Here is a 57671-nt window from a genome sequence, read left to right on the forward strand (position 1 = left end):
GCACGGGAAAGTGCTCGGACTGCTGCGGGAGGGCGTCGTCGAGGGGCTGCGGATCGACCACCCCGACGGCCTCGCGGACCCGGGGGCGTACCTCCAGAGGCTGCACGAGGCCACCGGAGGGCGCTGGACGGTCGTCGAGAAGATCCTCGCCGACGGGGAACGCCTTCCCGCCGCGTGGCCCGTCGCGGGCACGACCGGGTACGACGCGCTGCGCCACCTGGACGGCCTGTTCACGGACCCCGCGGGCGCCGGGGAACTCCTCGGCCAGTACCGGCGGTTCACGGCGCCGCCCGCCGACCGGGGCGGCGACTGGGGGGCTACGGTGCGGCGGGCCGCGTACAAGGTCATCACCCATGAGCTGGCCGCCGAGACCGACCGTCTCACCCGCGAGGCGGCCGCGCTGTGCGCCCCGCACCCCGCGCTGCGCGACCACGCGCCGTGGGCGCTGCGCACCGCGCTCCAGGAGCTCCTCGTCCGGCTTCCGGTCTACCGGCCGTACGTCTCCGGAGGCGCCGAACCGGCTTCGGTCCTGACGGTGGCGGCCGCCGACGACGCCAAGGCGGCGTTCACCGTGCGCGAGGAGGCCGAAGCAGTCGATGTCGTACGGGACCTGGCGCTCGGCAGGATCGGGTCGGGTCCGGGAGTCGACGCCTTCCGGGCGCGGTTCGCGCAGACGGCTTCGGCGCTGCGGGCCAAGGCGGTCGAGGACACCGCGTTCTACCGGCACGCGCCGCTCCTGTCGTCCGCGGAGGTGGGCGGCTCTCCCGAGCGGCCCGCGGTGGCTCCGGAGGCCTTCCACGCGTACTGCGCGCGCGTGCAGCGCGACTGGCCGTACACGGGGACGGTGCTCAGTACGCACGACACCAAGCGCAGCGCCGATGTGCGGGCGGGGATCGCCGTGCTCACGCAGTGCCCGCAGCGGTGGGCCGACCTCCTGGTCGAGGTCACCGAGCAGACCTCGCGGGTGGGTGGCACCTGCGCCCCCGATCCCCAACTGGCGTGGGCTGCCTGGCAGACGGCCGTCGGGTTCGGCTTCCCCTACGACGAGCGGCTGCAGCAGGCGCTGCTCAAGCATGTGCGCGAGGCGGGCCTGCACACGAGCTGGACCGAGCCGAACGAGGCGTACGAGAAGGCCGTGACCGCCTTCGCGGAGGCGGGGCCGTGCGGGCCGCCGCTCTACACGGTGGCGGAGTTCGCGGCCGTGCTGCGGCCACATGTGCGGGCGAACGTCCTCGGGGCGACGCTGCTCCAGCTGACGATGCCGGGGGTGCCCGACCTGTACCAGGGCACGGAGGGTGAGTGCCGCACCCTGGTGGACCCGGACAACCGGCGGCCCGTGCGGTTCCAGCCGCACGTCCTGGAGCACCTGGAGGAGCACCGTGACCGCTGGGACCTCTCGGAGGAGAAGCTGGCCCTGACGGCGGCCTCGCTACGGCTGCGCAGGCGGCGCCCCGAGCTGTTCGGCGGCGCGGCGACGTACGAGCCGCTGTCGGTGCGCGGCCCCGGCGCGACGCACTGTTTCGCCTTCGCCCGCTCCGGAGAGGTGGTCACGGCGGTGACGCGCCTCTCCCTGCGCCTCACGGACGCGGGCGGCTGGCGCTCGACGGAACTGGTGCTTCCGGAGGGGCGGTGGGCAGATCTGCTCACTCCGGGGCGGGAGTTCACCGGGCACGCGCGCGTGGCGGAGCTTTTCGATGAGCTGCCGGTGGTGCTCCTGGAACGGGTCAACCGGGACGTACGAGAAGCATCCGGGGAGCCCGAGTCGTCAGCCCCTGAGGAATCGGCCTGAAGCCCGGCGCCCAGCGCAGGCCCGGCATGACGTCGAGCAGGGCCCGCAGGCCCCGTTGGGCGGTGAGGGCGGCCAGGGTCGTGCCGAGGCACGGGTACGGGACCCCGCCGAGCGCGAGGCTCTCCGGCTCCGCACGGAAGATGTCGTAGCGGTCGGGGTCGGCGAAGCGGTACGGGTCGCGGCCCGCGGCGCCGACGAGGCAGGCCACGACGGCGCCCTCGGGGAGCGTGGTGCCGCCGACGGCGATCGGCGCGGTCGAGCGCCGCAGCACCACGGGCGTGGGCGGATCACGGCGCAGGGACTCCGTCCAGGCGCCCGGTATCAGCTCGGGCCTGGCGCCGACGAGCGCGAACTGTGCGGGGTGGTCGATGAGGTTGGCGAGGAACGAGGCGAGCGCGAGGGCGGTGGCCTCGCCGCCGCCACCGATGAGGGTTCCGGCGAGGCGTGTGACGGTCTCGTCGGACAGCGGCCGCCCGTCCACCCGGGCGTCGCACAGCACGGACAGCAGGTCCGCCCCGGGGTGGGCCCGACGCCGCGCGATGAGCGGGCGCAGCAGGCCCGCGAGCTCCGGGTGTCCCTCCGCGTCGCCGACCCCCGTGAGGCCCGCGCGGCACCACTCCTGGACGCGCGCGGCGTCCTCGTAGGGCAGCCCCAGCGCGGCGACGGCGGCCGCGGCGGGCAGCCACCCGCAGAACTCGGCGACGAGGTCGACCTCCCGGCGCCCCGCGATGCGCCGCGCCAGGACGTAGGCGGTGCGCTCGACGGCGGCATCGACCGCCGCGACGGCCCGCCGCCCCACGACGGGCCCGGGCCCTCTCTCCGGAGGCGGCGCACCGAACCCCACGTCCCCGAGCACGGCCCGCACATCCACGTACCGACTGACCAGCCAGGCCCCGAAAAGCTCGTCCCGAACGAGCGGAAAGTCCTCCCGGAGGACGCGATAGAACGGATACGGATCAAGCTCGAAACCGGGAGACAACAGACTGGGCGAGGCAGTAACAGCCCGTCCGGCGTTTGAGGACGAACTCGGCGGAGCCGGTGACAGACGGCGCCCAGGAGGGGCCGAGCCACAAGATTCGGGCAGGGACGACGCCGGGGGTATCCCGCTCACGCCTGGAAGGCTACGCACCGCCGGCTACCGCCTCTGGGTCAGCGCGGCGGGTGCCGTGCGTGGGGGTTTCAAGGGGCTTCCTGGGGTATCAGGGGACCACCACGGGCCGCCGCACGCAGTTCCCGTACGACCGTTCGGGTGAGGCGAGCACGCAGGCCAGGCGTGGCGCGGTGACACCGCTGCGCCGGACGCTTGACACCCGCCCGACCCCGTGGCGCACTGCCCAATACGTCAGCGGACAAGACGGGGGTGAGTCAACTGGCGGAGCAGCGCTATCCCAATGTGACCGAACTGGTGCTGTCCGCAAGGGAGTTGGCGGCACACCGCCCCGGGTTGAGCACCCTGCGCCAGGTCGGCGCCTCGCGCGCGGGCCGGCCCCTGTACCTGCTGTCCGTCGGACGTTCCCCGCACGCCGTCCTGGTCGTCGCGGGCGCGCACTCCAACGAACCGGCGGGCGGTTCGACGCTGCTGCACCTCGCGGAGTGGACGCTGCGGGACGAGGACCTGCGCGCCGACACCTCCTGGCACTTCCTCCTGTGCGCCGATCCGGACGGCGCGGCCCTGCACCGCACGCCCGCCCCGCGCACCCTCCTCGACTACCACCGGCACTTCTTCCGGCCCGCGGGCCCGGAACAGCCGGAGTGGTCGCCCTCCGTGCTGCCGCCCGACCGGCTGCCGCCCGAGACCCGCGCCCTGACCGGCGTCATCGACGAACTGCGGCCCTACTTGCAGGTCTCCCTGCACGGCACCGACCTGGGCGGCAGCTGGGTGCAACTGACCAGGGATATCCCGGGGCTCGCCGAGCCCTTCGCCAAGTCCGCGGCCGAGCTGCACATCCCGGTCGAGACGGGGGCTTCGGACGCCGCGGGCTGGCCGGTGTCGGGACCGGGGGTCCATGTGCTGCCGGGCCCCGGCTCGGCGGCCGCCTATCCGAGCCTGCCCGAGGACGCCCGGCACACCACCTGGCATCACGCGCACCGCTACGGCGGCCTGACCGCGATCGTCGAGGTCCCGATGTGGGCGAGCGACCTCGTGGACGACCTCGCGGTCCATCCCGCCCCCGTCCTGGCGCTGCGCGGCGTGGCACAGCGGCTGCGCCACGACGCCCGGCTCGTCGAGGAGATTCTCGGCGATGCGCTGCCGCGACTGCCGCGGGCGCAGGGTCCGCTGCTGCGCGCGGCGCGCTGGGCGCTCGACCTGGTGCCCGGCCTCGCCGACGACTGGGACACGCTGCCGCCCGCGGGGACCTCCATGGCGTACATCGGCAGCGTCGACGCCTTCGGGCGCCGATTGCCGCTGCGGGCGGCCGCGATGGCGCTGCGGGTCCTGGACGCGGCGGGCGACCGGGCCGCTCCCCGGCTCGAACGGCTCGTCGTGCACTGGAGCGACGCGTTCGCCGAGCGGTTCAAGGCCCGTTGGGTACCGGTCGAGCACCAGGTCGAGCACCAGTCACGGACGACGGTCGCTGCCGCGCGGCACGCGCGCGTGCGGAGCGACTGACCCGCCCCGGCCCCCCCTGCTTCAGGAAACAGCCGACGCTTCAGGAGACGGCCAGCCGGAACGCCATCGTCCCGAAGCTCACCTGATCGCCGTCCTGCACCACGGCGGCGCCGATCACCCTCCGGCCGTTCACGGACGTGCCATTGGTCGAGCCGAGGTCGCGCAGCACCCACGTGCCGCCCTGCCGGCTCAGCTCGGCGTGCACCCGCGACACCGTCTCGTGGCTCAGCCGCAGGCCGTTCGCCGGGTCGCGACCGATCCGCAGCGGATGCGGGTTCCCCGGCACCGGAAGCAGCAGCTTCGGCAGCCGCTCGGCCTGCCAGGCCCTGCGCAGCCGGACGGTGAACCCGGATACGGCGCCGACGGTGCCGAACACGATGCGTGAGAAGCGTCCCTCGGTGCGCAGGTCGGCGGTGAGCGCCGCGAGTTCGTCGGGCTGCCGGGCGGCCAGCGCGAGCTCCATGCGCCGCACGAACGTCTCGTGCGACAGCTTGCCGAGGGCAGCGCCTTCTCTGAGCACCTCAAGCGCCCTGTCGCGCTCGGCGTCGGTCAACCGCGCGGGGTACGTGTGGATCTCCAAGGACGACGTCACCCTGGTGATTGTCGGGCAGGTCGGCCGGGGTGTCCAGAAAACGCGGAACGACCGCGGGCCGATCACTTCTGAAGCACGATGGTCGGGCGTACTGACGGACGGGACAGTACGACGGGCAGGAAGACGGACGAGAAGACGGACGAGGGGAACTGTCAGTGGAGTTCGAGGTGTGGGCACCGGAGGCCGAGCGGGTCACGCTGCAGTGCGACGACGCCACGCACGCGCTGGAGCGCGCCGACGGCCGCGCCGGGTGGTGGACGGCGGAGGTCGCGGCGCGGGACGGGGCGCGCTACGGCTTCTCGCTCGACGGGGGTCCCGTCCTGCCCGATCCCCGCTCGCGGCGCCAGCCGGACGGCCCCGACGGGCTCAGCGCGGTCGTCGACCACGAGCGGTACGCGTGGCGCGCGCCGTGGGCGGGGCGCGGGGTGCGGGACGCCGTCCTGTACGAGCTGCACGTGGGGACGTACACACCGGACGGCACGCTCGACTCGGCCGCCGGGCGGCTCGGTCATCTCGCGGAACTGGGCGTCAGCCATGTGGAGTTGATGCCGCTCTGCCCGTTCCCGGGGCGGCACGGCTGGGGATACGAGGGCGTGTCGCTCTGGGCCGTGCACGAGCCGTACGGCGGCCCCGAGGCACTGAAACGATTTGTCGACGCGGCGCACGCGCACGGCATCGGTGTCGTGCTCGACGTGGTGCACAACCACCTCGGCCCTTCGGGCAACCATCTGCCCGCGTTCGGGCCGTACTTCACGGAAACCCACCAGACCCCGTGGGGCGCCGCCGTCAACCTCGACGCACCCGGCTCGGACGAGGTCCGCGCGTATCTGATCGGCAGCGCGCTCGCCTGGCTGCGCGACTACCGTCTGGACGGTCTGCGCCTGGACGCGGTGCACGCGCTGCGGGACACGCGCGCGTGCCACTTCCTGGAGGAACTGTCCGCCGCCGTGGACAAGCTCTCCGACGAGCTCGGCAGACCGCTCGCGCTGATCGCCGAGTCGGACCAGGGCGACCCGCGGACCGTCACCCCGCGCGCGGAGGGCGGCCTCGGCCTGCACGCACAGTGGAACGACGACTTCCACCACGCGCTGCACGCGGCGCTCACCGGTGAATCGCACGGCTACTACGCGGACTTCGCAGAGGCGCCCTTCGCCGCGCTCGCCAAGACGCTGACCCGTGGCTTCTTCCACGACGGTACGTACTCGACGTTCCGTGGGCGCCGGCACGGCCGCCCCGTGGACCGCGTCCGCACGCCCGGATACCGCTTCCTCGGCTATACGCAGACCCACGACCAGGTGGGCAACCGCGCCCAAGGGGACCGGCTCTCCTCGACGCTCTCCCCCGGTCTTCTCGCCTGCGCCGCCGCGCTCACCCTCACCGGGCCGTTCACGCCGATGCTGTTCATGGGCGAGGAGTGGGGCGCGGCGACACCCTGGCAGTTCTTCACCGACCACACCGACCCCGAACTCGCGGACGCCGTGCGCCGGGGCAGACGCCGGGAGTTCGCGGAACACGGCTGGGACGAGGCCGAGATCCCCGATCCCCAGGACCCGGCCACCCGGAACCGCTCCTGTCTCGACTGGGCGGAGCCGCTGATCGATCCCCACGCGCGCGTGCTCGCCTGGCACCGCCAACTGATCGCCCTGCGGCGCTCCCGCGTCGACCTCCTCGACCCCGATCTTGCGGCGGTCCGGGTCGCGTACGACGAGCGGGCGCGGTGGTTCGCGGTCCGGCGCGGCGATCTGCGGATCGCCGTGAACGTCGGCAAGGAGGCGGCCGACGTCCCCGTGGGAGGCCGGGGCGCGCGGGTGCTCGCCGCGTGGCAGCCGGTCACGGCGCCGGGCGCGGACGGGCTGCTGCGGCTGCCCGCCGAGTCGTGCGCGGTCGTCGCGACGCCATGAGCCGACGTCATGAGGCCGACGGCGGGGGTCGGTCGGGTAGTCGGGTCAGTCGACGATCGCCAGCTCGCGAGCGGTGGCGTTGAGCCGTCGGCCGCCGTCCTCAGTCACCGTCACGATGTCCTCGATGCGCACTCCGAAGCGGCCCGGCAGATAGATGCCGGGCTCCACGGAGAAGCACATGCCCGGCACGAGCGGCAGTTCCTCGCCCTCGATCATGTAGGGCGGCTCATGGGTGGTGACGCCGATGCCGTGCCCGGTGCGGTGGATGAAGTGCTCGCCGTAGCCGAACTCGGTGATCACCGCGCGGGCCGCCCGGTCGACGTCCTGGCAGGCCGCCCCGGGCCGCACCGCCGCGCAGCCCGCAGCCTGCGCCTCGCGCACCACGTCGTGTACACGCTGCTCCTCGGCATCGGGCTCGCCGACGTGCACCGTGCGCGAGGTGTCCGAGCCGTAGCCGTGCATGAGGCCGCCGAAGTCGAGTACGACCATGTCGCCGCGCTCGATGACGCGATCGCCCGCCTCGTGGTGCGGATTGGCGCCGTTCGGTCCCGAGCCGACGACGGTGAAGTCGACCTGGGAGTGACCGAACCGCCGCAGCAGATCGGCGAGATCGGCCGCGACGTCGGTCTCCTTGCGGCCGGCGAAGCGCACCTTCTGGATTTCTTCGTACGTCGCGTCGGCGGCGGCACCGGCAGCCGCGAGGCGCTCCAGTTCCGCGGCGTCCTTGACCGCGCGGAGCATGGGGAGGGCTTCGGTGAGGGACGCGTAGGAGGTGCCGGGCAACTCCTTCTGGAAGCCGATGAGGTGCATCGCCCAGGCGTTGTCACTGATCCCGAAGCGGCCGTCCACGTCGAGGAGCGGCGCGGTCACGGCGTAGGGATCCTTGCCGTCGGTCCAGTCGCGCAGGGAGAGCGCGCTCGCGCCCGCCGCCCGTTCGGCGTCCGGGGCCTCGAGCGTCGGCACCACGAGCACCGGGTCCTGGCCCGCGGCGAGCACGAGGACGGTGAGCCGCTCGGTGGCCGCGGTCGGCTGATAGCCGGTGAGCCAGACGAGGTCGGGGCCCGGCGCGACGAGCAGCCCGGCGAGCCCCGCGTCCGCCGCGGAGGCCGCGGCGCGCTCCATGCGGGCCCGGTAGTCGTCGGCGGTGAAGGGCGCGGGGGTGCCGGGGTTGCCGGTCATCGGGTTCCTCCAGGGCAGCTCGCTGCGTGCGTACGGCGTTGGTCCTGATGCCGATCCTGCCCGCACCGCCGCGCGTCCGCGAGGCGATTACCCGCTCCCCGCCGCCGCGATCAGGTCACGAAACCGGGCGTGACCGACAGGGACTGCCGGTCGCCGCTCTCGTGGCGGACGGTCAGCGTGACGGTCCTGCCCGGATCCGCGGCGGCCACGGCGGCCGCTAGGCCCTTGGCGGAGCCGATGCGGGTCTTGCCGAAGGCGAGGAGTACGTCGCCGCGTACAAGACCTGCGGTGTGGCCGGGCCCGGGGCTGTGCACGCCGACAAGGAGCGCGCCGGGGCCGCCGGGTGCGTCCACGGCTTCCACGCCGATGGCGGGCCGCGACACGGCCTGCTCCGGCTCCTCCCCCTTGCCCGCCTCCTCGCCGGGCTCCTTCTCGGGCTCCTTCTCCAGGGGCTTCGCGGGAGCGCCGGGCTTGGACGCCCCCGGCGCCGCAGGACCACCCGGAGCCCCCGGCCCTCCGCCGGGCGCACCCGCCGACTTCTGCATCTCGGCGAGCTTGCTCATGCCGATGAGGGTGGCACTGACCGTGCCGAGGCCCACCCCCGACAGCACGAGGACAGCCGAGACGAACACCCCGAAGAGCAGAGTCCGCAGCCGCCGGCCACGCCTGCGGGCGGCATGCGGCCGCCGCCCTCCACCGGGCCCACTGCCGCCCGCGCCGGGCTTCCGGCCGGCACTGCCGAGCCTCCGCTTGATTCCGATACCGAACCTACGGCCGCTCCCGGACTCCTGCCCGGGCATCGGCTTGGGACGCAACGCAGTCTGTTCCATGGCTCGCCTCCGGCCACAGCCCTACCCGGCGTGACGCCACGCGACGATCCCCGAAAGAGTGACGCAGGCCCCGCTCGTTCGGGAATTGTGTGCAGCAAAGAATGAGAACTCTGGTGTGGGTCTGCTGTCAGTGGCCGCTGTTACTTTCGGAGCATGACCGAACGTGCACTGCGTCTGCTGCGACAGGACCCGCGTCTGGCCGAGCTGGCCGCGTTCCCTTTCGCATTCGACCTGTCCCGGACGGACCACGTCGAAGAGGTGCGCCTGGCCTCCGGTGGTCCGCTGGAGGCGATCGCGGGGGACGACTCCGGGGGCACGTACTTCGTGTGCGCGGACGGGGCCGTGCTGTACGCCGACTCCGAGGGTTCCGCCGGGGTCATCGGGGACAGCGTGGACGAGGCCCTGGAGATCCTGGTCGGCCTGCCCGGCTGGCACGACTACGTGAGGCTCTCGCCGGACGACGGCGAGGCGCGCATCCTGGCCGAAGTCGCCGACACGGAGGGTGACTTCCGCGAGGACTGCGTGCCCGACCTTGACGCGCGCCGCGCCGAGCTGCGGGCCGCGCTCGGTTTCCCGGAGCGCTCTCCCGTGCAGCTCGTCGCGCGCCTGCACGCCGCGCTCCTGCGCACCGAGCCGGACCACCTCCTGCTCAACGCGGTCGAGCATCTCGCGTACCGGCGCCTCGACCCCCACCCGCGCCCGCCCCTGTGGGAGCAGGTGCTCACCAGGGGGCGCACGGACCTGGCCCTGCTGCGGACCGGCGACCGCGCGACCTGGGACGCGGTGGCCGGGAGCCGCGCGCGCCGGGTGGCGGCGCTGCGGGCCGCCCAGTACGACCGGCGGAACACGGACCGGGCCCTCCTGCGCCACCTCCTGAAGCACGAGGCGAGCGCGTCGATGTCCGACGAACTGCGGCTCGCGGTCGTCCTGGTGGGCCTCTACGGCCTCGCGGAGGACCTGCCCCTGCTGCGGGAGGTCCACGAGACGACGTACGACACGTGGTGCGGTCTCGCCGGGCTCCCCGAGGAGGCGGACGAGGTCCGCGCGTGGGCTCGCTCGTTCGACGATTCCAACTTCGGGGTGGATCCCGACGACGAACCGGAATCCACCTGGCTGGAGCTCGCACGCGACCTCGGTCTTATCGAGACGGCCCGCTCCCATCTGATCCGCGAGCTGGACGACACCGGTCCCGACGCGGCTCAACTGACCTTCCTCAGCGTCGAGTTGGCGCTCATCGGCGACTACACCCAGGCGATACGGGCCCAGCGGCTGCATGTGTCGCTGCAGGACACCGAGCACGGCCGCGCGGCGGCACGCTCGCGCCTCGCCGAGCTGGAGCGGAAGGCCGTGGACGGGGCGGCGGCGGAATCGTAGGTTTCCCCGCACGAGCCCGTCCGGCGCCTCTAGGCTGCGGGACTGAACTCGGCTCCGAGAGGGGCCTGGACCAGCTCCGGGAAGGAATCGCCTACATGACCGACGCGCCGCTGCCCGCGGAGCTGCTCCTGGACCGGGAAGCCTCCGACGATCTGCGGCACGAGCTCGTGTCGGCCCTGGAGGGCCTGGGCGTCCGTACGGCACGGGTGCGCCGCGCGGTCGACCAACGGGGCGCGGCGGACATCCCCTGGATCATGCTGGCCTCGCTCCCCCTGCAGGCCTTCCTCAGCGGGCTCGGTGCGGAAGCGGTCAAGGACTCGTACGCGGCGTTCAAGAATGTCGTACGCCGGTCCTCGGGCGAGGCCGATCCCGCTCCTCCCCGGCCGCTGGTCCTCCAGGACCGAGGCTCCGGCCTGCGGGTGATCCTGGAGCCGGGCCTGCCAAGTGAGGCATACGACGAACTCCTCCGCCTCGATCTGACGGGGTTCAGCGAGGGGCCGCTGCACTACGACCGGGAACAGGGCCGCTGGCGCTCCGAGCTGGACGAGGCGGCCGGCTGACCCGCCGCCGGGAACGGGGAGAAGCGCCGTGGGCCAGCCGCACGTCGAAGTGAGCCGCGCGGAACAGGCGTGCGCCGCCGGGGAGTCCGCCCTGGAGCGGGGCGACAGGGCTGTGGCCGAGCGGGAGTTCAGGGCGGCACTGACCCTGGCGGGGGACGGGGCTGACGCCGCAGGAATCAGGGCCCGGGCCCACATCGGCATCGGCCGCCTCCGCCTGGCCGCGAAGGACCCCGAAGAGGCCGCCGAGGAGTTCCGGCGGGCTCACGCACTGCGCCCCGACGAGGCGGGACCCTTGCACTGGCTGGGCTGCGCGGCGGCGCACGGGTCCGCGTACGAGTCCGCGGACACACACTTCACCTCGGCACTCGGCCGCGTGCCGCCCCATCACCGCTCGCTCGTCCAACGCGCTTACGTACGCGTGCGGTTGGGCCGTCACGACGAAGCACTCAAGGACCTGCGAACCGCCGCCTCACAGGACGCCTCACTCGACGCCGAGGCACGCCGGGTTATGGCCGCGCTGGCGGGCGCGACGGCTCAGGGGGTGGCGCTGCCGCCGCGCGGGGCGGGGCAGGCGGAGGCTGCGGGCGCCGCCGAGGACCCCCCTGAGCCGGGCGGGCCCGCGGGGACACAGCGCCGCCGGGCCGCCGACCTGCCTGCCGCCTCCCGGCGGCCGCAGGGCCGGGTCGAGGTGGACAGCGGGTCCGTGCCGCGGTACGCCGTCGCGCTGGTGCTCGGCGGACAGCGCGAGGCGGCCGTCGAACTGCTGGAGGAGGCGACCCGGCAGAACCCCGCCGACCACCGCATCACCCACACGCTCGCCATCGCACTCCTCAACTCACCCACGGGGCAGGGTGAGTTGGCCACACGACGCTGGGAGCGTGCCGTGGCCGCCTGGGGTGCACTCCTGTACGACGACGCCTTCTGGGCGCACCGGCGCGCCTGCGCCGAGGCGAGGTACGGCGTACCGATCGAGACGGCGCTCGTCACGGAGCTCCGGGCCGACCTGCGGGACCTCCTTGAGGGACGCATGCCCGACGACGCGGAGGGCCGGGTCTCGCCTGGGGCGCTGCTCCGCCGGGAGGTGGACGCCGCGAGGGTACTCGCGAGGGCGGGCGGCTTCCCCACCGGGCACGGCGACCCGCTGGCCTGCGGCCCGTTACGCATCGCGGAACTGCGCATGGTCGCGGAGTTCGGGGCGTTCGCGGTGAGGGGCGAGAGCGGCGGGACGGACTTGGCCGCCGATGGGAGCGAGGCCTGCGGGACAGACACGACTGCCACATGGGGTGACACCGGTAGCACAGGCACGACTGCCACATGGGGTGACGCCGGTGGCACAGGCGCGACTGCCACGGATACTGAGCGAGGCGGCGGGACTCGTATGACCACCGCGACCGGCCCCACCCACCAGTCACGCGCGTACGCGGCAGACGGCGAGAGCGGCGGGACAGACCCGGCCGCCCAGGATGGCCGCACCGCGCCTCCCCCGCGCACCGGCGCCTCCCTCACCTACGCCTTCTCCGAACTCGGGCTTGCCCAGCTTCTGTTGAAGCAGGAGCAGCCCGCCGAAGCTCTTGGCGCGCTCGCCGAGCTTCGCTGTCCCGGCTGTCGGGAGCGGCAGCGGCAGCGGCAGCGGCAGCGGGGCAGTGGTGTGGGCGCCGCTGTGTGTGAGCCGGGGTGTGGCCGGTTCGATGAGCTGAACCCCGCCTATGCCGGGTACCCCGACAAGCACCGCCGGCTCGCCCTTGACGCGCGCGGGCTCGCGCTGCGGGCGCGGATCCAGCTGGGTAGTGGTGAACTCACCGCGGGGCGGCCCGACTTCGGGGCAGCCACTGCGTCCTGGCGCCGCGCCCTCGTGCACAGCAGAGAGCTCGACCGCTACCAGGAGACCCACCGAACCGTCGTCGACCTGGCGCTGAGCGCCGCGCGGGCGGCGCATCGCGCGGGCGATCTGACGCGCGCCGTGGCCACGCTCGAAGCGGTGCGCGTGATCATCGGGGCCAATGAACGCGGCCGCATTGAAGGGCAGTTGGCCCGGCTGCTTGCCGACCGTGGTATCGCCGCGGCCAATCGGGACGGCACCCTGCTCGACGGGCCCGCGGCCGACCTGCGGCGTTCCGTCGCGTTCAATCCGCATCTGCTGCGGGCCCAGGTCAGTCTCGGCGTCGTACTGCGCGGACTCGCCGCACGCCGCTGGCACTCGGGGAGCGCATCCGGGGCCCGCGCGACCCTGCAGGAGGCCATGGAGCAGCTGACCGCCGCGCTCGTCCACTTCCCCGGTGATCCGGAGCTGACCGAGCAGCACGAAGCCGCGGTGGCCGACCTCGGTCACGTCACGGCGGTCCCGCACGAGAGCGGGAGGTGACGGCGCGCCGATGCTCGCCTACGAGGAACTCCGCATCCGTGTCCGCCCCATCGGCACGTCCCGCTACCTGATCACCGCCAACGGCCCGGCGTCCGCGGCCGAGGTGATCGCGGTAAACGGCGAACCCGCGGCCTTCCGCGACGAGTGGGACCAGTTGATCGCGACCGAGCTCGGACTCGCTCCCCTGGGCGACGAGCACACCGTGAACCAACTGCGCGGCCTGGGACGCGGGGTGTTCCGGCTGCTGTTCGGGGAGGGCACGCAATCCGCCGCCGCGGCGGGGTGCTCGCCCTCCGCCGACGCACGCGGAGGCGAAAGACCGCAAGGCGTCGGCGCCTGCGTCGACCTCGCCCTCGATCACGCCCAGCGGATGCGTCCCGCGCGCGGGCTGCGGATCCGCTTCGACCTGCCTCAGGAGCTGCGCGATCTGCCTCTGGAGTCGCTGTGCGCCCCGCCGGGGATGCCGCAGCAGTCGCTCGCCCTCAACCACAGCTATTCGCTGGTGCGTTCACTTCCCGGGGGCCCGCTGGGCCGACGCCTCCCCGACGCGGCGGACGAACCGAGCCTGATCCGCCTCCTGGTGGCCTGCGCCTCGCCCGTCGACCCCGGACTCGCCCCGCTGCGTGCCGACGCGGAGGTCGCCGCGCTCCGCCAGGAACTGCCGGAAGTCGCCGTACAGACCACGGTGTTGGAGCGGACGACCCGCAAGAGCCTGGAGGCCGCGCTCGGCGCCGAGTCCGATCTGCCGACCGCGGTCCTCCTGATCGCACACGGGACGTACGACCAGGAACTCGGTAAGGGCATGGTGGCGCTGGAGACCGAGGGCGGCGGCGTCGACCAGGTGCCCGCGGATCTGCTCAGCGGGATTCTGCTGAAGGCGCCGGGGCTTCGCCTGGTCGCCCTCAACCTCTGTTCCGGCGCGGACAGTTCGCTCACCGAGCCGTTCTCCGGTCTTGCCCAGGCGCTGATCGGCGGCGGTGTGCCCGCCGTGGTGGCGATGCGGGGGCGGGTCAGTGACCTGTCGGCGGGGCAGTTCGGCCCCGAGCTGTTCAAGGGACTCGCGGCGAACCGGACCATCGACGAGGCCATGGGCGCCGCGCGCCGCCGCATCTCGCATCTGCCGGGGCACACGGCGGTGGAATGGGCGACGCCCGCGCTGTTCCTGCACGAGAACTGCAGGCAGGGCTGGTTGTTCAAGGCGCGGGAGGTACGGGACGACGGTGGCGCCGTCGCCGATCCGCTGCGGGAGGGCGCCGACGCGCTGCGGGCGTTCCAGAACCCCTTCGGGCACGTCGACTCGACGGTGCTCATCGGCGCGGCGCGTTTCCAGCGCGACCTGGGGCAGTGGGCGCAGGTGCAGCGGATACTGCGCGCGGAGACCCGCCAGTTCGAGGACGAGCAGCGGCTGCTGCGCGCCGAGGCCACGTTCGAACTCGCCTGGGAGGACCTCGACAAACTGTGCGGGCTGCTCGCCGCGGACCTGGATCCCGACGCGGCCGCCGAGCAGTTCGCCGCCCTGCGTGACGCGCTCCCCGCAGCGCCGGCCGCGTGCGTCGCCGCGGAGGTCGAACGACTGCGACACCTCACCACCCTGGCCGAGCGGGCCCGCGCCGCAGAGGCCACCGGCGACTGGGCGAAGGCGATAGCCCGTTACGAGGAACTCCTCACCGCCCACCCCACAGGCATCCGGGACACGGCCGACCGCCTGGCCGCGGCACGCGACGAACTCCACGTGGCCCGCGCGATGGAGACCGCCGAACAGGCCGCACGCCACGGTGCCTGGGCGGACGCCGCCGCCGCGTACGCCGATGTACTCGCCCGGCGCCCCGGCCACCAGGGCGCCGCGGCGCACGCGGCGTACGTGAACGGCAGGGCGGCGCAGGACGCCGAGGACTGGGCCGCGGCCGGGTCCGCGTACGAGGCGTGCGCGGGGCTCGACGACGCCGCAGCGAGGGCGGCGTACGTGAACGGCAGGGAGGCGGCGAACGCGGAGGAGTGGGACGCGGCAAGGGAACTGTTCAAGGAGGCGACGAACCGAACCCCGCCGAAATCCGGAGCCTCCCCCTCCCCCTCCCCCGCCCCCGACCTCCACTCCTGGCTGGCCTACGCGTCGGCACGCGCCGCGGAGGACGCCGGAGACTGGGGCGCCGCCGTCGGGGAGTTCACCGGCGCCAATGGATTCCGGGACAGCGGCGTACGGCTGTCGTACGCGCGAGGCAGGCGCTCGGCGGAGGACGGCGCGTGGGCGGAGGCCCTGACCGACCTGGAAGCCGCGGCCGCCCAAGGCCATGACGCGGAGCCGTGGCTGAGCGAGCTGCGGAATCGGATGTACCAGAGCGCACTGGACGCAGCATCCGCCGGCCACTGGCCCAACGCCCTCACGGCCCTCGACCTTCTGCCGCCCGCCTTCCGCGACGTACGCTCACGCAAGCGCTACGTCCAGGGCCGGGTGGCGGCCGCCGACGGCGACTGGGCACTGGCGGCGGAGGCGTTCGCGGGGTGCGCTACGGAGGCGGGGCCGGGCGCGGGACGCGGCGTAGGGCCGGGCGCGGGACCGGGCGCGGACACGGGACGGGACGCAGCGCCGGGTACCGGATCGGGCTCGGGATCGGGTGCGGACACAGGACCCAGCGCGGACACGGAGGCAGGGCCGGGCGCCGGACCGGGCACGGACGCGGGACCAGACACAGAACCTGGCGCCGGACCCGACGCCGGACCGGGCACTGACACGGGACCGGACGCAGCCACGGGTGCCGGATCGGGCTCGGGATCGGGTGCGAACGCAGCACCCGGCGCGGACACGGAGGCAAGACGGGACGCCCGGCCGGAAACGGACGCAGGACCGGAGACAGAACCGGGCGCCGGACCGGACACGGACGCGGGACCAGACACAGAACCTGGCGCCGGACCCGACGCCGGACCGGGCGCGGACACGGGACCCGACGCAGCCACGGGTGCCGGATCGGGCGCGGGATCGGGCGCGGACACAGGACCCAGCGCGGACACGGAGGCAAGACGGGACGCCGGGCCGGACGCAGACGCGGGACCGGAGGCAGGGCCGGGTGCCGGATCGGGCGCGGACGCGGGATCGCACGCAGGATCGGGCGCGGACGCAGAACCCGAGGGTGGACCGGGCGCGGGCGCGGACGCGGGGTCGGGCGTGACCGGATGCGGATACGACGACGCCGCGGAGTTGCGGATCTACGCCCTCGGGCGCCTCCACCAGGACGGAGAGCGTTGGCAGGAAGCCCTGGGCTGCTTCAGTGAACTGTCCTCGGACCTCCTCGACGTACCCAACCGCCTCCTCTACAGCCGCGGTCGTGCCGCCGATGCCCGCTCCGAGTGGTCCGGCGTGATCGACGGCTTCGGGCGGCTGCCCGACACCTACGCGCACGGCGAGGTCCGCGACCGCCGCCGCTACGCACGCGCACGCGTGGCCGCCGATCTGCGCGACGACTGGTCCGCCGTACTGAGCCTGCTGGCCGAGGTGCCCGACACGGGCCGCGACGGCGCGGTGGGCCAACTGCGGCGCAAGGCGGAGGGGCGCCTCGCGGAGGCGGCGGGCGACTGGGCAGGGGCCTGCGAGATCTACGCACGGGCGTTCCCGCAGCAACTCGACCCCGGTCGAGACCCCAGTCCAGACCCCGACCTCGCTCAGGACCCGGCCCCCGGCCAAGACCCCAGCCCCTCTCATACCCCGGCCCTCGACGAAGGCGCCAACCCCTCCCCCGGCCAAGACCCCGACCCCGACCCCGATCAGGAACCCCACCACCTCCACCGTTACGCCCTCGCCCGCACCCACGAGCTCGGCGGTTTCTGGGGCGATGCCCTTGCCGTCTACCGGGCACTGCCCGATAGCTGGGCCGATGTCGTCGTCCGGCGTGGTTACGTCGAGGCTCGGATCGCCGAGCGGGGGGCCGTGGGTGCTGCGCAGTGGCAGGGGGTCGTGGACGCGTTCGCCGTGGTAGAGGCGGGGCCCGGGGAGTTCGCCGATGTCGGCTCGCGCAAGCGGTACGCCCTGGTGCGGCTCGCCGAGGCCGAGGGGGACTGGCCAAGAGTCCGGGAGGAGGCAGACGCGCTCGGTGAGCATCGGGACGCGGCCTCGCTCGGTGCGTACGCACGGGGCCGCATCGCCGCCTCCCACCAGGAGTGGCAGCAGGCCGCCGACGCGTTCCGCGCGTGTGCGGGGCACGGAGATGCGGGGGCCCGACTCGCCTATGTGCAAGGGCGGTTGCTGGAGGCCGACGGGCGGTGGAGTGACGCCGTCGCCGCGTACGAACGGGCGGGCGGGGGTCTCGAGCGGGCGGACGTGCGGTGCCGCAGGCTGCGGCGGCTGCTCGAACTGCTGCCCTGGGCCGACGGGCTCACCCGTGCCCCGCTGGTCGCCGACCCGTTCGCGTCGAGCGACCCCACGTATCCGTACTTCGCGCTGCGGGACGCCGGCGTCGACCCCGCCTCCTCCATGGACGCCGTCAGCGACGCCTCGTACACGCTCCTGGAACGCGGCGGCATGACCTGGTCCGAGCGGGTCGCCTGGGACCGGCTGCGGCTTCCGGGGCGGCGGCTCCAGCTGGACGCGCTGCTGTATCGGTGGCACTCCCCCGCCGCGCTGCGCGACGCGATGGCTGGGCTCTCGCCGGACGACGGGCAGCCGGGCCTGCTCGGCGATCTGTGCGAGCGGTTCCCCGAGGACGCACCGCTGCTGCTCCTGCTCGCCAGGGACCGGGAGGCCGCGGCCGCCGAGTGGGAGCGGCGGCTGCGGGACGCACCCGGTGACATGGCCGTCGTCCACGGCCTTGCCGTCGCCCGGCTCTGGCAGGCGCAGGAGCTGGAGCAGAGCGGGGCGTGGGAACACGCCGTGGGGGTCTGGGAGTCGGCGCTCGCCTACTGGGCCGCGCTGCTGAGCGACGACGAGTACTGGGACGGCTGGCGTGCCGAGCGCGCCGCCTGTTACGGCCGGGCCCTGCCGGGCGAGGACATGGCCCAGCTGCGCCTTGAGCTCAGCCAGCACCTCTTCGGGCAGCTGTCCGCGCACGAGCAGCGCCACACCGAGCAGGAGCGCCCCGAACAGGCCGCCGCCTACGAGGAGTTGGCCGCCCTCCTGGAGGCCGAGCTGGGCGCGGCCCGCGTCCTGAAGGACATGGGCGGCCTCCTGAACGTGCCGGGCGCGGGCACCGCACCGCTCGCCTGCGGGCCCCGCTATCTGCGCCTGCTGCGCCTGGAGGCCCCCCTCGGCGCGCTCGCCGCCGCCCTGGACGCGGCGGCGCAGGACGGCAAGGACCCCGGCGAGTACACGGTTCGCCAACTCCGGTGGGCCTTCTCGGAGTTGGCGCACGGCTTCGTCCTCTGCGAGGTGCACAAGTTCGACAGCGCGTTGCGCGCCCTGCCCGCCTTCGCCACCCTCACCACGCTGCCCGACGACTGCGCGGGTCCGGCGTCGGCGCCCGCTCCGGACACGCACATCGAGGCGTGCGGCCACTGCCAGGACGTACTGCGTCGCAATCCGGCATACGTCCAACTGCCGGAGCGGCACACCAGGTTCCTCCAGGACGGCGTCGAACTCGCGGTGCGGGTGCGCCTCTCCCTCGCCCGTACCGCCCTGACGGACGGCGAGGGAGGACTCGACCGCGCCCTTGAGGAGTGGGACGAGCTGGTGCTCGTGGCGCGGCGGGCCGGTATGCAGGCCCGCGCCAAGAAGGCGGTCGTCGGCACGGTGCTCGGCCGGGTCGAGGCGCTGGTCGACACGGGCGGCGCGCAGCGCGGCGAATGCCTGGACGAGGCCGTCAAGCTGGTCGAGCGGGTGCCGGCGGCCCTGCATCCGCTCGACCGTGACCTGGTGGACCAACTGAACGCGCGGCTCTCGGCGTTGCTGTCCATGCGCGGTGTCTGGCGCGGCTACACCCGGACCAAGTACGGCATGCGCTCCGACCCCTACGGCGCGGAGACCGACCTGCGGCGCGCCCTGCAGCTCAACCCGGCCTCCGGCCACGCCCGCGACAACCTGGCCCGCGCCCTGGTCTTCACCCTCGACGCGAACACCACCACCATCCCTGGCCGCCTGAAGATCCTCCACGAGGCCCTGGGGCTCCTGGACGTGGGCCTCGGGCAGGCCCTGACGCACGGCTACCGGGAGACGCTCGGCGAGGCCATCGACGAGCTGGAGCGGCTCCTCGCCCAGGACCTCGGTGTCGAGGGACTGCGCGAGCTGATGCTCAGCGACAGCGAGGAGACAGCACCGGACGAGAGTGAACTCGGCGTCTGGGCCGGTGTGTTGACGGACCGGGCGGAGGATTCGCTGGCCCGTGGCGACATCCGCCGCGCCCTGCACCACCTGATGCGCGCCACCCGCGCCGACCCGATGAACAGCCGCATCCGGCGGGCGCTGCTCGACACGGTGCAGCGCTGGTTCGACGAACTGACCGCCAGGAGCGAGGGTGAGGAGAGTGACGAGCCGTGATCAAGGATCCGGAGACGCACTGGGACGGCGGCCCGTTCCCCTACGACGCGCTCGCCGAGGTCGGCGTCACCCCGTGGACGACCCACGCCGACCTCCAGGACATCTCCTTCGAGCTGCTGGCCCGACGCCTGATGACACCGGTCACCCAGCAGGCGTGGGACGACCTGAGGAGCGTACGCCGCAGGATGCTGGCCGAACTCCTCCTGTACGACGTGGAGTTGGCCGAGGCCATACCGGCGGCTGAGGAGACCACCCGCCTCCTCGACGACCTCATCACCTTCGACATCTGAGCCGTACGCCCCCCCGAGAGATCCGAGAGAACCGAGAGAACCAAGGAGCCGCCTTCGATGAGCACGCAGGACCCGGCCCCCGCGGCGACCGCCGCCCGTCTCGCCTACGAGAACTCCCTGGCCATCGCCGCGCGCGACGCCGCCCACCGGGCGCTGACCGAGCAGCTGCTCCTCGTGCTCGCCGACACCCTGGACTCCTTCGACCGGCTGCTCGCAGGGGCGGCGGCCGCCGACCCGGAGTCGTACCGCAGGAGTCTGGAGCTGATGGCCCGCCAGGTCGAGACGGTCATGGCCGGTCAGGGGGTCGAGCCGGTCGGGCGGATCGGCGAGCGGGCCGAGCCTGCGACACACCATGTGGCCGAGGTCCGCGCCGCACCCGGGGCGGCCGACGACGAGGTCCTGGAGATCGTGCAGCGCGGGTACCGGTACCGGGGGCAACTGCTGCGTGCCGCCCGGGTAGTTGTCGCCGTGACCGGCGACGCCGAGCAGGAGACGGAGCGTACATGAAGGCCATCGGCATCGACCTCGGCACCACGAACAGCGCGGTCGCCGCCCACGATCCGCACAGCGCGGACATCGTGGTGCTCACCAACAGCAAGGGCGAGCGGCTCACCCCGTCCGTGGTGGGTCTGGCCCGGCAGGGCAGGCCGCACAAGGCGCTCGTCGGCGAGGACGCGCTGAACTGGGCGATCAGGCAGCCCAAGGACACCGTGGTGTCGGTGAAGCGCCTGATGGGACGGCACTTCACGGACACCTCGGTGGCCGAGGCGCGCGGGCGCCTCAACTACGAGATCGTGGCGGGGCCCGACGACGACCCGCGGGCCCATGTGGTGCTCGGCGAGGAGACCCTGACCCCTGCCGAGATCTCCCGGATGATCCTGGAGAAGCTCGTCCAGGACGCGACGCGGACCCTCGGCGAGCAGGTGACGCACGCCGTGATCACCGTGCCCGCGTACTTCCGCGACGCGCAGCGGGCCGCTACGCGTGAGGCGGCCGAGCGGGCGGGCCTGGTGGTGAAGAAGATCGTGGACGAGCCGACGGCCGCGGCGGTCGCCTTCGGCCTGAACAAGCCGGACGGCGAGCGCAGCCGGGTCCTGGTCTACGACCTGGGCGGCGGCACCTTCGACATCTCGGTCCTGAACGCGGTCAAGGACCGGGATGGCAACAGCCAGTTCCAGGTGCTGCGTTCGGCCGGCGACATCTGGCTCGGTGGTGACGACTTCGATCTCGCCGTCGTCGACCGGATCATCGCCTGGATGCGCGATGAGCACCATGTGGACCCGTCGGGCGACAAGGCGTTCCTCTTCCAGGCGAAGAAGGCGGCCGAGCGCGCCAAGCGGGAACTGAACGACCAGGACGAGACGTACATCGTGATCCCGGCGGCCTACCGCAGCGAGAAGGGCGTGCTCGACGTCGAAATGGCGCTCACCCGGGCCGAGTTCAACGCGATGATCGCGCCGCTGGTGTCGCAGACGATGGACCTGGTGACCCAGACCCTCGGCCGCTACGAACTGGCCACCACGGACATCTCCGACGTGCTCCTGGTGGGCGGCGGCACGCTCACCCGTCCGGTGTACGAGGCGGTCGAGGCGTACTTCGGCAAGGACAAGGTCCGCAGGAACATCGGCCCAATGGAGTGCGTCGCACTCGGCGCGGGCGTGCTCGCCGAGACGCTCGACGGCGTGGAGTGCCCCGATCCGGAGTGCGCGAAGGTCAACGACGACTCCGCGCAGGCCTGTGAGGACTGTGCCCAGAGCCTGGTCAACGCGCGCCCGGTCGGTTCGACGGGTCTTTACGAGTCGACGCCGATGGCGATGGGGATCGCCGCCGTCAAGGGCTCCCAGCGCGATGTGTTCGTGGAGATCATCCCGGCCGGTTCGCCGTATCCGCTGCCGGAGCCACGGCAGCGGACCTTCCACGCGACCGACAGCCGCCGCATCCGCGTCCCGGTCTACGAGGGCGACAGCAAGGTGGCGAGCGAGAACTACGAACAGGGCGTGGTGGAGTTCGATCTGCCGCAGGAGATCGAGGTCAACCGGCATGTGGACGTGTCGTTCAACTACTCCTCCGACCGCATCATCACCGTACGCATCAGTGTGCGCGGCACGGACATGACTCTGGAGGCGACCCCGAACCGGGAGCGGCCGCTGACGCCGCCGCCCGAGACGGGCGCGGAGGTCGACAGTCATGTGCTGCGCGAGGAACTGGGGTACGCGGAGCGGGAGGCCGACCACTTCCTCAAGCGGTACGGCACCTATATCGAACCCGTGCAGGCGATGAAGGTGCGCCGGGACATCGAGCAGGCCCAGCAGGCGGCGGCGATGGGCGACAGCGGCGAGTACAAGCGGCTCACGGAGCTGCTGCTCGACGACGTGTTCCACCAGTGCGGTCTCGCCAGCCAGTTCCGGCAGGCCGAGCTGGCGTCGGAGGGGGCGCCGCGGGACACGGTCCGGCAGATCAACGAGGCGGTCGACATCGTCAAGCAGGCCCACCGGCAGGGCAATCGCGTACAGACCGCGCAGCAGGCCCGCAATCTGCGGAGTCTGGTGGCGGTCGCGCAGGCGGAGCGCCGGGTGCAGTCGCTGCCCGACCGGCCCGACTACGGCGGCATCCTCCAGGTCGGGGAAGACACGGTCGACGGATGACGTCAGGACAGCGGCAGGACCCGGTGCACCTGGGGATCGACTTCGGCGCCACGGGCCTGCGCGCGCTGTTCGCGCCGCCCGGTGAGCCGCCGCGACGGCTGGACGCGCCCACCGCAGGATGGCCGTGGCTGCTGTGCGAGCCCGCCGTGACGGGGGTGCTGCCCGTCGCCTTCCCCAGCCTCAAGAGCCGGGTCGGCGGCCGGCGCCGCGGGCCGGACCCGGGTACGTCGACGCGGCCGAACGAGCTGGTGTTCCGGATGCTGCGGCTGCTGCGTGAGCGGGTGCAGGAGGAGACGTCCCAGGCCGTCGGGCAGACCGTGATCAGTGTGCCCGCGTCCTACCAGTCGGCGCAGCGGTCGGCGCTGCGGGACGCGGCGCAGGCGGCGGGGCTCGCCCCCGCGCGGCTGGTCAGTGACGCGATGGCCGCGGTCATCGGGCACACGTCGGAGCGGGACAGCGGCACCTTCCTCGTCTACGGGATGGGGTACGAGGGGTTCGAACTGGGCCTGGTGCGTGGCGTGCGGGGGCACTACCGCGCGCTCGGGCACGAGGGTGCGGCGACGTCGGGCGGGCGGGCCTTCGACGGGGAGATGCTCGGTGCCGCCGTACGGCTGCTGCGCAGGCACCGGGGTCCTGGCTCGGTGGCGGATCTCGACGCGGAGGTGTGGTTCGGTCTTCGGGCGCGGGCGCAGGAGGCCCGGGAGGCGCTGAGCGTGCCGGGGAGTCCGGGAGCCGCCGAGCTGTCCCTGGACGTCGGCGGCGGTCCGCCCCTTGAGGTGCGGGTCACCCGGCCGCATCTCGACGCGTTCCTCGACCGGCATGTGCGCAGGACGCTCGACCGTGCGATGACGCTCCTCGACCAGTCGGGGATGACGTCGTCGGACGTCGACACGGTGCTCCTGACCGGCGGCGGCACCCTGATGGAGCAGGTCGCCACGGGGGTCGCGGCGCTCGGCCGCAGGCGGGTGCAGGCGCCGCCCGACCTGCTCGCCCTGGGGGCGCTGAAGCACGCGGTGCGGCTCGCGGGAGGCGCGGCGGCCGCCGGGTCCGCGGTCCTTGAGGAGGGGCCGCTGCAGCCGGCGGACCCGGCCGACGACACCCTCGCCGACGCACCGGCGCTGACCGCCACGCTGGTCGGCGACGCGGGGGCGGAGCGGTCCTCGCCGCGCCTCGACGTGGCGCGGGCGCGGCTGCTCGTGCGGCAGGGGCGGCCCGACGAGGCGGTGGCGCTGCTGCGGGAGATCGTCACGGAGGCGGAGGCGCTCCTGTCGGAGCTCACGCCTGTGGTGCCGTACGCCGTCGCCCCCGAGGCGGTCGCGGCACCCCTCGAACCCGCGTCGGAAACACTGCCCGCTCCGTCCGCGGAGCCGACTCCACCCCCTGCCGACCGGATCTCGATGCGTCAACTCGCCCGCGCCGACACCTTGTTGGAGCTCGGCCGGTACGACGATGCCGTGCAGGCCTCGCACGCCGCCTGGATGGGGGCGGCCACCAGGCCCGCCGGCGCCGATGTGCTCGACGCGATGATCGACGTGCACTGCGCGGCCGCGATGGCCGACACGTCACCCGGCCATTTCGCGGACGCCGAGCGGTGGTTGAGATGCGCGTACAGCCACGACCCGACCAATGAACGGGTGCGCGGGCTGCTCGCCGAGCGCACCTACCGGCACGCGGTCGAACTGCAGCGGCGCGGGGGGCGGGACGAGGCGATCGAGGCCCTCGGCAAGTGCCTGACATGGAATCCTGAACACGCCGATGCCGAGGCCCTGTTGCGGCGGTTGAACCGCGACGGGCGCAGTCGGCGGGGCCCGAGAACAGGGGGAAGCGTTTGACGCCCGCAGAACTGCTGGACCGGCAGAAGCTCGTCGACGAGTTGCAGCGTCTGGCAGACCATCCGTCACTCACACCCAGATCCGCCGAACTTGGCGTCCTGGCAAAAGACTTGAAGCCCCCGCACCAGCTGGACAGATGGGCGGAGCTGGACCTCGTGGACGCCTACGTACGCCCCGAGAGCGTGGTCACCGAACCCGCGGGGTCCGGCCGGCGCGACGGGCTCCTCGAAGCCGCGCTCGGCGTGCTCGTCTTCATCCCGCTCCTGGTGACGTGGTTCGGGCTGCGCGAGGCGGTGCGGGCGTACGGGGAGCTGAGCGAGGTGGACCGGGAGGAATCCACGCGGCCCTTCCTCCAACTCTGGCAGTCCGGATTCGGCGGGCACCTGTCGGCGCTGGGCAGGTTCGAGAACGTGGCCCTGATGGCCGTGCTCCTGATCGCGCTGCTCGTGGGCCTGTCGGTCTGGCACGCGCGGGTGCGGGCGCGTACAGAACAGGAGGAGGCGGAGCAGCAGCGCGAACGCGATCGGCTGCTCGCCGATCTCGCCTCCGTCCTCACACGTACGCAGATGCTGATCGCCCCCTACCGGAGCGCGTCGCCGAAGCAGTTCACCTCCGAACTGACCAAGGCCGCCACGCAGATGGAGCAGTTGGCGGCGAAGGCGGCGACCAGCCACAAGGCGCTCACCGGCACGACGAGCGCGGTGAGCAGGTCCATCGACGCGCTGAAGGCCGCGGCGGACTCGCTCACCCTCGAAGTGCCGAAGCTGGGCGTCGCGGCGAACCACATCGAGCAGACCCTGCGGGACGGCCGCACGGCGGCGGACAAGGCGGGCGCGGCCAACGCGGACGCGGCCCGGGGTATCGCCGACCGCGTCAAGGCGGCGGGCGACACGGTCGAGGCGTCCCTGAGGTCCCTGGTCGCCGCCCAGCAGTCACTGGTCACGAAGTCCGAGTCGGTGGCGGCGGCCACGGACCGCGCCTCGCAGGCCCTGGTGGCGAGCACGGACCGCACCGGCGACGCGGTGGACGGTATGCGCGAGGCGACGGAACGCTGGGACGCGGCGGCGGCGCACTGGCAGGACGCGGCGGCCCGCATCGACGCACGAATCGGCACGCTGGTGGGCACGCCTTCGCCGCTGGGCGGCGGGGACTCGTTGGCGGGCACGCCTTCGCCGCCGGGCGGCGGAGAGACGAACGGCCACGCGTGGAGCGGTACGCCTCACGTGCCCGGCCCGGGGCAGCATGCCGATCCCGGCGGCGCGGGCGCCGCGGATGGCGGTGGTGTGCGATGGAGCGGAGATCCGGGCCCCGGGCATGCGGGCGCGGCCGGGGGCTACGGCGGTCACGGCGATCAGGGCGGCTCCGGCGGAGGTGTGAGAGACGCCGCCCCCTGGAGCGGCACAAACGGCGACCCCTCACCCCACCTCCCCTCCCCCACCCGCCCCTTGGACCCCCCGACCCGGCCCCAGCGGCCCCCCGCCTCCGGCGGAGGTGACGCGTGAGGAAGGCTCCGCGTCGTGGTCGGGCGGGGGTCGTCGTGCTCGCGGGGTGGCTCTTCGCCGATCTGCTTCTCGTGCTCGCCCTGGTGTCGATGGCCGACCGCCCCGACCCGCTGGCCAACCGGCCCAAGCCGTCCCCCAGTGGGACCAAGCCCGAGCCGGCGCCCTCCCCCACGGGCCCGCGCTCGGTTGAACTGCAGCCGGAGGAGTTCGGGGTCAAGGGCACGGACAAGGGCGATCTGGCCGCGCAGATCCGCAAGAACACCGGCAAGTGGGCGGGCCGCGAGGCCGCATTGGTGCTGACGTTCGGCGGCGATCACAGCGGTGAGGCGTACGCGCATCGCGTCAACTCGCTGCTCGCCAAGGGCCGTCCGGACATGTTCACCAAGAAGACGGCGACGGACGACTTCCACAAGCTGAGCGACCCCGCGTCGACCGCGAGGGTCCGGGTGTACTTCTACACGACGCCGGGCAGCTGACCCATGGCGCGACTGCACCCCGGCGAGCGACCGCCGGACGACGAGAGCGGGCTTCCGCTGCCCGCACTGCCCGCCTTCCCCGGGATCGCCGGATATGAAGAACTGCACGCCTCCATCAGGAAGTTGGGCTTCCGGCACGCCGCCGACGCCCTGCGCGCCCCCGCACCGCAGCACGCGTCGCAGGCCACCCAGGCGCTGTTCGGCACCCTCCCGAAGGCCGAGACGGACGACGGGTTCCGCGTACTGGACGGACTGTGGTTCCCGCAGCGCGGCGGCCTCTGGCAGCGCGTCGATCTGGCGTACGTCCAGGACGCCTTCGCCCGCTGGCACGCTTCCGGCGACGCGCGGGGCATGGAGGCGGCCGCCGTCGTGGCAGTCCTGACAACCGTCCTCCAGGAAGATCCGATGGGCCTGCGCAGGCTCGTCCTGTGGGAGCTGTGCTGCCGCCTCACGGACGACGCCGCGGGGCACCCGGTCCCCCTCACCGACGCAGACAGCGATGCCGACCCTCCCATCACCCCGCCCACCGCCGACGAGGCGGCCGCGCTCGGCGTCCACCGCAGCGAGGCGGGGCTGCTTGCCGCCGCCGTCGCCGCACACTTCCCCGGCCTCGTCGACGGACACCTACCGGGCGCCGGTGCCGCACGGCACGCCGCCCAGACCCTGAGCGACATCTGGCCGAGCGCCCGGCTGCGCGAGGCCGAGCGGCTCGCCGCGTGGCTGCCCACCCACCACTCGGATCACGTCCTCGACGACCTGCTCGACACCCTCCGCGCCCGGTCCGCCGCCGTACGCCGCCTCATGGACCAGGCGGTTCAGTCGGAGTCCTGCGGCGATTTCACGGCCGCCTCAGCCGCCTGGCTCGGCGCGCTGCGGCAGGCCAGGGACGACCGGGACGCCCAGGCGGGCCTGCTGCGCAGCGCGACACTCCTGGCCGACGACCCCTTCACCCCGGAGGAGTCGGAGGTGACCGCCGCCGTCGACGAGCGGACGGTCCGGCTGAGCTGGCGCGCGCCCCGCCGCGGCGGGGCGTCCGTGGCGTACCGCGTGCTCCGCTTCCCGGACGGCCGGCCCGAGATCGCCGTCGAGGTATCGGCGCACGGCACCGCGCGCACGGTCGTCGACCCGGACGCCCCCGTGGGACAGCCCCTGCGATACGCCGTGTTCCCGCTGCTCGGGGAACGGCTGGCTGGAGTGCCGCGCGTCAGCACCCCGGTACTGCTCACCCCGGACGTGACGGAACTGTCCGCCACGGCGGTGCCCGACGGCGTGCGGGTGACGTGGCGGCGCGATCCCGCCGCGGTCGAGGTCAGCGTCGTACGCATGAGTCAGGACGACGACAACACCCCGGACCATGCGGTGAGTTGCAAGCGTGACCAGCTCGTCGACACACCCCTCCCCGCAGGTCTGTACGTCTATGAGGTCCGCTGCGGCTACCCCGGCCCCGACGGCGGCCTCGTCCTGTCGTCGGGAGTCCGCGTCACCGCCCGGGCCGAGTGCTGGCCCGCCCCCGTGGAGGCGCTCACCGTCCAGCGCCTCGACGAGGGCGGCCGGATACGCGTCGCGTGGCGGCCTCCGGTGTGCGGGGACGGCCATCTGGTGCCCTGGACCGAACGCCCCGTGCCGCCGGGTGCGGACGTCTCCGGGATCGTCCCCCGCCTGCCCTCGCCCGGACCGGCATCCACCTCCGTCGACATGCGGCCGCCGCCCAGCAGGCGGGTCCGTCTCACCGCGGTGAGCGTGCTCGGGGAGCGGGCGGTCTCCGGGCCCAGCGTGGTCATCGAACACCCGGGAGAGGTACGGGACTTGGCGGTGCGCAGGGTCGCCGACGACCGCGCCGAGCTGCGCTTCTCGTGGCCGGAGCCCGCCGTGCTCACACTGGTCGCTTGGGAGGACGGGGAGCGCCGCGAGGAGCTGCGCGTTGCGCGCAGCCGGCACGGCGCGGGGCGGGCCGTGCCGGTGCCGGTCTCCGCCGGGGAGTGCCGGTTCACGGTCGGCGCGCTGCCCCGCCCGGACGCCGTGGCGATCGACGCGCCGCCCGCGCGTGCGGTGCTCCCGGCCGTGCCGCCTCCCCCGCCGCCCGCACCCGCCGGATGGTGGCGGACCTGGTGGCACCGCTGGCTCCGCCGAAGCCCCTGAGCCCGCGCGTCCGCGTACCCCGAGAGCCTCAACTGCCCTTGGGGGAACGCGGCCCGCAGCCCCGATCCCTGTCCCGCCCGGTCTGCCGGATGCCGCCGGGGCTGGTGTCGGGTTCTCCCGGGGAACGCTCCCGGCGGGCCTGCTCGGGGCGCTCGGCCTCGCCGTCCTCGCCTCACTTACCTGAACAACCCCTCCGACACGCCCTGGAGCCGAGAGGTCCCGGGGCCGTAGTGCATACCCTCGGTGGATCGCTGAACTCCAGGAAGGGCCGATGATGGCGGGCTTGATCGATACGGTCGAGGTGGAGATGAGGATCTGCGACCGGACCCTGGGCATCGTGGACGAGTCCTGTGTGGCACAGATCCACCGCCCGGACGCACCCGAGGGCAGCTGGATCCGGACAGCCAGGGGCCTGGCGCATCTGGAGTGCCCGCCCGACGTCATCAACGTACGGACCCGGCTTGAGAGTTGGACCGCGGCCCCGCCCGTCGCGCCGGGCGACTGGTCGGCGCTGAGCGAGGCGGAGGTCGTGCTCCCCACCGGCGCCCTGTGCCTCTACACCACCGACGAATGGCACGAGACGCCGATGACGCTGCCCTCCGCGGGCCGGTACGCGCTGCGCGTCCACTGGGCGCTCAGCCCGCGGACGGGCCCCTTCGACGCGCCCTTCCCCGGAGCGGGTGCACTCCAGACCCCCGCGGGACACGAACGGGAACTGGACGGCGTGGACCAGTTCTGTCTCGCGCAGGTCTGGTACCTGGGCGCCGCCCACTAGTCCCGCTGGCGGGCGCCGCCCACTAGTCCCGCACCTCCGCCTCCGCCCCGCCCCCGAATTCGAGCAGCAGCCCCGCCCGCAGCGCGATCGTGCGGCCGGGCTCCACATCGCGCACGGTCCCGTCGTCCTTGCGTGCCGTCCACACGTCCTTGGTGTGGTTGGTGAGGCCGAACCTGCCCGGGTTCTTCGGGTGTTCCGTCACCTCGCCGACCACCGCCCGGAAGTCGTGCCGGTCCGGGTACTCGGCCAGATGGTGGGCGTAGACCCGGGCGTTGGGGGCGAGCCTGATGCCGCGCCGGGTGCGCAACGTGCCCGTGCCGGTGACGAGTTCGAGGCGCGGCGGCAGCCGCAGCGTACGACCGCACTTCCAGCAGTCGGGGGCCGCGCCGTCCGGCTGCGTGAGGTTCAGCTTGCCGCAGGGGCCGCACTGGGTGATCGCGTCCAGGACCTGGCTCAGGGCGTCGCACCACTGCGACTCGCGGACCCGCCGGACCGGCGACCGCAGCCCCTCCGTGAAGGTCTGTACGAAGAGGTCCCGCAGGATCTTGGGCAGCGCGCCCCAGGTGGCGACCACGGTCGGCTGCTCGTCCGGCACCGGACGGTTGCGGGCGTCGGACGGGTCGTAGATGAAGACGGGATCGGTGCCGTAGAGGCGCCGCTTGGCGGCCTCGTCCATGCAGCGGATACTCAGGGCCTGCGCGCCGTTGAACGGGTGGTCGTTCATCAGGAGCAGGAAGAGCAGCACGGCGAGGGAGTGCAGGTCGGTCTGCGTGCCCGGCTGCGCCCCCTTGTCGCGGCGGACCAGCTCGGGCGCCATGAAGTCCATCGTCCCCGCGACGGCGGCGGACTCGCCCTCGACGACCGCGTTGTCGTTGTCGCAGACGAGTACGTCCCCGGTGCGCGGGTCGAAGAAGATGTTGCCCCAGTTGATGTCGCGGTAGGCGATGCCACGGGAGTGCAGCGACCGGTAGGCCTCGACGGTGTGCAGCGCCACGGTGACCAGGGTGCGCATCGTCGCGGCGGACACCGAGGGGTCGCGGCGGAACAGCGCGGGCAGGTCCTGGAAACGCGCGGGGCGTACGTCCATCAGATAGCCGAAGCCCGGCTCGCCGTTCTCCGGGCCCTCCGGGTCGAGGACGATGGCGGTCGGCCACAGGAAGCGGTCGTCGCTCCAGCCGCGCGCGATGAGGCCTTCGAGGATCTGCCGCTGGCGGGCGTCGGCCAGCTGCGGGTAGTACCACTTCAGCGCGCGGTCGCCGTGCGGCGTCGTCACGCGGTAGACCTCGCCCTGGCCGCCGGAGCCGAAGAGTCCGGCGACCTTGACCTTCTCCCCCGACTCGGCCACCAGGGTCTTTCCGGCGGCGAGCATGCCGTTCACCATGCGGTTCCTCTCTCGGCTTCCTGTTCGACGATGGGTGGTGGTGTCTGCCCGGTGGGCGCCGTGGCCGCGAACGCGCCCACGAAGGTGGTGTCGTCACCGGAGTACTTGGCGGCCCGCTCCAGCCAGTCCGCGAGCTGCCCCTGCACCGCGGGCACGCCCTGCCCGGCGGCGCGGTCGGTCACACCGGTGGCGAAGTCCAGGAACCCCTGGTGGTCGGCGAAGCTCTTGGAGAGGCCGTCGGTGGAGATCAGGACGGCAGGGGGCGCCCCCGTGGTGAAGGGCTGCCAGTGCGACCGCATCTTGCGCCATGGCTCCGGCTCGCACAGCGAGTCTGTCTCGTCCCCCATGTCGGGCCCCGTCGAGAGCGGTGTGTGCGGGGTGCCGTCCGCGTCGACGAGGACGATGTCCCCGTCGCCCAACTGCCAGCAGAACAGCATGGATTCGGTGAGTACGGCACCGATGAGCGTGCTGCCGTACACGGCGAGGTCGGGTGCCTCGTCGGCGGCACCCGGCAGATAACGACCGCCGTGCGCGGGGGAGTTGGCGTCGTGCACCAGCGCACGCTCGCGCCAGCGGTGCGCCACCTGCTGCGGCAGCCTGCGCGCCTCGGTGCGCAGGCCGGTCCAGCCCGTCACGTCGGCGCCGACCCGCACCGCCTCCCGCGCGAAGCCGCGCGCGCACGCGGTGAACTCCTCGACGGCCCACTGGGATCCGAGGTCGCTGCGGAAGTGCGCGGCGGAGCCGTGGCCGTCGGCGACCGTGAGGACGGCGGCCCGGCCGTCCGCCACGGACAGGGCGCCGAGACTGTCCTGGCTGTACTTCTTGCCGACTCCTTTGACGGTCGCGCTGAGCAGCGCCCAGGCGGCGACCCGCGTCGAAGGCGCGCTCACCAGATGTCGTCTTCGTCGCCCTTGGTCAGCGGCGCCGGACCGAGCGGGGTCGTGGGCTTGGCGTCCTCGACCTTCGGCGTCGACGCGTCCTTCACGACGGCCGTCGACATCCAGCGGATGGCCGCGGCGAGCTGGCGCGGGTTCTTGGCCTGCAACGGTTCCAGCTCGGGGTTGCCGAGGAACTCCTTGAGCATGCTCTTGTCCGCGTCGTCCCCGATGGCCACCGCGACCCGCACGGCGCGCTTGCCCCAGGGCGTCGCGTCGATCTCGCGCAGCCCGGCACGCCAGTCGTCGGTGGGCTGCCCGTCGGAGGCGAGGGCGAGCACCGGGGGAAGTGCGCGCTGCGGCATCGGCGGGGTCTGCAGCGCGCCGGCCGCGAGCTTGAACGCGGCGCCCATGTCCGTGCCGCCGTAGGTGTGCACGTCCTCCCACGCGAAACGGTCCACCGGTGTCGGCTCGTCCACGTGCCAACTCGCCCCATTGGCAAAGGAGATGGCGCGTACGAGGAGCGATGCGGCCGGGTTGGACTCGGCGGCCTGCTGCATCTCGGGGATGGCCTCGCGGATGGCGAAGTTCAGCTCGCTGATCTTTCCGTTGACGCCCATGGAGCCCGAGCAGTCGAGCATCCAGATGAAGTGCACGGGACGGTTGGCCATGCTGCCGCCGGGAAAGTTGTCGGCGGCGTCGCTCTCGACGGCCACGCTGGTCTCGGTTTTCCGCACGCTGGTCCTCTCGTGGATCAGTGGTTCGGTGGATCAGTGGTTCGGTGGATCGGTGGATCGATGCTCAGTGGTGCTGGTGCCCCGGGCCAGGGCCGGGGCCGGGTCCGTAGCTGGGTGGTTGGGCGCGCCGCTGGCCGTAGAGCCACGCGTTCCACTCCTGGACGCGCTCGTGTGCCCGCTCGGGCGAGAGCCGGGCGATCTCCGTGGCGACCTGCCCCAGCGTCCATTCGTTGAGCCGGGGCACCACGGGCGCGAGCACCTGCGTGAGCAGCTGCTCGGCGGCGCGCTGCCAGTCCACCGTGACGCCGCGCCCCTGACGGGGGCGCCACGCGTAGTAGAGCGCCGCGATCCGGTCGGGCCGGTGGGGCAGGTCTTGGATCATCCGCTCACGCGTGTCGGCGGCGAGGAGGTGCGAGCGGTAGGGGTGCAGTACGTCGTTGTCCGCGCCCACCAGGAAGTTCAGGCCCGGTGAGCGGCACAGCTCGACCGGATCCACCCCGGCGAGCCCGAGTGCGACCAGCGCGCCGGTCCCTTCCCGCAGGACGATGTTGAGGGGCTTCGCCTGCTCGAACTTGTCGCCGAGCTGACCGACGGCATACTCCACGGGGATCTCGCCGTCGGCGAAGTCCTGCGCCAGCACGATGAGTTCGGCGGTCGCGCGCTCCATCCCGCGCAAATTCACGTTCCCGCCCAGCAGGCTCCTTGCCAGTTCGATCAGCTCGGCGTCGATCCGCTCCGGGGCCCTGAGCCAGCCCGTGAGCTGGATCGCGAAGCCCGCGTCGATGATCAGACGCGCCGTGCAGGCGCGGGCGACCCGCTGCACATCGGCAAGGTCGGGCTGCCGGCCGCCCCAAACCAGCCGCCACAGCAGCCACAGCGTGTCCGCGTCGTTCACCCGCCGCCCGGGCAGCAGCTCGGTCAGCGCCGCGAAGAGCTCGGCGCCGCGCGGACCGCCGGGCTCCCTGCTCAAGCGCGCGGCCGCTTCGGCGATGCTGACGACGAGCGGCGCGTCGTCGATGTTCCGCAGCAGCCATGCGCCCTGGGGCGCGTTGGCCAGGCCCCGCAGCTGGTCCAGCTTGTGTTTCGTGAGGTCGCCGCCGAGCCGATTCAGGACCTGCCGGGTCAGGCGCGGGTGGCCAAGGGCCTCCAGGACCTCGACGGCCTCCGCGCACTCGCGCCGCCCGGGGTTGAGCAGGGCGCGGGCGAGCCGCTCCGTCGCATCCTGGAGCCCACGCCCCTGGAGCCCACGCCCCGACTCGGCGCCCAGGGCGAGCGCGAGCCGCAGCGGCTGGGTCCACTTGCCCATGGGGTCGCGCCGCACCTTGCCCCGCAGCACCTCGTCCGCGCGCTCCCCGAACTCCGCGCGCAGCCGCTGCCAGGCATCGGTGCTCAGCGGCAGCCGTTCGCAGGCCGCGATGTCGGGCAGGGTCTCCTGGGCCTCGGCGACCGCCACGTAATGGCGGACGAGGGCGATCGCTAGGGGTTCGGCCGCGGCGGGGTCGGCGCCGCCGAGCTCCTCGCAGAGCAGGTACAGCTCGTCGACGACGGGACTGACCGCGGGCTCCTGTCGCACGGTCTCGGCGTGGGCCTGGACGGCTTCGCGCCGGGTGGCGTCGGACATGGCAAGGAGCTTGCCCACGTCGAGCGGCGGCCGGGTCACACCGAACGGGTCGCCCCCGTCGGACGGCGGCTCGGGCGGATTGCCCTCGATCCATTCCTTGGCGGTCACCTCGGCCCAGGTGTCGGCGAGGGGTGAACTGCCCTGGCCGTCAAGGCCGTCGTGCACGCGGTAGAGGTGGTCGAGCGTCGGGCCGTGGAAGCGGTCGAAGTCCGCGTCCGGGCCGATGCCGATGATCTGCTGCGGTGCGCGCCGCGGGGCGTCGGCCCAGGTGCTGAACGTCAGCGACACGGCGTACGCGTGAGGCAGCGAGGCGCAGGCGAGGGCGACCCAGTGGGCCACGGTCTCCGGGTCGTGCTCGGCGACGACGATCTGGCGCCCGGCGCGCTCACCGAAGAGGCGGTGCACATCGGCGAGGAAGGGCTCGACACGGGAGGCGTGCTCGCGGGCGAAGGCGATGAGCTGTTCGGTGCCCAAGTCGCCCGGGAATGGGGGTAGTTCGTCCACGGAGTCGGCATACACGGCGTCGATCCGCTGTTCGGCGTCCGTAGCGCAGAGGAGGCTGCCGCCGCCGGGGAGCCTGCTGCGGCTGAGCCCATGACGGTGGCCCACAGCGAGGACGTATTCGGCCAACTCCAGGCATTCCAGGGGCTGTTCTGTCTGCTGCTTCTCCTGCTCCTGCTCCTGCGGTCCCGGCGGTGCGGGAATCAGACGGACGGCTCCGGTGTCCGGCTCCTCGTCGAGCCGGTAACTGAGGCGGCGGATGGCCATGCCACATTCTGACCATCCGCACGCCCCGATCGCAGGCCGTCCGCCAAGTTTCCCCCTTCCTCGGGAATCACTCGGCGCGCGAAGGTCCCGTTCCGGGCGACGCGGTGCGCCCTTGCGGTACCGACGGGTTGCGGCCACGGTGGTCACGGGCCGCCACGAACGGCCCTGTGAACGGCCCTTTCCGTACCGGCGATCGGAGTCGACGTGGCCTCCCTGCCCTCCTTCCCCCTCCCCCATGTCCTGCTCGGCGAAGGGCCGCACAAGGTGTTCGCCGTGCACGGCTGGCTCGCCGACCGCTCGGCGTATGCGCCGGTGCTCGCGGACCTCGACCTCGCCTCGTTCCAGTACGCGGTGGTCGATCTGCGCGGGTACGGGGAGGCGAAGGACGCCGTCGGCGCGTACACGACCTCCGAGGGGGCCGCCGATGTCGTCGCGCTCGCGGACCGCCTCGGCTGGGACCGCTTCTCGCTGATCGGCCACTCCATGGGCGCCGGCGTCGCCCAGCGCGTCCTGGCGCTCGCACCGCACCGGGTGCGCAGGCTGGTCGGGGTATCTCCCGTGCCCGCGTCCGGACTTGACCTTCCCCCGGACCAGTGGGAGCTGTTCGCCGAGGCCGATCGTCTGCCGCAGAACCGCCGCGCGATCATCGACGTCACCACCGGCGGGACCCGGCCCGCGGCCTGGCTCGACCGCATGATGGAGCGCTCCCTCACGGTCAGCGACGCCAAGGCCTTCCGCGCCTGGCTGGACTCCTGGGCGCGCGAGGACTTCCACGACCGGATCGAGGGCTCGACCGTGCCGGCACTCGCGGTGGTCGGTGCCCTTGACCCCGCCCTGGGGGCGGAGCTGATGCGCCGGACCTGGCTGAGCTGGTACGCGCGCGCCGAGCTCGTCGAGCTCGCCGAGGCGGGCCACTACGCGATGGACGAGACTCCGCTCGCGCTCGTCGGCGCCGTGGAGGACTTCCTGCGGGCGGATGACGCGGGCGGCGAGGACGGTTCGGGGCGCGACGGTTCGTCATGAGCGTACGGACTCCTCCTTCGGGAGACGATGAACTCACCGCCGTACCCGATGTGTTCGACCCTCGGCAGTACGCGTCCGGGGTCCCGCACGACCGCTATCGCCTGCTCCGCGACCGGCACCCTGTCGCCTGGCAGGACGAGCCGCAGGTGCTCGACTGGCCCGCGGGACCCGGCTTCTGGGCGGTGACCCGGCACGCGGACGTCGTCCGCGTGCTGCGGGACTCCGGCAGCTACTCCTCGCACCTGGGCGCCACCCAGATCCGCGACCCCGACCCGGACGACCTGCCGTTCATCCGCCGCATGATGCTCAATCAGGATCCCCCGGAGCACGGCAGGTTGCGCCGCCTCGTCAGCCGCGCCTTCACGCCCGGACGCCTGGAGCGCTTCGAGTCCCTGGCCCGCGACCGGGCCCGCACCCTGCTCGCCGCCGCGCTGGACCGGGCGCGCGCAGGCGACGGCACCTGCGATCTGGTCACCGACGTCACCGACGACTACGCACTGCTCAATCTCTCCGATCTCCTCGGCGTCCCCGAGGCCGACCGCGGCCTGCTGCTGCACTGGACGCAACGCGTGATCGGCTACCAGGATCCCGACGAGGCAGGCGAGTTGATCCTCGACGCGGACGGAAAGCCGGTCAACCCGCGCTCCCCCGCGATGCTGCGCGACATGTTCGGCTATGCGCAGGACCTGGCGGCCCACAAGCGCCGCGCGCCCACGGACGACATCATGACGACCCTCGCCACCGAGCCCGAACTGACCGCCCCCGAGCTGGAGATGTTCTTCTTCCTGCTCACGGTCGCGGGCAACGACACCGTACGCAGCGCGGCGCCCGGTGGCCTTCTCGCGCTCATGGAGCACCCGGACGAGTACCGCCGCCTGCGCGAGGGGGACGCCCCGATCGCCACGGCGGTGGACGAGCTGCTGCGCCACCACCCGCCCGTGCTCACCTTCCGCCGCACGGCCACCCGCGACACACAGCTCGCGGGCAGCACCATCCGCGCCGGGGACAAGGTGGTCGTCTTCCACGCATCGGCCAACCACGACGAGCGCGTCTTCACCGACCCGCACCGCCTTGACCTGTCCCGCACCCCCAATCCCCACGTCTCCTTCGGTGAGGGCCCGCACGTCTGCCTGGGCGCACATTTCGCACGCCTCCAACTCCGTGTCCTGTACGAGGAGTTCCGCACCGTCTGGAGCGCCCCTGCCGACCTGGCGGGGACACCGCGGCGCCTGGTCTCCAACTTCATCAACGGCCTGAAGTCGGTGCCGGTCCAGGTGCCGAAGGCGTAGTTCGATACGGTTCAAGATCCACCGCGAACCCCGCGCGCCGACCCCGCGCGCCGCCCACCACGGAGACTCCCGCATGCACGGCGCAGCCGTCCCCGCAGCCGAGGACGAGTACCACGACGACATCTTCCCCAACCTCGACGCGCCGGACGACGGAACTCCCTGGCAGGCGCCCGCCGACCTGGAAGAGCACCTCTACGAACTCGCCGAGGCCGACGACGCCTACACCTATCTCCGGGCCATTTCCGTCACGGGCCTCTACCGCCCGGTGGCGATGACCGACGTGGCGGCGGGCGCGACGGAACGCCCCGTCCTCACCGTCGACGTCCCGGACGGCCGCAAGGTGGCGCAGATGTACACCGCGGGCGTGCTGCCGCGGCCGCATCCGGAGGTGGTGTACGAGTTCGTCACGCTCGGCACGCTGGCGAACGAACTCCCGGACGACATCGACATCTTGGTGGTCAACGCGGCAACTCCATGCCAGCAGTTCTTCCTGACGACCGACGACGAGCGGGAGGTCTGGGCGGATCTGCACGAGGCGAACTACGACTCCGAGCGGCTCATGGACCGCATCGACACCCGCCGCACCGGGGCGCCCGACTCCGTCACCCTGCTGCGCGGCCTTGCCTGCGGCGCCCACCTCTGCTTCGCCAACGGCGACGCCTGGAACACCCTCGACTGGCACGGCGCGGGCTACCACTCCGAGGTCGAGCGCCTGGAGGAGTGGTGGGGCGTACGCGACCGTGATGACTGGCTCGGCGTCCAGGAGCGGCTCCTGAACCGTGAAGTCAGCCCCTGGTACTGGGACTTCGTGCTCGGCGCACGCACCTCGCTGATCGAGCGGTACGGCCCCCGTGTCGACCCCGAGCTGTGGCGCAAGTGCGTGGAAGTGACCATCCGCAACCGCGTGTTCGAGACGGAGGGGCCCGACTCCCCGCACAAGCCGGGCGACGACCCGGACCTGGACGACTTCGTCGCCGCACTGCGCGGCCTGGTGGGCAAGGTGCTGCGCTACGAGTCCCGCTTCCGCGCCGACGACCTCCTGCCGGCCGAAGGCCATGTCACCTCCGTCGCCGCGTGGGACATCGGCCGCGCCTCCAAGATGGCCCGCTGGGGCAGGGGCGCGCGCTACGCCACGCACGCCGAGCTGCACGAGGCCATCGAGCGCGCGGGCCACGCGGCGCAGTCGGCGTACGGCTCCTGGGAGGAGTTCTCCGCCGGATACGTCCTCGGCCGGTGCCTGCACTTCGACGAAGAGCACTTCGGTGACTGGTACACGACGGTGCTTCACGCTCACCGGGAACTGATCTCGGACCCGGACAGTCCGTGGCTGACGGTGCCGTTCCGCGAACAATCCCGATAGCCGGAGGTTGCGTCAGATGAAATCTGTGGACCTGAACCTCCTCATCGCCCTCGACGCATTACTGGAGGAGGGCAGCGTCTCCGGAGCCGCGGAGCGGATGCGTACCTCCACGCCCACCATGAGCCAGCCCCTGGCCCGGCTGAGACGGGCCTTCGGCGACCCGCTCGAACAGGCCACGGGACTGCTCCTGGAGACCGGTGTGCCGGATCTGGCCTCGCTGAAGACGGTGCTTTTGCTTGGGCATTCGCCATGTGTGAGCAGCGTGCTCATCAGGACAATGCGCACCGGGCGCCTCGTCGGCGGCCTACTTCACCTTCCGACCCGCGCGGTAACGAGAGCGTACTCGATACCCGTCGATCGATCACTCGGGCAGGTACGCCTCCCCGGGCCGATCCACAGAATCTGAGCATTGCTCTTCGTCCGCCAAATGCCCTCATCGCCCGAGGCGGGCCAGTGCCTGTGCCGGGTAGCGCTCCCCGGCCACCGAACCGTCGGGCACCGCACGGCGCAGCAGGTCGCTCTGTTCGGCGCTCAGGACTATCCCGGCAGCCGAGGTGTTCTCATCCAGATAGCGCCGTCGTTTGGTTCCAGGGATGGGCACGATGTCGTCGCCCTGAGCGAGCAGCCAGGCAAGTGCCGCTTGCGCAGGGGTGCAGCCGATCTGCCCGGCTACGCTTCGGATGGCGTCCACGAGCGTCAGATTGTGCTGGAGGTTCTCTTCGGAGAAGCGCGGCCAGCGTCTGCGGTTGTCGTTCTCGGTCAGGTCCGTGCGAGACAAGACGCTGCCGGTGAGCATCGCCCTGCCAAGGGGGGAGTACGCCACAACGGCGATGCCAAGCTCGCGGCAGGTGTTGAGCATGTTGCCCTCGACCACGTCACGGGTGAACAGCGAGTACTCGAGCTGCACGGCGCTGATGGGGTGGACGGCGTGGGCTCTGCGCAGCGTATCGGGGCTGACCTCGCTGAGGCCGAGGTAGCCGACCGTTCCCTCATGCACCAGCTCAGCCAGGGCGCCCACCGTCTCCTCGATGGGGACCGCGGGGTCGCGGCGGTGCGCGGAGAAGAGGTCAATGTGGTCGACGCCGAGGCGGCGCAGCGAGGCGTGGCAGGCGGACCGCACATACGCCGCTGAGGTGTCGACCTCGTCGACCCGCCCTGTGGCGGCGTTGTGGCGGAGCCCGAATTTGGTGGAGAGCACCACATGGTCGCGGTGTCCAGGGCGCTCCTGGAGCCAGCGTCCCAGGAGCTCTTCGTTGGCGCCGCGCCCATAGGCATCCGCCGTGTCGAGGAGCGAGACTCCGAGCTCGACGGCCAGGTCGAGCGTACGGAACGACTCGTTGTCATCGGGCACTCCATAGGCCACCGACATGCCCATGCAGCCGAGACCGATGGGCGCCACTTCGGGGCCCGTGCTTCCCAGTTTTCGGGGCTTCATTTAGCGCACCTCTCCAGTCGGTGTGCGTGCATACGCTTGAGCGATGCTGAGCAGCCACGACACTTCGTCTGAGTATCTAATGGTCTGGTAGGGCTCAATGCCCACGGGCTCGACATCTACGAGCTCTTCGGCCTTCGTGTCCATATAGGGCTGCAGGGCGAGCAGGCCATCCTGGATCTCGATCACCCGCCCCCTGGCCGACCACAAGCGCCCGCGGGCCAAGGCGATGGTCTACGTCGTCGACGGAATCGTGAAGCGCATCCGCGCCATCGACCCCAAGGGAGATTGGGTTCCGCATGGCGGTGACTGGGAGATCCCCGTCACCGGCCCATCTTTTGAACCCCGTCACGAGGGGCTGCCGCACAGGACGACTACTCCTCCCGCATCCGATCGCCTCCGCAATCTTTGCCGATTAGGCCAGCCTGGTGGCAGTGAGGCTTGAGTCTCCCGTAGGGGGAGACGTGAGGGTAGGGGCATGAACAGCGAGACGCTCTATTCGATCGGTGACCTGGCTCGGCGGACGGGTCTGACAGTGAAGGCCATCCGGTTCTACGCAGACGCCGGGATCGTGCCACCAACCGACCGCACTCCTGCGGGATACCGCCGGTACGGTGTCGATGCCATCGTGCGCATCGAACTCGTGTGCACCCTGCGTGAGTTGGGAATCAACCTGGCCACGATCCGCAAGGTCATGGATCGGGAGGTCTCGCTGACAGATGTCGCGGCCACGCACGCCGAGGCACTGGAGGTGCAGATCCGTGTCCTGCGGCAGCGCCGCGCCGTGCTCATGGCGGTGGCCCGGCGCGGCTCGACTCCCCAGGAGCTGGACCTCATGCACAAGTTGGCGCGTCTGTCGGAAGCCGAACGGCAGTGTCTGGTCGACGACTTCCTCGGTGCCGTGTTCGACGGCCTGCAAGATCACCCCGCGTTCGCGGCGGTCACCCGCTCGTTGACCCCCGAGCTGCCCGAGGAGCCCGAACCCGAGCAGATCGAGGCGTGGGTGGAGCTGGCAGAGCTGTTCCAGGACCGCGATTTCCACTTCACGTTGCGCGGCATGGCCCAGGATCTGGCAGCCGATCGGGCCCCGGACGACGCCACGGGCCTGCCCCGGATCCTCGCCGAAGCTGTCCGGGCCCAGGTGGCACCGGCCCTGGAGGACGGTGTCGAACCGGACTCGGCCGAAGCGGAGCCGATCGTCACCGCACTCGCGGCCCACTATGCACGCATCCTTGGCAGCCCGGCTTCACACGATCCCCGTGCCCTCTACTTGCGCCTTGCTGCCCGGCTGGAGCAGATGAACGACCCGCGCCGGGATCAGTACCTGTCCTTGGTGGCCGTCATCAACGGCTGGCCGGCCTCCGGGAGCCTGGCGCCCGCGCTCACCTGGTCCGCCGAGGCACTCCGTACCCGGATACCGCAGCGGTGAGCCGCGCACGCGCCACGCCCGACGCCACAAGATCAGGCCACCCGGCCCCGTATCGGTTCTTTACCGACTACCGGACCTTGATGCGCGTGCCCGGCTTCTGGCGGCTGGCCACCATCGGCATGACGTCGAAACTGGCCGCGAGCATGACCAGCCTGAGTCTGCTGCTCCTGGTCAGCAGCGCCTACTCGTACGGGACCGCCGGACTGGCGGTGAGCTGCTCCACCCTCGGCCAGGGCCTGACCGCGCCGTTGCGCGGACGGCTCATCGACCGATATCCGGTCCGCCCGGTCCTGCTCAGCTGCCTTGCCGCCCATCTCACCGCCACCATCGCCGTGATCCTGACAGTGCGGAGCGGCGGTAACGCCACACTGATCTGCTCACTGGCCGCAGCCGTCGGCGCGACTGCTCCACCCGTCGCCGTCATGATGCGTTCCGTCTGGCACAGCGTCACCACCAGCACAACCCTGAACACGGCCATGGCGCTCGACGCTCCATGATGGGTGCCGCGCTCATCGTCGGTCCAGTGCTCGCCAGCTGGCTCAGCCTGTCGCTCTCGCCTCTCCTGCCGTATGCGGCCATCACGGCGATGACGGTCACCACCGTCACACTCGTGGTGTTCAATTCCTCTGCTAGCCTCGCGCCTTCGGCCGCAGCTGGGCATTGGCTGGGGCCTTTGGCGTCGTCGCCGCTGCGACGGCTGCTGGCCGCAGATGCGCTCTTCGTCATGGCTGTGACGGCCGTGGACGTAGTGCTTCCGGTCTACGCGCGCCAGGAGCACGCGGCCGAACTGACCGGCTTGTATCTGGGCAGCCTGGCAGTCGGCAGCGTTGTGGGGAGCTTTGCTCTGGGCACGGCCACGAAGCGGCTGCCGCGCGGGCTCGCACTTCCCGTCCTGCTCGGCCTCTTCGCCCTCGGATGTGCCGCTCTGGCAGTGGCCGCACGGCTCTCCCCGATGGCGGTCCTCATGGTGTGCCCGGTCGCCGGCCTCGTCATCGGGTCTCTCTTTGCCGTCCTGCGCACCACGGGAGGCGATCTGGCCCCGGCTGGGCAGGTCACCGAGACCATGTCCTGGCTCAGTACCCTCGACATGGTCGGCGGTGCAGCAGGGGCAGCCGTGTTCGCCCACCTCGCCGATGCGAAAGGAAGCCCGACGGCGCTCGTGCTCGTCCCCGTGCTGATCGTGACGGCTGCCCTCGCTGGGGCCACTTGTGCCAGATACCGCTGAAGATTCGACGCCGTGAAGCTCTGAAGGTCACAAGTGATGCCGAGGCGAAGACGCCCAAGTCCAGGTCACGTAACGAACTCGGCCCCTTGACGCGTGATGCCCGAGTGGCAGAACTCGGAGCCGAGATCGCCGCTTTGAGCACGACGTGACGAGAGGGGTTGGCATGTCGCAGACCGATGGTGCGCGACTGTTCCGCGAGACATGGATCGCGAGCGTGCGCGAGCACTTCCCGGGTGAGCCGAAGCCGGGCTACGTGACCCCCTGGGAGGACACCCCGGAATGGGAGCGGCAGGCCGCGGGCGCCGTGTATGAACAGGTGCGCCAGTTCCTCACCGTGAGTGCCGGCCACGCGTCGCGGCTGACGCGGGAACAGAAGGGCCGATTCGTCGCGACGTGCTGGACGGCCCAGATGTTCAAGCACTTCGAGGACCCGAAGCCTGGCTATGTGGCCGACTGGGCGAACCTGCCGGACTGGCAGAAGGCGACCGACTCGGACATCTTCGAGGCGATCGAGAAGTCGACGAGCTGAACGAACAGCCCACCGGCGGATGACGAAAGCGCCTCTGTCCGGCATGGAGCCGGGCGGGGGTGCTGCCGCTGCTGACGATCTCCCGGCGGTCGATCATTCCGCGAACCTCCGAGATGGGGATCCACTCGATCCGGTCCGACTCATTCGGCTCGGTCGGAGGCCCGGCATACGTCGCTCCGTCGGCGCGGAAGACATGGTGCTCGGAGTCGGTGATGCCGTTCGCCGGCTGGGCGTACACGAGCGGCTTGATGGCCTCGACCCGCCAGCCGGTCTCCTCTTCGACCTCGCGGGCAGCGGCCTGCTCCGGAGTCTCGTCCGCCTCGATGAGGCCCATGGGAAGTTCCCAGCCCCAGGTGTCCGTGATGAACTGGTGCCGCCACATCATGAGCACGCGCTTCTGGTCGTCGACCACGGCGGCGACCGCCAGGTGCCGCATCCGTACGCGTGGTGCTCCCAGCGGCGGCCGTCCGGCTGCTGTACGTCCACGAGCCACAGGTTGACCCACGGGTTGTTGTAGATCTGCCGCTCGCCATGGACGGTCCACTGCATGAGCCCAACTCCCTCTCGCCGGTGCGGCTTCCAGCATGTCACTCCGACGAGAAGCCGTCCGCCGCGTCATGACACTGGCGGCGGCTGTCAGCGATGTCGGCCGGGTTCTTCGGGGCGCGTGTTCACCCATTGTGGTCGTGGGCTGTGGTGCGGTGGATGTGGGCGATGTGCCGCCGAGGGTGCTTGGCCTGCGTGTGGCCGGTGCGCACTTGGCTGCTGTACTGCCCGCCGAGCTGTGCCGCTCGGGCACCGAGGACTGTGCGGTTCACGGAACGCGCCGTTCGCAAGCCGTACCGTCGCCGTCCCGGTCGAGATGCGGTGCGTAGCCCGGGTCGCCCTCATGCAGCGGTGTGACGCCTGCGGCCCGTGCCTCGTCGCAGTTCTCGAAGTACGGGGAGCTTTCGCTGGGCTGCGGCTCCGGCCCAGTCACCTCGCGCAGGTCAGCCCCGATGATCGTGCCGCCGTGGACCGTGTAGGTGCCCTCGAAGACCCGCACTGAGCCGTCGGTCTGCGTGGCCTCCAACCTGACCGAGACGGTGTCGCCGTCCATGTGGAGGATGTGGACCGTGTCATGGGCTGTGCCGGCGAATCCCTTCACGAAGGCTTCGTAGGAGTCTGAGAGGTTCTTGCCTCCGAGGTCCCACGCCCGTCGATAGTCCTGAGCGTTGATGGCAGCGAAGTACTCGCGGACGACCGACGACGCGTCGGAAGCCGTCGATGGCACTGCCTGCTGGGGGGACGTCGGCGCTGATGTCGGTGGCTCAGCGGTGACGGTGACGGTGTTGGTCGCTGTGGTCGTGCCCTGTGTGCGCGCCGAGTCCGAGCCCCCACAGCCGCACACGCCTATCGCCCCAGCCATCAGCAGCAGGACTCCCCCATGAACAAGCCGGCTCATGGGCATCACCTCACGACACGAGTGTGCCTCCCCTCAGAGTGCGCCGCCGGGCAGCGAGTCAGCAACGTGTGGTCCACATGGCACGCGGCGGAGACGTGGCTGCACGCCGACGGAGATCACCTGAGCCCCCACCATCACAATCAGATCTCGCTCCCCCACCACCCCCTTGCCACCCACCCATGTAATCGATTCCAATCCTCCGTGTAATCGATTCCACAAGGAGGTGGACGGCGATGGCGAGCATCAAGGACGTCGCGGCCGAGGCGGGCGTTTCCGTTGCCACGGTCTCCCGCGTCCTGAACAGTCACCCCTCGGTCAGCCCGGCCGCACGGGCCCGCGTCATCGCCGCGGTGGAGAGCCTCGGCTACCGCCCCAACGCCGTCGCCCGGTCCCTTCGCACCGACCAGACCCGCACCCTCGGCCTGGTCATCAGCGACGTACTGAACCCGTATTTCACGGCCCTGGCCCGCTCCGTCGAGGAGGCGGCCCGCGCGCTCGGCTACAGCGTGATCATCGGCAACGCCGACGAGCGGCCCGAGCTGCAGGACCACCATGTGCGCACGCTCCTGGACCGGCGGATCGACGGGCTCCTGGTCTCCCCCACCGACGGCGGCTCCCCGCTGATCCTGGACGCCGCTCGCTCCGGCACCCCGATGGTGTTCGTGGACCGGTGGATCCCGGGCGTGGACGTCCCCGTCGTCCGTGCCGACGGCCGCCAGGCCGTGCGTGACCTGGTCGCCCATCTGCACGGGCTCGGTCACCGCAGGCTCGCCATCATCGCGGGCCCGGCAGCCACCACCACGGGCAGCGAGCGCGTCGAGGCCTTCCGGGACGCGCTCGGGGCGTACGGGCTCGAGCTTCCGGAGGCGTACATCGGGCAGGGCGACTTCCAGGCCGACAGCGGCCGCCGGGCCACCGAGCGGTTTCTCGCGCTGCCCGAGCCGCCGGAGGCGGTCTTCGCCGCCGACAACCTGATGGCGCTCGGCGCGCTCGACGCGATCCGCGCGCACGGGCTCCGCGTCCCGCACGACATCGCGCTCGCGGCGTTCGACGACATCCCGTGGTTCGTGCACACCGACCCGCCGATCACGGCGATCGCCCAGCCGACCGGTGATCTGGGGCGGGCCGCCGTCCAGGCATTGGCCGACCGGATCGAGGGCAGGCGCCCGCAGTCCGTCACCCTGCCCGCCCATCTCGTCGTACGCCGCTCCTGCGGCGAGTCCCCCACCGACTTGAGGAGCAACACGTGAGCAGCCAGGACGAGTTGCTGCGTATCGAAGCCATACGCAAGACCTTCCCCGGCGTCGTCGCGCTCGACTCCGTCGACTTCGATCTGCGCCGCGGCGAGGTGCATGTCCTGCTCGGCGAGAACGGCGCGGGCAAGAGCACCCTCATCAAGATGCTCTCCGGCGCCTACCGCCCCGACAGCGGCCGCGTCCTGGTGGACGGCGAAGAGGTCCGCATCCACGGCGCGCAGGACGCCGAGCGGCTCGGCATCGCCACGATCTACCAGGAGTTCAATCTCGTGCCCGACCTGACGGTCGCCGAGAACATCTTCCTGGGCCGGCAGCCGCGCCGCTTCGGAATGATCGACCGGAAGGCGATGGAGTCGGCCGCAGAGCTGCTCCTCAAGCGGGTCGGTGTGCAGGTATCGCCCCGCGCCAAGGTGCGTGAACTCGGCATCGCCCGGCTCCAGATGGTGGAGATCGCCAAGGCGCTCAGCCTCGACGCCCGCGTACTGATCATGGATGAGCCGACCGCCGTCCTGACCAGCGAGGAGGTCGACAAACTCTTCGCGATCGTGCGGCAGTTGCGCGCGGACGGCGTCGGCGTCGTCTTCATCACCCACCACCTGGAGGAGATCGCCGCGCTCGGCGACCGCGTCACCGTCCTGCGCGACGGCCGCAGCATCGACCAGGTGCCCGCGTCGACGCCCGAGGACGAGCTCGTACGCCTGATGGTGGGCCGCAGCATCGAGCAGCAGTATCCGCGTGAACGCCCGGACGCCGGGGGTGCGTTGCTCACCGTCGAGGGCCTCACCCGTGACGGTGTGTTCCACGACATCAGCTTCGAGGTGCGGGCCGGTGAGGTCGTCGGTCTCGCCGGGCTCGTGGGCGCCGGGCGCACCGAGGTGGCGCGCGCCGTCTTCGGCGCCGATCCTTACGACGCGGGCTCGGTCGACGTACGCGGTGAGCGGCTGCCCCGGCATGACGTGATCGCCGCGATGGGCGCGGGCATCGGCCTCGTACCGGAGGACCGCAAGGGCCAGGGGCTCGTGCTCGACGCCTCCGTGCAGGAGAACCTCGGTCTGGTGACGCTGCGTTCGGCGACCCGTTCCGGGCTCGTCGACCTGAAGGGTCAGCGGGTCGCCGCGGAGCGGATCGCCGGGCAGCTCGGTGTGCGGATGGCCGGACTCGGCCAGCATGTGCGCACGCTCTCCGGCGGCAACCAGCAGAAGGTCGTCATCGGGAAGTGGCTGCTCGCCGACACGAAGGTGCTCATCCTCGATGAGCCGACGCGCGGCATCGATGTCGGCGCGAAGGTCGAGATCTACCAGCTCATCAACGAACTGACGGCCTCCGGGCACGCGGTCCTGATGATCTCCAGCGATCTGCCCGAGGTCCTCGGCATGAGCGACCGCGTGCTCGTCATGGCGCAGGGCCGCATCGCGGGCGAACTCGCGGCGGACGACGCGACGCAGGACGCGGTGATGGCGCTCGCCGTGAGCAGCGTCAGCAGTACGGCACCTCAGAACGGAACCACCGAAGGGAAGGCCTCCCGTGGCCACTGAAACGCTGAAGAGCAACGCGGGTGGCGCCACCGGTATCCGCCGCCTGCTGCTCGACAACGGCGCGCTGAGCGCCCTGGTCGTCCTGGTGGTGGCGATGTCGCTGCTGTCCGGCGACTTCCTCACCACCCAGAACCTGCTCAATGTGGGCGTGCAGGCCGCCGTGACCGCGATCCTCGCGTTCGGTGTCACCTTCGTCATCGTCTCGGCGGGCATCGACCTGTCGGTCGGCTCGGTGGCCGCCCTTTCCGCCACCGTCCTTGCCTGGACGGCGACTTCACAGGGTCTTCCGGTCTGGCTCGCGGTCGTCCTCGCGGTCGGCACGGGCATGGCGTGCGGCTTCGTCAACGGCCTGCTCGTCTCGTACGGCAAACTCCCGCCGTTCATCGCGACGTTGGCGATGCTGTCGGTCGCCCGCGGCCTCTCCCTGGTCATCTCGCAGGGCAGCCCGATCCCGTTCCCCGACTCGGTCTCCAACCTCGGTGACACCATCGGCGGCTGGCTGCCGGTCCCGGTCATCGTGATGATCGCGATGGGTCTGGTGACGGCCGTCATCCTGGCCCGTACGTACATCGGCCGTTCCATGTACGCGATCGGCGGCAACGAGGAGGCGGCCCGCCTCTCCGGGCTTCGCGTCAAGCGGCAGAAGCTCGTCATCTACGGCCTGTCCGGTCTCTTCGCCGCCGTCGCGGGCATCGTCCTCGCGTCCCGTCTGGTCTCCGCGCAGCCGCAGGCCGCACAGGGGTACGAGCTGGACGCGATCGCCGCGGTCGTCATCGGCGGCGCGAGCCTGGCGGGCGGCGTCGGCAAGGCGTCGGGCACTCTGATCGGCGCGCTGATCCTCGCGGTCCTGCGCAACGGCCTCAACCTCCTTTCCGTGTCCGCCTTCTGGCAGCAGGTCGTGATCGGCGTCGTCATCGCGCTCGCCGTCCTCCTGGACACGCTGCGGCGCAAGGCGGGGGCGACTCCCGGAGCCTCCTCCGGGGCGTCCGGCGGCGTCGGGCGCAAGGGCCCGCAAGCTCTGAAGCTCGGGATCGCCGCCGCGCTGGTGGCGGCCGTGGTCGGCGCCGTCTCCTTCTTCAACAACGGCTCCTCCGGTACGACGACGAAGATCGGCATGTCGCTCTCGACCCTGAACAACCCCTTCTTCGTACAGATGAAGGAGGGAGCGCAGGCCGAGGCCGAGAAGGCCGGCATCGACCTCACGGTCACGGACGCCCAGAACGACGCGTCCCAACAGACCAACCAGCTGCAGAACTTCACCGGCGAAGGCATGAAGTCGATCATCGTCAACCCGGTCGACTCGGACGCGGTGGGTCCCGCGGTGCGCGGCGCCAACAAGTCGGACATCCCGGTGATCGCCGCCGACCGCGGCGTGAACAAGGCGAAGGCGGCGACGCTCGTGGCCTCCGACAACGTCGCGGGCGGCAAGCTGGCGGCGAAGACCCTCGCGGAGAAGCTGGGCGGCAAGGGCAAGATCGTCACGCTGCAGGGCGTCGCGGGCACGTCGGCGAGCCGCGAGCGCGGCAAGGGCTTCGCCGAAGGCCTCAAGGAGTACCCGGGCATCGAGGTCGTCGCCTCGCAGCCCGCGGACTTCGACCGCACCAAGGGCCTGGACGTCATGACGAACCTGATCCAGTCCAACCCCGGCATCGACGGCGTCTTCGCCGAGAACGACGAGATGGCGCTCGGCGCGGCCAAGGCGCTCGGCGACAAGGCGGGCAAGTCGGTCGCGGTGGTCGGCTTCGACGGAACTCCCGACGGCCTGAAGGCGGTTGAGGCGGGCACGCTCCACGCGTCCGTGGCACAGCAGCCGAAGGAGCTGGGCCGCATCGCCGTGCAGAACGCGGTGCGGACGGCCCGGGGCAAGGACGTCGATTCGATGGTGAAGGTCCCGGTGAAGGTGGTCACGAAGAAGAACGTGTCCGACTTCTCCTGACCGGCCCCCGTCGCCGTACCTTCGCCTTACGCCCTTACGCCCTTACGCCCTTCGACCTACGCAGGAGCAGGATCCACCGATGCACGACCATGACGACGCCTCGTACGACCTCCTGGTCGTGGGGTCGGCCAACGCCGACCTGGTGATCGGCGTCGAGCGCCGCCCCGCCCCCGGCGAGACGGTGCTCGGCTCCGACCTCGCGACGCACCCCGGCGGCAAGGGCGCGAACCAGTCGGTCGCGGCGGCCCGCCTGGGCGCACGCACCGCGCTGCTCGCCCGGGTCGGCGACGACGCGCACGGCAGGCTCCTGCTCGACTCGCAGCGCGCGGCGGGCGCGGACACGGTCGGCGTCCTGGTCGGCGGGGCGCCCACCGGCGTCGCGCTGATCACGGTCGACCCGTCGGGCGACAACAGCATCGTCGTGTCGCCGGGCGCGAACGCCCGCCTGACCCCCGAGGACATCCGCGCGGCGGGCAGCCTGCTCGCCGCGTCGCGGGTCGTCTCGACGCAACTGGAGATCCCGATCGAGACGGTCACGGAGGTGGTACGCACCCTGCCGCGGGACACCCGTTTCGTCCTGAACCCCTCTCCCCCCGCTCCTCTGCCGCCCGAAGTCCTCGCGGCCTGCGACCCGTTGGTGGTGAACGAACACGAGGCGCGCTACATCCTGGGCGCCGAAGCGTCCTCCGGCACCCCGGAGGACTGGGCCCGTGCCCTGCTGTCCCTCGGCCCACGCTCGGTGGTGATCACCCTCGGCGCGGAGGGCGCCCTGACGGCGGACGGCATCAACTCCCCTGCACGCGTGCCCAGTCCACAGGTCGAAGCAGTGGACACGACGGGTGCCGGTGACGCTTTCACCGCCGCTCTGGCCTGGCGCCTGGGCCGGGGAGACGACCTCCCGACGGCGGCCGCGTTCGCCGCACGCGTGGGCGCGGCGTCGGTCACGCGGCGGGGCGCGCAGGAGTCGTATCCGACAGCGAAGGAAATCGAGCCCCGGCCGTGAAGAAGTCCGGCATCCTGAACCGTGAACTCGCGGGCGCCATAGCCGAGTTGGGCCACGGCCACACAGTCCTGATCTGCGACGCGGGCATGCCGATCCCGCCGGGCCGACGCGTGGTCGACCTGGCTTTCCGCGCCGGGGTCCCGTCCTTCGCCGAGGTCCTGGACGGCGTACTCGCGGAACTGGTGACGGAGGGCGGCACGGCGGCCACGGAACTCCACGAGGCGAACCCTCCCACGGCCCACCTCCTGACCAGCCGCGTCACCCCCCTCCGCCTGGTCCCCCACGAGGAACTGAAACACCTCACGTCGACCGCCCACCTGGTCATCCGCACGGGCGAGGCGACGCCGTACGCGAATGTGCTGCTGCGATGCGGGGTGTTCTTCTAACCCGCCCGGATGCCGCCTGCAAGGTTTCGGCAAGCCCTCGGCAAGGCTTCCGCCCGCGCCGCCGGGCATTCCCCGTCCGGAGAGTTGTTCTCACACAACACCGGGGGAACCAATGTCATCTGACATCAGCTCAGGGAGCGCGGGGTCGGCCCAGTGGCTCACCCTGTCCGGCTGCAAACGCGTCCTGGTCGTCATCCACACCGAGGTGTACGGCCGGCGCCTGCGGGATCTGCTTCCGCTCCTGGAGTCCGATCTGCGCGTCCAGGTCGACTTCACCATCGCGCCACACGCGTTCAACGCCGGGGCCGAGCGCTCCCTGCACGGCCTGGACAGCACTGTCCTGCCGTGGGATGCGGCGCTGCGCACCGCGTACGACCTGGTGCTCGCCGCCGGTTCACAGGGCATCGAGCAGCTCCGCGGCCCGCTGGTGCGGCTGCCGCACGGCGCGGGACACAACAAGCTCTCGCGCACGGGCGACGACCGGCACCCGGGGGCGCCGCGGACCGTGGGCGGGATGGGGCGCCAGTACCTGATGCGGGACGGCAAGGTGGTGCCGCGGGCGGTGGCACTCGCGCACCGCGACGACCTGGCGACGCTGGCCAGGACCTGCCCCGAGGCGCTGCCGGTCGCCGAGGTGGTCGGTGACGCGACCCACGACCGGATCGTGGCGAGCCTTCCGCTGCGCCGCCGCTACCGCGCGGCACTCGGCGTGCGCCGCGGCCAGAAGCTGCTCCTCGTCTCCTCCACCTGGGGGATCGGCTCGTCGTTCAACCGGCTCGACGCCCTGCTGCCCCGGCTCCTGACGGAACTCCCGCCCGACCGGTATCTGATCGCCGTCCTCGTCCATCCCAACGTCTGGTCCGGGCACGGCGACTGGCAGGTGCGGTCCTGGCTTTCGGCGGCCCGCCGCCGGGGGATCGTGGTGATCCCTCCGGAGGCCGACTGGCGGCCGCCGCTGATCGCCGCGGACTGGGTGATCGGCGACCACGGCTCGGTCACCCTGTACGCGACGCTGACCCGGGCGGCGATCCTGCTGGCCCGCTTCCCCGCCGCCGATGTCGATCTGGCGTCCCCGGGCGCGGAACTGGCCAGAACCGCGCCCGCCCTCTCCCCCGCCCACCCCCTGCCGGAGCAGCTCGCCTACGCACGCGCCGAGTACCCGGCGCAGGAGTACGCGCGCATCGCCCGCCGCATCTCGTCCGAGCCCGGCCGCTTCGGCCGCAACGCGCGACGCCTGATGTACGGCCTGCTCGGCCTGGGCGAACCTGCCTATGCCCCGGATCTGCCTTCCCTGCCGCTGCCCGGCAATTGGGCGGAGGCGGCGAGAGGCGAGGTGCCGGCGTGAGCGGGGCGGTGGCCGGGAAGGGACACGGCAGCCTCGACGAGCAGGTGATCGCCTACCCCGACAAGCCAGTGATCGTCTGCCTCGACGAGCCGAGGGGTGACGACGGGGGCGGCGCCTGGCGGCAGTGCGCCGATGTCCTGTACGCGATCCGTCCGCGGCTGCCGCTCGCCGAGGCGACGGCACTGTCCCGCCAGATCCTGGACCGCCATCCGGGCTGCGTGCTCGCCCTGGTGCCCGCCTTGGTCCCCGCCCGGGACGAGCACTGGGTGGCCCGCGTCCGTTCCGGCGTTCAGGTCGTGATCGGCCCGCCGCCTCCCGCCGGCGCGGAACCTCACCCACTGGCCGCCGTACGTCTCGCATCGGCGCTGTACGCAGCACTGGTCACCCCAGGGACCGCAGCCGCTCCTCCAGGCGGCGGGTGTCGGTCGCGCTGACCGCCGCATAGCGGGCCAGGGACTGGACGTACCACTCCCTGGCCCGCTCCGGGACACCCCGTTCCGCTGCGCCTTCGCCGAGCATCTCCAGGACGCGGCCCTGCCAGTGCACGGAGCCGGTGACCTCGAACTCGACGAGAGCCTGAAGCAGTTGGGCCTCAGCGTGAGCGAAGTCGGCGCCTGGGACGCGTGCGAGGGCGCGCCCCAGGAAGGCCAGGGCGCGGGCCGCGTCGTAGGGGTCGTCCACGGCGAGCAGCTCCGCGCGGGCGCGGGTGAGTTCGGGCAGGGCGTCGGCGGGGCGGTCGGCGGCCAGGGCCACGTCGCCCAGGCAGAGCCGGGTCAGCGCGGCGCCACGCCGATAACCGATGTCCTCCCGCAGGGCGAGGGCGAGGCTGAAGTGCTGGGTGGCTTCGGCGAGTCGGCCTGCAAGACGACAGGTCTGCCCGAGCCCGTGCAGGGCCTGCGCCTCGGCCTTACGCGCGACACCCAGCCGCTCGACGCGGCCGGGGCTCGCCTGTTCGGCGGCCAGCCGCTCAGCACCTTCACGGCCCGGCCGTCCGGCGGTCAGCCGCTCAGCACCTTCACGGCCCGGCTGTTCGGCGGGCAGCCGCTCGCCGCCTTCACGGCCCGGCCATCCGGCGGCCAACCGCTCAGCGCCCTCACGGCCCGGCCGTCCGGCGGCCAACCGCTCACCGCCATCAGCGCCTGGCTGATCGGCGAGCAGCCACTCGCCGCCTTCACGGCCCACCTGCCCGGCGGCCAACCGCTCAGCGCCTTCCTGACCCGGCCGTCCGGCGGCCAACCGCTCACCGCCCTCCTGACCCGGCCGTCCGGCGGCCAACCGCTCAGCGCCATCATCGCCTGGCTGTTCGGCGGTCAGTCGGGCCACGTCCTGGCGTGCGAGGACGAGTGCCTGGCCGAACCAGTCCATGGCCTCGTCGTGCCGGCCGACGTTGCGCAGTCCCGCGCCGCCCGAGGTGAGCATGCGGTTCTCACCTCGGCGGTCTCCGGCCCGACGGGCCGCATCGCGTCCGGTCTCGTGGGCCTCGATCCACAGGTCGTAGGGGCGCAGCCGCAGGAACAGCGGCCAGAGCGCGTCGGCGAGCATCCACACGGAGTCGTGCCAGCCCCGCTCTGCAGCGGTGCGCAGCACGGCCATGAGCTGTGCCCGTTCGGCGTCGAGCCAGCGCAGGGCGCTCGGCGCGTCGTCGAAGGGCGGCGGCTGTGTGACGGGCCGCGCGTACGCGCGGCGCAGGGTGCGGTGGCTGGGGGTCAGGAGCGCCTCCGCTGCCGTCGCCGCCGACAGACCGAAGTCCACGACCCGCCGGACCGTCGCCTCGACTTCGGCGGGCGTCTCCGCCTCTTCCGCGGCTCTCGTCGCGTGCGCGCGGACCAAGTCGTGGAAGCGGTACCGGCCTTGGCCGGTGACGGGCGCGGGACCGAGGTCCTCGATGAGATTTACCTCCGCCAGCTCGTCGAGCACCCGCTCGGCCTCGGCGGGCGACACCTCGCAAGCCGCCGCGGCGAACGGAACGCTCAGGACGGCGACCGGCGCGAGTCCCAATCTCCGGTAGCAGCTAGCGAGTTCGGCATCGAGCAGGCGGTACGACTCGTCGAGGGCACCTCGCACCGCGTAGTCCCCTTCCACCCACAGCGCGTCCAGCGCCTCCGAACCGTCATCGCCGAGCGCCCCCGCCATCACCGACAGGGGCTGCCGGGGCCGGGCCGCCACCCGTGCCCCCGCGACGCACACGGCGAGCGGCAGGCCCGCGCAGGCCCTGGCCACCGTCAGCGCAGCCTCGGGCTCCCGGCCCACCCGGTCGGCACCGATACGCCGCCGCAGCAGCTCCACGGCGTCGCCGGTGCCCAGAACCTCCAGCGGGTGGAAGGCCGCCCCGTCCATCCCCAGGCCCGTGAGCCGGGCGCGGCTCGTCACCGCCGTCAGCGCGCCCGGCGCACCCGGCAGGAGCGGCCGGACCTGCGCGGCGCTCACCGCGTTGTCGAGGAGTACGGCGATGCGTGCGCCCGCGGTCGCCGAACGCCACAGCGCCGCCTGCTCGTTGAGCTCCGCCGGGATCTGTTCATGGCCGAGCGCGCGCAGGAACTCCCCGAGGAGTTCACCGGGGCGCGCGGGTCCGCCGCCGGAGTGGCCCCGCAGATCGGCGTACAGCTGTCCGTCGGGGAAGGAGTCGCTGAGGCCGATGAGCCAGCGGCGGGCCAGCGTGGTCTTGCCCACTCCGGCCGGTCCGCTGATGACGGCGAGCACGGGACCGCTCCCGACGGAGCGGGCAAGCCGGTCGAGCCCGGCGAGTTCCCGGCTTCGGTTGGTGAAGTGGGCGGGTACGGGGGGTAGTTGGCGTGGTATCGCGCGGTCCGGCGGTGTGCGGAGGGCGGGTTCCGAGTGGATGTGGATGCCGCCATGGATGTCGTGGGCCTGCACCACGGGTCCCCCGATCCGGGCGGACGACGCGATGGTGTTGTCCACCTGTCTCCCGGAGCCGGCGGACGCATCGCTGGTGAGCCAGTCCCGTAACTCTGCGGCGAGGGACGGCCACCGCGCCGCCTCCCGGGCGAGCGCATCGGCCAGTTCCCGGACGGCGTCCCCCTCGCTCGGCCCGCTCCGCGCCGTCGCCCACGCTCGTACCAGCGAGGCCGTGGCGGGCGTCGCCAGCTCATGCGTCCGGTCGTTCCCGTCGATCCCGTCGATCCGGTCGATCCCGTCGATCCGGTCGATCCGGTCGATCCGGTCAAGGAGGGCACGTCTCGCACGCGACCGGGGCGCGGCCAGAGTGAGGGCGGCTGACAATTCCGCGGCCGTCACCTGGTCCATTCCCCCGCCTCTCGCCGATTCTCCCGGCTCCCACCGACTCCCCCTACCCGTCGGCCGTTCCCTCCAGACCAAATGGCAAGCCAACTCGAACGATTGAGCCAAAATCAGCCAATAAACATGACTGCCCTGCACCGCTATTTGAACGTTTTTGAACTCATGGGATTCTTTGACGCCACCCACAGCACAGGCCGACCGGCGGACGGGGGCACTGGTGGACTTGAGGATTCGCGTCCTGGGTCCCGTCGAACTGCGGACGGGCGGACGTCCCGATGCCCTCGGATCGGCAAAGGAACGCCTGATGCTCGCGGCTCTCGCCCTCGACACGAGCCGGCCGGTCCGCCTGGACACCCTGATCCACCGGCTCTGGGACGAGTCCCCACCCGCCAAGCCGCGCGCGAGCCTGCATGCCTACGCCGCAAGGATCCGCCGAAGACTCCGCGCCCTCGACGGCGGTGAGCGCCTCGTCCAGCACGCCCACACGTACACACTCGACGTACGCCCCGAGCACGTCGACTGCCACCACTTCAAGCAGCTGGCGGACAGAGCCCTCGCCCTGGCCGACGACGGCGACGACGCCGAGGCCCTCGCACTGCTGCGGGAGGCGGAGGAGCTGTGGCGGGGCGAGCCGCTCGCCGGACTTCCCGGACTCTGGGCGGAACGAGTCCGCGCGAGCCTCATGGAGCAGCGTCTCGCCGCCCAGCTGACCCGCATCGGCATCGAGCTGCGCAGGGGGCACTTCGCCGAACTCGTCAGCGATGTCGCCGCGTTGCTCGATCAGCACCCGAGCGACGAGACACTCGCCGGGATGCTCATGACCGCGTCCTACGGCTGCGGACGCCAGGCCGAGGCCCTGCGCGTCTACGACACCGTCCGCCGCCACCTGCGCGAGGCGCTCGGCACCGACCCGGGCGAGGCGCTGACCCGGCTGCACCGGCTCATCCTCGAAGGGGCGCCGGTCAAGCAGCTCCTGCCGGCCCCGGAGCCCACGGTGGCGGCGCCCCGCACCCTGCCGAGCCACGCGGAACTGGTGGGCAGGGAAACGGAGTTGGCCGCCATCATCCGGGAGTCGACCGCGCCGCCGGAACCGCATGCGGCACGCGCGGTCATCGCGCTGCAGACCATCTCCGGCATGGCGGGCGTCGGCAAATCCCTGCTCGCCGTGCACGCCGCCGGACGCCTCGGCCCGCACTTCCCCGACGGCCAGATCCATCTGGACCTGCGCGCCCACTCCCTGGGCCAGGAGCCGCTGACCCCGCAGGCCGCCCTCACCGCGCTACTGCGGACCCTGGGCGTTCCGGCGACCGCGCTTCCCGACAACCTGGACGAACTCATCACCCTGTGGCGCACTCTCCTCAGCACACGCCGCGCCGTCATCGTCCTCGATGACGCGGCGGGCCCCGAGCAACTGCGGCCGCTGCTGCCAGGGCCCTCCCCCTCCCTGCTCATCGTCACCAGCCGCCGCCGGATCACCGGGCTCCCGGGCGTCCGGTCCGTGCTGCTCGACGTACTGCCACCGCACGACGCCATCGCGCTGTTCCGTCGCCTCGCCGGGGAGGAGCGCACCACCAAGGCGAACGAAGTCGCGGACATCGTCCGGCTCTCCGGGCACCTCCCTCTCGCGATCGAGCTCGCCGCGGGGCGCCTGGTCTCCCGCCCTGCCTGGACCACGGCCCATCTGCTGCACCGACTGACCCACGGCCACGGCAGGCTGAAGGAATTCCGGGACGGCTACCAAGAGGTGGCCCGCGCATTCGAAGTCTCGTATCAGACACTCACCAGCGAAGAGCAAACAGTTTTCCGACTCCTCGGCCTCCAACTGGGCCCGGACATAGATCCGTTCGGGACTGCGGCGCTCGCCGATCTTCCTGTCGACGGCGCGGAACGCGTCCTTGAATCACTCCTGGACGCCCACCTCATTCAGGAGCCTTCACCGGAGCGGTACGCATTTCATGATCTGCTCGGCGAATACTCCCGCACCCTCGCCACTTCCGAGGATCCACCCGAGGTGCGCGAAATCGCCCTGCATCGACTGATCGATTTCTATATTCGGGCATCCGATGCCGCGGACCGCATCGTCTATCCCCGCCGGCTGCGCGCAGGACCGCCCCGACCGGACCGTCCCGGCCCCGGCCCCGGCCCCGGCCCCGGTCAAGTGCCGGTGCCGGGCTGGCCGAACCCGACGTCCGCGCGGCAGTGGCTCACGGCCGAGCGCGCCGGGCTCATCGCGGCCGAACGCCACTGCCGTACGCATGGGCACCCCCATGAGGCCGCGCTGCTCGCCGACGCCCTTGCGGCGTTTCTCGTCGAGGAGGGCTATGCGGCGGAGGCCCGGCGCATGCACGAATCGGCCGCGCAGCACTGGCACGACTCGGGTGAGCACCGGGCAGAGGCGCACGCGCTGCTCGACCTCGGGGCCGTCCTATCGCACTGCGGCCGCTACGAGCCGGCGCTCACCGCCGCCCGCCGGGCCCGCCGGCTCGCGGAGGACACCGGCGACACCACGGCCAAGGCCGAAGCGC

The 57671-nt window shown here is 72.1% G+C and carries 43 protein-coding genes and 1 pseudogene (2 of these 44 only partly in view); 31 read left to right on the forward strand and 13 right to left on the reverse strand.

Annotated elements, in window-relative coordinates:
* On the forward strand, window positions 1-1789 hold the 3' portion of the coding sequence (treY, locus tag AB0O76_RS12095; RefSeq protein ID WP_365488405.1) for a malto-oligosyltrehalose synthase. 680 nt of this gene lie to the left of the window's left edge; the window shows 1789 of its 2469 coding nt (coding positions 681-2469); its start codon lies beyond the left edge, outside the window; its stop codon occupies window positions 1787-1789.
* On the opposite strand, the gene AB0O76_RS12100 is transcribed toward treY, so the two are convergent.
* Complete coding sequence (locus AB0O76_RS12100; RefSeq protein ID WP_365488408.1) at window positions 1725-2660, reverse strand: cytochrome P450; 936 nt, start codon at window positions 2658-2660, stop codon at window positions 1725-1727. The two genes, treY and AB0O76_RS12100, sit on opposite strands and share 65 nt — an antisense overlap.
* 489 nt (window positions 2661-3149) lie before the next feature.
* Between AB0O76_RS12100 and AB0O76_RS12105 the strand changes: the two genes are divergently transcribed.
* Window positions 3150-4400, forward strand: coding sequence for a M14 family zinc carboxypeptidase (locus AB0O76_RS12105; protein ID WP_365488411.1), 1251 nt, complete (start codon window positions 3150-3152; stop codon window positions 4398-4400).
* Window positions 4401-4440: 40 nt separating this feature from the next.
* Here the strand turns inward: AB0O76_RS12105 and AB0O76_RS12110 are convergent, their stop codons facing one another.
* Window positions 4441-4992, reverse strand: coding sequence for a DUF1707 and FHA domain-containing protein (locus AB0O76_RS12110; protein ID WP_365488414.1), 552 nt, complete (start codon window positions 4990-4992; stop codon window positions 4441-4443).
* 155 nt (window positions 4993-5147) lie between these two features.
* Between AB0O76_RS12110 and treZ the strand changes: the two genes are divergently transcribed.
* The gene (gene treZ, locus AB0O76_RS12115; protein WP_365488417.1) at window positions 5148-6893 is read left to right on the forward strand and encodes a malto-oligosyltrehalose trehalohydrolase; all 1746 of its coding nucleotides are present in this window, start codon (window positions 5148-5150) and stop codon (window positions 6891-6893) included.
* 45 nt (window positions 6894-6938) lie between these two features.
* Here the strand turns inward: treZ and AB0O76_RS12120 are convergent, their stop codons facing one another.
* Together AB0O76_RS12120 and AB0O76_RS12125 are read right to left on the reverse strand one after the other, a co-directional pair.
* Entirely contained in the window at window positions 6939-8072 is a 1134-nt protein-coding gene (locus AB0O76_RS12120; RefSeq protein ID WP_365488420.1) for an aminopeptidase P family protein, read from the reverse strand.
* A 110-nt stretch (window positions 8073-8182) separates the two neighbouring features.
* A complete protein-coding gene (locus AB0O76_RS12125) occupies window positions 8183-8902 on the reverse strand; it encodes a PDZ domain-containing protein (RefSeq protein WP_365488423.1) in 720 nt (239 codons plus the stop codon).
* Between the two features lie 153 nt (window positions 8903-9055).
* Between AB0O76_RS12125 and AB0O76_RS12130 the strand changes: the two genes are divergently transcribed.
* The 12 genes from AB0O76_RS12130 to AB0O76_RS12185 all read left to right on the forward strand — a co-directional run bounded on the left by AB0O76_RS12130 (window position 9056) and on the right by AB0O76_RS12185 (window position 29314).
* On the forward strand, window positions 9056-10276 hold the full coding sequence (locus AB0O76_RS12130) for a hypothetical protein (RefSeq protein ID WP_365488426.1): 1221 nt from the start codon (window positions 9056-9058) through the stop codon (window positions 10274-10276).
* Between the two features lie 95 nt (window positions 10277-10371).
* A complete protein-coding gene (locus AB0O76_RS12135; RefSeq protein ID WP_365488429.1) occupies window positions 10372-10836 on the forward strand; it encodes a hypothetical protein in 465 nt (154 codons plus the stop codon).
* 28 nt (window positions 10837-10864) lie between these two features.
* Complete coding sequence (locus AB0O76_RS12140; RefSeq protein WP_365488432.1) at window positions 10865-13198, forward strand: hypothetical protein; 2334 nt, start codon at window positions 10865-10867, stop codon at window positions 13196-13198.
* 10 nt (window positions 13199-13208) lie between these two features.
* Window positions 13209-19655, forward strand: a complete 6447-nt coding sequence (locus tag AB0O76_RS12145; protein ID WP_365488434.1) for a CHAT domain-containing protein — start codon at window positions 13209-13211, stop codon at window positions 19653-19655.
* Window positions 19652-19945, forward strand: a complete 294-nt coding sequence (locus AB0O76_RS12150) for a hypothetical protein (RefSeq protein WP_365488437.1) — start codon at window positions 19652-19654, stop codon at window positions 19943-19945. The genes AB0O76_RS12145 and AB0O76_RS12150 overlap by 4 nt, the downstream gene beginning before the upstream one ends.
* Before the next feature lie 57 nt (window positions 19946-20002).
* Window positions 20003-20452 carry a nucleotide exchange factor GrpE gene (grpE, locus tag AB0O76_RS12155; protein WP_365488440.1) on the forward strand — a complete coding sequence of 150 codons (450 nt, stop codon included), beginning with the start codon at window positions 20003-20005 and terminating at the stop codon, window positions 20450-20452.
* The gene (locus tag AB0O76_RS12160) at window positions 20449-22590 is read left to right on the forward strand and encodes an Hsp70 family protein (protein ID WP_365488443.1); all 2142 of its coding nucleotides are present in this window, start codon (window positions 20449-20451) and stop codon (window positions 22588-22590) included. Before grpE ends, AB0O76_RS12160 begins: the two co-directional genes overlap by 4 nt.
* On the forward strand, window positions 22587-24422 hold the full coding sequence (locus tag AB0O76_RS12165) for an Hsp70 family protein (protein WP_365488446.1): 1836 nt from the start codon (window positions 22587-22589) through the stop codon (window positions 24420-24422). The genes AB0O76_RS12160 and AB0O76_RS12165 overlap by 4 nt, the downstream gene beginning before the upstream one ends.
* Complete coding sequence (locus tag AB0O76_RS12170; RefSeq protein ID WP_365488448.1) at window positions 24419-25924, forward strand: hypothetical protein; 1506 nt, start codon at window positions 24419-24421, stop codon at window positions 25922-25924. Before AB0O76_RS12165 ends, AB0O76_RS12170 begins: the two co-directional genes overlap by 4 nt.
* Window positions 25921-26400: a hypothetical protein gene (locus tag AB0O76_RS12175; protein WP_365488451.1), complete on the forward strand. Its 480-nt coding sequence runs from the start codon at window positions 25921-25923 to the stop codon at window positions 26398-26400. The genes AB0O76_RS12170 and AB0O76_RS12175 overlap by 4 nt, the downstream gene beginning before the upstream one ends.
* A gap of 3 nt (window positions 26401-26403) precedes the next feature.
* Complete coding sequence (locus AB0O76_RS12180) at window positions 26404-28539, forward strand: hypothetical protein (protein ID WP_365488454.1); 2136 nt, start codon at window positions 26404-26406, stop codon at window positions 28537-28539.
* A gap of 283 nt (window positions 28540-28822) precedes the next feature.
* Complete coding sequence (locus AB0O76_RS12185) at window positions 28823-29314, forward strand: hypothetical protein (protein ID WP_365488457.1); 492 nt, start codon at window positions 28823-28825, stop codon at window positions 29312-29314.
* 22 nt (window positions 29315-29336) lie between these two features.
* On the opposite strand, the gene AB0O76_RS12190 is transcribed toward AB0O76_RS12185, so the two are convergent.
* The 4 genes from AB0O76_RS12190 to AB0O76_RS12205 all read right to left on the reverse strand — a co-directional run bounded on the left by AB0O76_RS12190 (window position 29337) and on the right by AB0O76_RS12205 (window position 34696).
* Window positions 29337-30695: a serine/threonine-protein kinase gene (locus AB0O76_RS12190; protein ID WP_365488460.1), complete on the reverse strand. Its 1359-nt coding sequence runs from the start codon at window positions 30693-30695 to the stop codon at window positions 29337-29339.
* A complete protein-coding gene (locus AB0O76_RS12195; RefSeq protein ID WP_365488463.1) occupies window positions 30689-31585 on the reverse strand; it encodes a PP2C family serine/threonine-protein phosphatase in 897 nt (298 codons plus the stop codon). The genes AB0O76_RS12190 and AB0O76_RS12195 overlap by 7 nt, the downstream gene beginning before the upstream one ends.
* Window positions 31582-32241: a tellurium resistance protein gene (locus tag AB0O76_RS12200; protein WP_365488943.1), complete on the reverse strand. Its 660-nt coding sequence runs from the start codon at window positions 32239-32241 to the stop codon at window positions 31582-31584. The genes AB0O76_RS12195 and AB0O76_RS12200 overlap by 4 nt, the downstream gene beginning before the upstream one ends.
* Before the next feature lie 130 nt (window positions 32242-32371).
* Window positions 32372-34696 carry a GTPase-associated protein 1-related protein gene (locus tag AB0O76_RS12205; RefSeq protein WP_365488466.1) on the reverse strand — a complete coding sequence of 775 codons (2325 nt, stop codon included), beginning with the start codon at window positions 34694-34696 and terminating at the stop codon, window positions 32372-32374.
* A gap of 213 nt (window positions 34697-34909) precedes the next feature.
* Between AB0O76_RS12205 and AB0O76_RS12210 the strand changes: the two genes are divergently transcribed.
* From AB0O76_RS12210 to AB0O76_RS12225, 4 genes are all read left to right on the forward strand, one after another.
* A complete protein-coding gene (locus AB0O76_RS12210; RefSeq protein WP_365488947.1) occupies window positions 34910-35719 on the forward strand; it encodes an alpha/beta hydrolase in 810 nt (269 codons plus the stop codon).
* Complete coding sequence (locus AB0O76_RS12215; protein ID WP_365488469.1) at window positions 35716-37008, forward strand: cytochrome P450; 1293 nt, start codon at window positions 35716-35718, stop codon at window positions 37006-37008. Before AB0O76_RS12210 ends, AB0O76_RS12215 begins: the two co-directional genes overlap by 4 nt.
* A gap of 73 nt (window positions 37009-37081) precedes the next feature.
* Window positions 37082-38368 carry a DUF1266 domain-containing protein gene (locus tag AB0O76_RS12220; RefSeq protein WP_365488472.1) on the forward strand — a complete coding sequence of 429 codons (1287 nt, stop codon included), beginning with the start codon at window positions 37082-37084 and terminating at the stop codon, window positions 38366-38368.
* A 16-nt stretch (window positions 38369-38384) separates the two neighbouring features.
* A complete protein-coding gene (locus AB0O76_RS12225) occupies window positions 38385-38774 on the forward strand; it encodes a LysR family transcriptional regulator (RefSeq protein WP_365488475.1) in 390 nt (129 codons plus the stop codon).
* A gap of 27 nt (window positions 38775-38801) precedes the next feature.
* Here AB0O76_RS12225 and AB0O76_RS12230 read toward each other — a convergent pair whose 3' ends face one another.
* Entirely contained in the window at window positions 38802-39803 is a 1002-nt protein-coding gene (locus tag AB0O76_RS12230) for an aldo/keto reductase (RefSeq protein WP_365488478.1), read from the reverse strand.
* Between the two features lie 475 nt (window positions 39804-40278).
* On the opposite strand from AB0O76_RS12230, the gene AB0O76_RS12235 reads away from it, so the two are divergent.
* The 4 genes from AB0O76_RS12235 (at window position 40279) to AB0O76_RS12250 (ending at window position 42983) form a co-directional block, all read left to right on the forward strand.
* Window positions 40279-41229, forward strand: coding sequence for a MerR family transcriptional regulator (locus AB0O76_RS12235; protein WP_365488481.1), 951 nt, complete (start codon window positions 40279-40281; stop codon window positions 41227-41229).
* A gap of 86 nt (window positions 41230-41315) precedes the next feature.
* Window positions 41316-41726 (forward strand): hypothetical protein, encoded by a 411-nt coding sequence (locus AB0O76_RS12240; protein ID WP_365488484.1) that lies wholly within the window; start codon window positions 41316-41318, stop codon window positions 41724-41726.
* A complete protein-coding gene (locus AB0O76_RS12245; protein ID WP_365488486.1) occupies window positions 41723-42454 on the forward strand; it encodes an MFS transporter in 732 nt (243 codons plus the stop codon). The genes AB0O76_RS12240 and AB0O76_RS12245 overlap by 4 nt, the downstream gene beginning before the upstream one ends.
* A gap of 163 nt (window positions 42455-42617) precedes the next feature.
* A complete protein-coding gene (locus AB0O76_RS12250) occupies window positions 42618-42983 on the forward strand; it encodes a hypothetical protein (protein ID WP_365488489.1) in 366 nt (121 codons plus the stop codon).
* Here the strand turns inward: AB0O76_RS12250 and AB0O76_RS12255 are convergent.
* The 3 genes and pseudogenes from AB0O76_RS12255 to AB0O76_RS12265 all read right to left on the reverse strand — a co-directional run bounded on the left by AB0O76_RS12255 (window position 42868) and on the right by AB0O76_RS12265 (window position 44427).
* Window positions 42868-43532 (reverse strand): annotated as a pseudogene (locus AB0O76_RS12255) (NUDIX hydrolase). The gene AB0O76_RS12250 and the pseudogene AB0O76_RS12255 overlap by 116 nt on opposite strands.
* A 122-nt stretch (window positions 43533-43654) precedes the next feature.
* Window positions 43655-43801 (reverse strand): hypothetical protein, encoded by a 147-nt coding sequence (locus tag AB0O76_RS12260; RefSeq protein WP_365488492.1) that lies wholly within the window; start codon window positions 43799-43801, stop codon window positions 43655-43657.
* Window positions 43798-44427: an excalibur calcium-binding domain-containing protein gene (locus AB0O76_RS12265; protein WP_365488495.1), complete on the reverse strand. Its 630-nt coding sequence runs from the start codon at window positions 44425-44427 to the stop codon at window positions 43798-43800. Before AB0O76_RS12265 ends, AB0O76_RS12260 begins: the two co-directional genes overlap by 4 nt.
* 233 nt (window positions 44428-44660) lie before the next feature.
* Between AB0O76_RS12265 and AB0O76_RS12270 the strand changes: the two genes are divergently transcribed.
* The 7 genes from AB0O76_RS12270 to AB0O76_RS12300 all read left to right on the forward strand — a co-directional run bounded on the left by AB0O76_RS12270 (window position 44661) and on the right by AB0O76_RS12300 (window position 52322).
* A complete protein-coding gene (locus AB0O76_RS12270) occupies window positions 44661-45677 on the forward strand; it encodes a LacI family DNA-binding transcriptional regulator (protein ID WP_365488498.1) in 1017 nt (338 codons plus the stop codon).
* The gene (locus tag AB0O76_RS12275; protein ID WP_365488501.1) at window positions 45674-47218 is read left to right on the forward strand and encodes a sugar ABC transporter ATP-binding protein; all 1545 of its coding nucleotides are present in this window, start codon (window positions 45674-45676) and stop codon (window positions 47216-47218) included. The genes AB0O76_RS12270 and AB0O76_RS12275 overlap by 4 nt, the downstream gene beginning before the upstream one ends.
* The gene (locus tag AB0O76_RS12280) at window positions 47208-49154 is read left to right on the forward strand and encodes a substrate-binding domain-containing protein (RefSeq protein WP_365488503.1); all 1947 of its coding nucleotides are present in this window, start codon (window positions 47208-47210) and stop codon (window positions 49152-49154) included. The genes AB0O76_RS12275 and AB0O76_RS12280 overlap by 11 nt, the downstream gene beginning before the upstream one ends.
* Before the next feature lie 79 nt (window positions 49155-49233).
* Complete coding sequence (locus tag AB0O76_RS12285) at window positions 49234-50157, forward strand: ribokinase (RefSeq protein WP_365488506.1); 924 nt, start codon at window positions 49234-49236, stop codon at window positions 50155-50157.
* Entirely contained in the window at window positions 50154-50543 is a 390-nt protein-coding gene (gene rbsD, locus AB0O76_RS12290; protein WP_365488509.1) for a D-ribose pyranase, read from the forward strand. Before AB0O76_RS12285 ends, rbsD begins: the two co-directional genes overlap by 4 nt.
* Window positions 50544-50655: 112 nt before the next feature.
* Entirely contained in the window at window positions 50656-51888 is a 1233-nt protein-coding gene (locus AB0O76_RS12295; RefSeq protein ID WP_365488512.1) for a hypothetical protein, read from the forward strand.
* Window positions 51885-52322, forward strand: coding sequence for a hypothetical protein (locus AB0O76_RS12300; RefSeq protein WP_365488515.1), 438 nt, complete (start codon window positions 51885-51887; stop codon window positions 52320-52322). Before AB0O76_RS12295 ends, AB0O76_RS12300 begins: the two co-directional genes overlap by 4 nt.
* On the opposite strand, the gene AB0O76_RS12305 is transcribed toward AB0O76_RS12300, so the two are convergent.
* Window positions 52270-55152: a hypothetical protein gene (locus AB0O76_RS12305; RefSeq protein WP_365488518.1), complete on the reverse strand. Its 2883-nt coding sequence runs from the start codon at window positions 55150-55152 to the stop codon at window positions 52270-52272. The two genes, AB0O76_RS12300 and AB0O76_RS12305, sit on opposite strands and share 53 nt — an antisense overlap.
* A 298-nt stretch (window positions 55153-55450) precedes the next feature.
* On the opposite strand from AB0O76_RS12305, the gene AB0O76_RS12310 reads away from it, so the two are divergent.
* A protein-coding gene (locus tag AB0O76_RS12310) for a BTAD domain-containing putative transcriptional regulator (RefSeq protein ID WP_365488521.1) crosses the window boundary here: on the forward strand, window positions 55451-57671 show its 5' portion. The gene runs 770 nt beyond the window's last position; 2221 of the gene's 2991 nt are visible here — the first part of the coding sequence; it begins with the start codon at window positions 55451-55453; the stop codon falls past the right edge of the window.

This window comes from Streptomyces sp. NPDC086554 (assembly GCF_040686095.1).
In the GTDB taxonomy this organism is placed as follows: domain Bacteria; phylum Actinomycetota; class Actinomycetes; order Streptomycetales; family Streptomycetaceae; genus Streptomyces.

What these genes read in the sequence shown, in the direction of transcription:
- AB0O76_RS12120 (WP_365488420.1), bottom strand. Translation starts at nt 8,072, where the DNA reads ATGACCGGCAACCCCGGCACCCCCGCGCCCTTCACCGCCGACGACTAC.
- AB0O76_RS12125 (WP_365488423.1), bottom strand. Translation starts at nt 8,902, where the DNA reads ATGGAACAGACTGCGTTGCGTCCCAAGCCGATGCCCGGGCAGGAGTCC.
- AB0O76_RS12130 (WP_365488426.1), top strand. Translation starts at nt 9,056, where the DNA reads ATGACCGAACGTGCACTGCGTCTGCTGCGACAGGACCCGCGTCTGGCC.
- AB0O76_RS12135 (WP_365488429.1), top strand. Translation starts at nt 10,372, where the DNA reads ATGACCGACGCGCCGCTGCCCGCGGAGCTGCTCCTGGACCGGGAAGCC.
- AB0O76_RS12145 (WP_365488434.1), top strand. Translation starts at nt 13,209, where the DNA reads ATGCTCGCCTACGAGGAACTCCGCATCCGTGTCCGCCCCATCGGCACG.
- grpE (WP_365488440.1), top strand. Translation starts at nt 20,003, where the DNA reads ATGAGCACGCAGGACCCGGCCCCCGCGGCGACCGCCGCCCGTCTCGCC.
- AB0O76_RS12160 (WP_365488443.1), top strand. Translation starts at nt 20,449, where the DNA reads ATGAAGGCCATCGGCATCGACCTCGGCACCACGAACAGCGCGGTCGCC.
- AB0O76_RS12165 (WP_365488446.1), top strand. Translation starts at nt 22,587, where the DNA reads ATGACGTCAGGACAGCGGCAGGACCCGGTGCACCTGGGGATCGACTTC.
- AB0O76_RS12180 (WP_365488454.1), top strand. Translation starts at nt 26,404, where the DNA reads ATGGCGCGACTGCACCCCGGCGAGCGACCGCCGGACGACGAGAGCGGG.
- AB0O76_RS12190 (WP_365488460.1), bottom strand. Translation starts at nt 30,695, where the DNA reads ATGGTGAACGGCATGCTCGCCGCCGGAAAGACCCTGGTGGCCGAGTCG.
- AB0O76_RS12200 (WP_365488943.1), bottom strand. Translation starts at nt 32,241, where the DNA reads ATGGCCAACCGTCCCGTGCACTTCATCTGGATGCTCGACTGCTCGGGC.
- AB0O76_RS12205 (WP_365488466.1), bottom strand. Translation starts at nt 34,696, where the DNA reads ATGGCCATCCGCCGCCTCAGTTACCGGCTCGACGAGGAGCCGGACACC.
- AB0O76_RS12215 (WP_365488469.1), top strand. Translation starts at nt 35,716, where the DNA reads ATGAGCGTACGGACTCCTCCTTCGGGAGACGATGAACTCACCGCCGTA.
- AB0O76_RS12220 (WP_365488472.1), top strand. Translation starts at nt 37,082, where the DNA reads ATGCACGGCGCAGCCGTCCCCGCAGCCGAGGACGAGTACCACGACGAC.
- AB0O76_RS12225 (WP_365488475.1), top strand. Translation starts at nt 38,385, where the DNA reads ATGAAATCTGTGGACCTGAACCTCCTCATCGCCCTCGACGCATTACTG.
- AB0O76_RS12230 (WP_365488478.1), bottom strand. Translation starts at nt 39,803, where the DNA reads ATGAAGCCCCGAAAACTGGGAAGCACGGGCCCCGAAGTGGCGCCCATC.
- AB0O76_RS12235 (WP_365488481.1), top strand. Translation starts at nt 40,279, where the DNA reads ATGAACAGCGAGACGCTCTATTCGATCGGTGACCTGGCTCGGCGGACG.
- AB0O76_RS12245 (WP_365488486.1), top strand. Translation starts at nt 41,723, where the DNA reads ATGATGGGTGCCGCGCTCATCGTCGGTCCAGTGCTCGCCAGCTGGCTC.
- AB0O76_RS12250 (WP_365488489.1), top strand. Translation starts at nt 42,618, where the DNA reads ATGTCGCAGACCGATGGTGCGCGACTGTTCCGCGAGACATGGATCGCG.
- AB0O76_RS12265 (WP_365488495.1), bottom strand. Translation starts at nt 44,427, where the DNA reads ATGAGCCGGCTTGTTCATGGGGGAGTCCTGCTGCTGATGGCTGGGGCG.
- AB0O76_RS12270 (WP_365488498.1), top strand. Translation starts at nt 44,661, where the DNA reads ATGGCGAGCATCAAGGACGTCGCGGCCGAGGCGGGCGTTTCCGTTGCC.
- AB0O76_RS12285 (WP_365488506.1), top strand. Translation starts at nt 49,234, where the DNA reads ATGCACGACCATGACGACGCCTCGTACGACCTCCTGGTCGTGGGGTCG.
- AB0O76_RS12295 (WP_365488512.1), top strand. Translation starts at nt 50,656, where the DNA reads ATGTCATCTGACATCAGCTCAGGGAGCGCGGGGTCGGCCCAGTGGCTC.
- AB0O76_RS12305 (WP_365488518.1), bottom strand. Translation starts at nt 55,152, where the DNA reads ATGGACCAGGTGACGGCCGCGGAATTGTCAGCCGCCCTCACTCTGGCC.